Below are 57,671 nucleotides of genomic sequence, written 5' to 3'. Positions count from 1 at the left end.
GCGTGGGGTTTGGTAGAACAATTGAGCGAAAAGGAGGAGCAACTCAAACGCGACTATCGAAAAGCCAAGGGCGGAAAACGCAATCGGTCGGTAGCCAACGCGTCGCTGGGTGCCATAACGGGCGTTTCGCCTGCCATTACGGCCAATGACCCAAGTTCGCAAAAGATAATTTCGGCCGTTGGCGGTACGGCGGTGCTTACGATGGGCACCCTGGAAGCAACCGAGGTAATCGGTAAATCGATGAAAGATCTGCTCGATCGCTATAACTATGTGCTGGGCAAGAAAAGCGAATTGCAGAATAAAGGGGATGTCTTTGCTCGTGAATTTGCCCTGAAATCGTCCCGGCGGACTGGTGACTTCATCAAAAAGCTAGATGATTTCCGTAATTCAATGAGTTTAAGCGGACTGGTAGCACTCGAACTGGACGCCAACTGGCAAAGCAAAAAAGATTCGTCCGATAAAGCCATTAAACGAACCTTCAAGGATTTTACCCCACTCGAAGAAACACAGTAGGCTGCTTAAGCTTCCTGTAATTGAGCCATAATCTGTGCGGTTTATCATAGAGAGCAAGGAGCAATCTTCGGAAATAGGAAGAAAACATCTTTCCCTGAAGACTGCTCCTGCGTCGCCATGACCAAAATGCCTCCGAATACGATAAACTGTTAGGCGATTTCGATCGTAAAGGCGGCTTCAAATACGTCGCCCTCGGCCACCTGCTGAATGGCTTCTTTTTCCTGAATGGGTTTTAGTTCTCCCTCACTATCGGCACAGCCTAACCAGGGCTCAATACAAACAAACGACGCCCCCGGCTTGGCCCACAAGCCTAAATATGGAAAATCAGGAAAACTAACCGTTACGGCATGGTCATGTCGTTCGCTCCGAATGGCTACACAGCGGGAAGAGAGGTTTTTGAAAACCAACGCATCCTGATCGAATAAATGTCTGGTCAACGGCAACCGATTGCCTTCGGTGGGGATGGATTTAGTCTCACCCGTAAAATACCCTGCAGCCGAAAGCATATGAGTTTCTAGTGGTTCCTCGTTCTCAAATTCAATAAAATAGTCTTCGTACTCTTCGTTCACATAAAATGGAACGTTGAAGGCCGGGTGCGCTCCCACCGAGAAAAAAACCGTTTGGTTATCCTGATTCACAACCCGATAGGTTACCGTCAGCCGAGGGCCTTCAATTTCATAGATGATCTGAAACTCAAAGGCATAAGGATAGTGCACCTTTGTAACGCTGCTCGAACGCAACTGCAGCACCGCATGGGTAGCCGATGATTCGACGGTTTCGAGAAGCGACTGCCGGGTAAAGCCATGCCGTTCAATCGGATACGTTTTCCCATCTACCAGCAACTGATTGTTCAGGCAGCCGCCCACCACCGGAAACAGATTAGGCGCATGCCAGTTCCAGACCATTGGGTCGGCTTGCCAAAGGTGTTCAATGCCGCTTGGCTTATGCAAAATAGACGTCAGTTCGGCCCCTTTCGGACGAATTGAAACGCGTAGGAAGTCATTTTCTAAGGTTGTCATAGGGCCAAAAATAACAAAAGCCACCCAATAGTGGGCGGCTTTTGTCAGATTCAACAGCCTTCGGGAACTGAGCCTGTTGAGTTGGATTAGAACCGGAAGTGCGAGAACGCCTTGTTGGCTTCAGCCATACGGTGCGTATCGTCCTTCTTTTTAACAGCAGCACCTTCGCCTTTTGCGGCTGCGATGATTTCGGCTGCTAAACGGTCTACCATGGTTTTCTCACCCCGCGAACGAGCGTACCGGATAAGCCATTTCATGCCTACCGCGACCTTCCGGTCTGCCCGTACTTCGGTTGGCACCTGGAAGGTAGCACCACCGACGCGACGGCTTTTTACTTCGACTGATGGCATTACGTTGTTCAATGCCTTTCTCCACGTATCGAGCCCGTTTTCGTTCGTGCGCTTAGCCACTACATCGAGGGCATCGTAGAAAATTCCGTACGCCAGGCTTTTTTTGCCTTCGTACATCAGATTGTTAACAAATTTGGTTACGAGGACCTCCTTGAATTTTGGATCAGGTAACACGTAACGCTTGGGCGGTTTCGCCTTTCTCATGTGTTCTTCAGATTTTTGGTCTTACTCTGCCGTGTTTTTCAACGGGCAGTCAATTTTTGGATATATGATGCAGGATGTATGATATATGCTCTTATCACTATATCATATATCGTATATCATACATAATTAATTACTTCTTCTTACCTTTTGCTGGAGGAGCACCTTTGCCACCTTTCGCTGGAGCCTGACCTGGTTTCGGCCGTTTGGCACCATATTTCGAGCGGCTTTGCAGACGGCCGTTTACACCAGCCGTATCGAGGGCACCCCGAACGATGTGGTAACGAACACCCGGCAGGTCTTTTACCCGACCACCCCGGATCAGCACGATTGAGTGCTCCTGCAGGTTATGGCCTTCACCTGGAATGTAAGCGTTCACTTCCCGGCCGTTCGTCAAACGAACCCGGGCAACTTTACGAAGAGCCGAGTTTGGCTTCTTCGGCGTCGTTGTGTATACACGCGTACACACACCCCGACGTTGCGGGCAGGCATCCAAAGCTGGCGACTTCGACTTGTCGATCAGCTTCTCACGCCCTTTACGCACTAATTGTTGTATAGTAGGCATTATTGATTTTGGTTACGAAAAAACAGTCTTCCCGAATTTTGAGGTGCAAAGATACGGAAAAATTGTTTCAAGTTTCAAACCCAATGTTTAAAGTTTTCCGGCAGGATTAACTTGAAGCCGAAACCCAGTGAAATCAGGCCTGTCCTACGGGGCCACCAAAACCGCCCGATGGGAACCGAAACGAATCCGTAGGCTGGTTGATGCCGCCATAGGCTTCTTCGTAGCGACTGATGTTCTCCCGAAGAGCGTCCAACAGCCGCTTAGCATGCTCGGGCGTCAGGATAATACGGGCTTTGACTTTCGCTTTAGGAACGCCCGGCATCAGGCGAATAAAATCAAGAATAAACTCACTGTTCGAATGGGCAATCATTGCCAGATTGGCATAGACGCCTTCGGCAATTTCTTCACTCAATTCAACGTCAATTGCTCCCTCAGGATTTGGATTTTGCTGCTGTGTAGCCATAATTGGTATAAGTGGCAATTAGCGAACACTACCTTACTCAGTTCTGTTAATTGCAGTCTCTTTTGCTGTTTGTATACGTTTTGAAAGCTGTTCAGCCAGGAATGATCCGGCTGGCTTTCCCGTCTGATTTATCTGCAGATGGTCTGCGCCTGTCAGCTTTTGCGGGGCAATAATAAGTAAAACGAAGCAGACTATTTGAATAGTCACAACTGAACTCACGGCTTACTCAAATCCTTATTCACGCGCAGAAGATAAATCGATAAAGCCCATGGAACGTTTGCTCTCCCTGATTCAAAGCATGCAGCCGCTGTCCGACGAGTTGAAGGCCGAATTAAGCCAGATACTCCGTTGCGACACCTTTCCTAGAAAACACTGGCTGCTCCAGCCAAATCAGGTTTCGGATCGGTTGTACTTTGTTGAAACGGGTTTAGTGCGGGGATATTATCTGAAAGACGGCCGGGAAGTTACGTCGTGGTTTATGCGGGAAGGTGATTTTCTGATGTCGATTGCCAGTTTTTATACGCGCCAACCCACACAGGAATACGTCGAACTACTGGAAACCAGTACACTATGGTCAATAACCTACCTGCAACTCCAGCAACTCTATCGGCAGTTTCCCGAATTTAATGTCGTCGGACGCCTGCTTACCGAAAAGTACTACGTTCTTAGTGAGTTGAGAACGCAGAATTTACGGATGCAGACTGCTCCCGAACGGTATCAGCAATTGCTAAAGGATTTTCCAGATATTTTTGGTCGGGTTCCGCTCAAGTACATTGCCTCGCATCTGGGCATTTCACCCGAAACCTTAAGCCGACTGCGCGGGCAGCGAAATTGATATTCGTCAATGTTTAGGGGTTTGTAAGGCACTTCCTTTGGAAAAATATTTCCTACAAACCGTATACACATGCTGCCTGTTATTTTTGGCGTTTTCGCCCTCTGTTTTATTCTGGAACGTTTGGTTCCGGGCTGGAAGCTCCCCACAGTCCCTACCTGGACAATCCGCGTGCTGGCTATTAATTTCGTTCAGCTCATTGTTGTCGTGCTGGCTGGCTATACCTGGGAAAAATGGCTATCAGCCTATTCGCTTTTTCATCTCTCCAGATATGTCAGTAATGCCCTGGGCGGGGTTATTGCCTACATCGTTGCTACGTTCGTTTTCTATTGGTGGCATCGCTGGCGGCATACGGTCGATTTTCTGTGGACGCATTTTCACCAGATTCACCATAGCCCTCAGCGACTGGAAGTGATTACATCGTTTTACAAACACCCCCTCGAAATGGTTGTGAATTCCATTATCGGTAGTCTGCTGGTCTATACAACCCTGGGCCTTAATGCCGAAGCAGGGGCTATCTATACGCTTTGTACAGCGTTAGGTGAGTTTTTTTACCATACCAATGTGAAAACACCCCAGTGGGTCGGCTATATTTTTCAACGGCCGGAAATGCACCGCATTCATCATGAATACGAAAAACACAGCCACAACTACGGCGACATCGTTTGGTGGGATATGCTGTTCGGAACCTACCAGAACCCCAAAGAATTTCGGTCGACCTGTGGCTTCGATAACGATAAGGAGCAACGCTTAGGCGATATGCTCCGATTTCGGGACGTACATCGTGAATAAAAAAGGGGAACCATCCGATTCCCCTTTTTCATATTCAGGCCATTTCCAGTATGCAGTCGTCCTGTTCGACAACCGTGCCTTCTTTGAGCTTGATATTGGCAATTGTCCCTTCTTTCGAAGCGGCTACAATACTTTCCATCTTCATGGCTTCGATCACAAACAGGGGCTGGTTTTTCTTCACCACATCACCCGGTTTAACCAAAATTCGTGTCAAACGTCCTTGTAGCGGAGCCCCCACATCACCTGCGTTAGCGACTTTGGCGTGCTGTTGCTTTTCGACCTTCGAAGCTTTGTCCCGTACCTTTACCTGACGGCTCTGTCCGTTCAATTCGAAGGTAATGGTCCGCATCCCAAACTCGTCGGGTTCCGATTTGAAGAGCAGTCGAACCAGAATATTTTTGCCTTCTTCAATATTGATCAGGATTTCTTCATTTTCCTTCAGGCCATAGAAGAAAGCGGGCGTTGGAATAATGCTGACATTACCATACTGCTCATTGGCTTTGTAGTATTCGTCGTAGACCTTTGGGTACATCTGATACGACAGGTAATCTACGAAGCCATCATTGAGCGGGTATTTCTCCTGAAAGGCTTTAAAATCGGCATCGAAGTCGATGGGTTTTAGGTGGCTGTTGGGCCGGTCGGTGATAGGCTCTTCGCCTTTGAGGACCACGCGCTGAATGTCTTCCGGGAAACCGCCCACGGGTTGGCCCAGAATCCCTTTCATCAGTTCTTTTACCGATTCCGGGAACGACAGCGATTCACCCCGATTAATCACATCTTTGGCCGTCAGGTTATTGGCCGTCATAAAAATGGCCATATCGCCCACGACTTTCGAGGATGGGGTCACTTTCACAATGTCGCCGAATAGCTGGTTAGCTACCGAATAGTTCTTCTTGAGCGTTTCGAACTTATCGCCTAATCCGGTAGCAATCGCCTGTGGCTTGAGGTTGGAATACTGACCACCCGGTATTTCATTCTCGTACACTTCGGCACTACTCGCTTTCATACCCGACTCGAATGGGTAATAGTATTCCCGAACATCTTCCCAATAGTTGGAATAATCGTTCAGCGACGACAGGTTCATGGGGCATTCGCGCTCGTGGCCCTGCATCATAGCAACCACTGAGTTGAAGTTCGGTTGCGACGTCAGGCCCGACAACGCTCCCAGAGCGCAGTCAACAATATCGACTCCCGAATCGATGGCTTTCAGATAGGTAGCGGCCTGAATACCTGCTGTATCGTGTGTGTGGAGGTGGATCGGAATACTCACCGCTTTTTTCAGTTCACGAACCAGCACTTCGGCCGACAGGGGCTTGAGCAAACCCGCCATGTCTTTGATAGCCAGCAGATGTGCCCCTTCGTCTTCCAACTGACGGGCCATGTCGAGGTAATACTGGAGCGTGTACTTATGCTGATTGGGCGAAAGTACATCGCCCGTATAGCAAATGGCGGCTTCACAGAGCGCATCGGTCCGTTCGCGAACGGCGCGGATGCTCACTTTCATGGCTTCGACCCAGTTCAGCGAGTCGAAAATGCGGAAGACATCAATCCCTGTTTCCCACGATTTCTCAACGAACTTTTCGATCAGGTTATCGGGGTAAGCAGAGTAGCCAACGGCATTCGAACCACGGAACAGCATTTGAAGGAGCATATTCGGCATGGCTTCACGCAGGGCCGCCAGCCGCTTCCAGGGGCTTTCGTACAGGAAACGCATGGACACATCGAAGGTAGCGCCCCCCCACACTTCCATCGAAAACAGTTCGGGATGATTTTTAGCAAATCCCTCGGCCGCTTTCAGCAGATCCTGCGTCCGAACCCGCGTAGCCAGCAGCGACTGATGGCCATCGCGGAAGGTGGTGTCGGTGTACAGAATCCCTTTCTGATCCCGCACCCATTCGCTGAATTTATCCCGACCCAACTCTTTGAGCCGATCACGGTTCCCTTTGGGGTACGCGCTATACGTATCGAATGTTGGAACCACCGGCGTCCGAAACACCTTGCTGTCGTCTTTCTTTTTAACTTCTGGATTTCCGTTTACAATTACTTCGGCCAGGTAGTTCAAGACCCGCGTCGAACGGTCCTGTGGCTTCCGGAAATTGAACAGTTCGGGGTGCGTTTCAATAAACGATACCCGCGCTTCGCCCCGCTGGAAAATCGGATTACGGATTACATTTTCCAGAAAGCCAATGTTGGTTTTAACCCCCCGGATCCGGAACTCGACCAGTGCCCGCATCAGCCGCTGACAGGCTCCTTTGAGCGTCCGTCCGCGTGCCGAAACTTTCACGATCATCGAGTCGAAGTAGGGCGAGATTTTCATACCCGCGTAGCTACTCCCCTCGTCGAGCCGGATACCGAACCCAGCCGCATTCCGATAGGCCGTAATGGTACCAAAATCGGGTTTAAATCCATTGGCCGGATCTTCGGTCGTAATCCGGCACTGGATGGCGTATCCGTTTAGCGGGATTTCGTCCTGGTGGTTGATGTAGATGCCATTGTCGGAAAGCCGATAGCCCATGGCAATCAGAATCTGGGTTCTGACGATGTCGATACCCGTTACTTCTTCCGTAATCGTATGCTCAACCTGAATACGTGGGTTAACCTCAATGAAGTAGATGTTCTCGTTTTTATCGACCAGAAACTCGACCGTACCGGCATTGGAATAATTAACTGCCCGGCCTAACTGTAGCGCGTATTCATAGAGCTTCGTCTTGGTTTCCTGCCGTAGCCCAAACGACGGTGCCACCTCGACCACTTTCTGGAACCGACGTTGAACCGAACAATCGCGCTCGTAGAGGTGAACGATATTTCCGTGCTGATCCCCCAGCAACTGCACCTCGATGTGCTTGGGATCTTCAATGAATTTTTCAAGGAAAATCGTGTCGTCACCAAAGGCGTTACGGGCTTCGTTTTTTGCTTCGGTGAACGCTTTCGGGAAATCATCAGCATTACGAACGACGCGCATTCCACGCCCACCGCCACCGGCTGCCGCTTTTACCATCACCGGAAATCCGATGCGTTCGGCTTCGGTCAGGGCAAATTCCGGCGACATATTCTCTTCCCGTGAATCAGGAATCAGTGGAACTCCGGCCGTCGTTGCCAGATTCTTGGCCCGAACCTTATCGCCCAGGGCATCCATAGCCTCAGGCGAAGGCCCAACGAATATGATGCCCTCTTCACGACAGCGCCGGGCCAGCTTTACATTTTCTGACAGGAATCCGTAACCGGGGTGAATGGCATCGATTTTGTGCCGTTTGGCCAGCATAATGATTCCTTCAACATCCAGATACGGTTTAAGCGGATCTTCATCGCGGCCGATCTGATAAGCCTCATCGGCTTTATAGCGGTGGAGTGAATAACGGTCTTCATACGTGTAAACGGCAACCGTTGTAATGCCGAGTTCGGTAGCAGCCCGCATGATGCGGATAGCGATTTCGCCCCGGTTGGCGACAAGCAGACGTTTAATCGGTCGGATGTATTCTTTCATGGAATCTTAATGAAAGCGGCTTTTGAGTATGAGCCTGTCAAAAAACATGGCAAGATGGTTGAAAATTTCGAAAAAGCTCTCCTGCACGGTACAATCTTTGGAGAATTAATCTTTTTCAGGGAATATTACATATGCTGCAAAAATCTGCCCTTGTGGCTTCCTTGCACTCGAAGGTGTAGAGGGCAGCCTTCAGCACATACTGGTTACGTTAAATTCCTAATTTAATGCTGATTTTGCCTGATAAGCATCATCGTTCAGAGGAGTAATTCATTTTCCGCAATTCGCCCTATAGTAGTAGCCCATCCATTCAAGAGCCCAGTGCCGCTATTTACCGGATGCGTTTGGCTATGGTGGGGTAATGCGTAAATTGCCGGTCAAGCTCTGCCACCGTCTTTGTTTTATAGACTGAACCAGCCGGAAAACTGAGCCCATTATACGTCATTATGTTTGATCAACTACGCCATTATATAATTCATCTTAAGCCTTATCAGCGACTTCTGGCTGGTTTATTTGTAGCTGTACTGGCCAGTTTTATCGTACCTGATGCGTTTAATCTTCCCGCTCGCACCACCATTGCCTGGGTAGCCTACGCCCTAACCCACCTACTGATTATGTGGGTCATCATCGCCAACGTACACCCGCGCGAACTGCCTAAACTTTCGCGTAGTGAAGACTCGAATCGTACTGTTTTTCTGATATTAGTAATTGTAGCCGCCACAGCCAGCTTAATTGCCATCGTGGCTCTTCTGAACTCGGCCGATGAAAATCTACCAGCCTATCTTAAGCCATATTATATGGCACTGGTTCTTATAGCGGTGGCCAGTTCTTGGAGCCTGGTTCATACCGTGTTTGTCTTTCGATACGCGCACTTGTACTACGGCAACGGCCTTGAGAAAGGCAAACGCCCCAAAGGGCTGGAGTTCCCTAATGAGTCGGAACCTGATTACCTGGATTTTGCGTATTTCTCGTTTGTGATTGGCATGACCAGCCAGGTGTCCGACGTAGCCATTAGTTCTAAACTCATGCGCCGTACGGCATTGGCACATGGGGTACTGTCGTTTGGGTTCAACGCCATTATCATTGCCCTGACCATTAGCGGAATCTCCAAATAACAACGAACAATACGATCAGGATCAGACCTAGCGTACAAAGAATCAGAGTAGGAAGCTTCCTCCTAAACCGATTACGCCATTCTTTGATCAGGAAAACCAGGAAGCCGACAATCAGGAACAGTGGAAAAATCGCCCAGAATGGCGACAGAACAAAATAGGTATCGTACAGTTGGAGGTCGATACTGCCTGTCAACAAACCCTGTCCGAAAAGAAACAGGCTTACCAGCAAACTGATGGCGAGTGATAGCGTTAGCCACATCAGTTCAATTAGTAGCAGTCCAAATAGCGTTTTTCTCATTGAAAGTCGCTCAAAACGACAGTATTCAACACGTTAATATCCCCTAATCTCCATTGGTCCGACGGCTGGCAGCCTGCCGTTTTGCTTTTTCGGCCTGTTCTTTTTCGTAGGCTTCCCGTTGCCGTTTGTCGGAAATCAGGTTGCGGTAGAGGCCATTAAGTACATAAATATCGTCGACCTCGTCGATGAGTCGATGGAGTTGTTCGCGAACCTGATTGATATTCATATAATCTGCTGAGTAGGATGACTAAAATTAGCAACAAAAAGCGGCTCGCAAAAGTAGTCGGTAACGTTGGTTTTTCCAGTCAAATTCGCCCTACAGGCCTTTGGTCCGATCCATAGGCCGTGATAATTCAGCCTTCCAAACCGCGTCTGGAAATCTAAATTTCCGCAAGTCACGTATATCGTTCAAACCAAGTGATGGAATAGCGGTTATACCTGCTGAGATCGTATCAATCAACAATATGGAAAAACAACAGCTTAAACCAGGCTTGTCGATGCTGCCTGGCCAGTTAGAGCCAGTATGGGTGGGGCGTCGTTTATTTTTACGCTACGCTGGCGCCTTAACGGCTGGCGGAATGCTTTTGACAGCCTGTGGCGATGAAGAGAACCCGACTACAGTTACCGCGCCTGTCGACCTGGGTTCGGGCGACACGGGTATCTTAAACTATGCGTACGCACTCGAACAACTAGAAGCGGCTTTTTATACACAGGTTATCGCTTCGCCTTTTAGCGGCATGACTGATGCCGAAAAAACACTGCTGACCGATATTCGCGACCACGAAATTGTACACCGCGAATTTTTCAAAGCAGCGCTGGGAGCTAATGCGATAGGTGCTTTAACACCGAATTTCACATCGGTCAATTTTACCGACCGGGCCAGCGTGTTGGGCGCAGCCAAAGCGTTTGAAGATCTGGGCGTATCGGCCTACAACGGAGCCGGAACGCTGATTACAAATCCTGATTATATTACGATTGCCGGAAAGATTGTATCGGTCGAAGCTCGTCATGCTGCGGCTATACGGGACTTGCTCAATCCCAAATCGGCCGATTTTGCGGGCGATGATGTCGTTGACCCGACAACGGGGCTGGATGCAGCGAATGCACCATCGGTTGTTCTGCCAATCGCGCAGAAGTATGTCAAAACGCAGATCACCGCCAACAATCTTCCTAAGTAAACCGGACACACTCCTATGAATCTATTAAAATTAATCGCCGACATCGAACAGGCAGATCCTGAATTCGGCGACCGATATAGCTTTCACTCCCGCAGAAACTTACTCAAATTCAGCTCCAAATTGATTGCTGCGGGCATTCCGGCTATTGTAGCAGGTTCGCTCAATAAAGCATTGGCCCAGTCCACTACACCCTCGCAGGCGGCTATCGACATAGCTAATTATGCGCTGACGCTGGAATACCTGGAAGATGAATTTTATCGTATGGGTCTGGCGGCCCAAGGACTGATTCCCACGGAAGACCAGCGGGTAATTTCCCAAATCAGCAAGCACGAAACGGCCCACGTCAATCTGTTGAAAGCGGCTTTGGGCACATTGGCCGTGGCCAAACCAACTTTTAAGTACCCAACCGGAACGTTTACGAGCTACCCGACCTTTCTGGCAACCGCACGGGCTTTGGAAGATACGGGTGTGCAAGCCTACAAAGGCCAGGCAGCCGCCCTGATCAACGATAAAGCCATCCTGAAAGTAGCCTTACAAATCCACTCGGTGGAAGCCCGCCATGCCGCCGAAATCCGGCGAATTCTGGGCCTGAAAAGCTGGGTATCTGACACAACCCAAACGACATTTACACAGGGCGGAGTCAACCTGAAAACGCTCCCGAACGTATCCGGCATTTCGGACGATAACCTACGGGGGGCCTTTGACGAGCCGCTAACCAAAGCGCAGGTTCTGGCCATTGCAGCGCCATTTCTTGGCTAAATGACATAGGGAGGCCGGGCAACCGGCATTGGGTGACGGAAGGCATCGGGGAGTTTCTCCGGTGCCTTTTTGATTGCCATTGCTTTACCCTTAGTTATATCTTTCTAACTCAACGCTTTTGAATACACTATACTACAGCTATCGCCTATGTACAAATTAAGAGCCGCTTTACTCTTTTTTGGTTGTACAATTCTGGGTATGTCAGTTGGATCGGCTTTGACGCTATTAATTGCCTACTCAGCAGGCCATCTAAAGGAGATCAGCTCCTTACCCATATTTATACAACAAGTTGCTCAATTGCCTAACGGATGGTATATTTTCATATCCGTTCAAGCCGTTAGTCATTTGTTTACTTACTTGTTTCCGGCCTTGGCCTACTGGTATTTGTTTGAGCACCGTCGATGGGCTGATTTTCAAACTAACTCCTTAAAGGCTGTTTCTGGACTATGGCTAGGGCTTCTAAGTATTATTGTTATTCTACCCTTCAACGAGTTGATTATCAACTGGAATCAGCATCTCGAACTACCTGGACTTATTGAAAATCTTGCCGATTGGATACATCGCAAGGAACAAGAAAGCACCCTGCAAACCAAGCTGTTGGTCGCCTTTAAATCAGCAGATCAATTATTGATTGCCATTCTCGTTGTTGGATTTGTTGCTTCAATCGGTGAAGAGGTATTCTTTCGAGGCATAATTCAGCGCTGGCTCATGAAATGGACAGTTAATGCTCATGCTGGCATTTGGTTAGCGGCTATTATATTCAGTGCAGTTCATTTTCAATTTTCTGGTTTTTTTCCAAGAATCTTACTTGGCGTACTGTTCGGCTATTTATACTTCTGGTCAGGCAATATATGGGTAGCCGTAGTCGCTCATTTTATTAATAACAGTCTAATTGTTATTAATGCCTATATTCAGCAGCCCGCTTGCTTGGACCTTGGCTTAAAGCTTGATACAAACAATTGGTTTTGGGCCATGCTGTCCGCTATTGGCGCAACAATTCTACTCTTTTTCTTTCACCGATTAAATTATAGGCGTACGGTACATCTGTATTAAGAAGTTGTCCAGTTAGGGTGAGGCCGATTCTCAAGTCGGCCTCACCCTAACTGGACAAAATGCCGTAAAATGACTCACGAAAACACTAGAGAACTTATCAATCAAGGTTTCTATTCAGGTCTGCGCAATTCGGCAACATTCCCCCATATATCCTGATTGTTTCGCCCCTTTTTTGATTGCCCTGCTCGGTCTGCCTCTCGCTTGTTTAATCAACCGAACGCATCCAACTAGTTGAATCGGTTTTATGAATCTTACCGAACACTACAGATTGATATACCTTGCCAGGTAAAGCTTTAAGAACTTTTACTACGGATTTTATCTCCATCTAAATCCAACGTTTTTGGCTGAAAACGAATCCCTGTTTCATGGGAAAAGGCATCCGTTCCATACTACGCATGATGAGAAATACAGTCTGGATAATTGTGCTTATTACCCTGGGGTGCCGCTCAAAAGAACCCGTTTTATCCATCAATCCTGCTCAGTTGATTGGCACCTGGACTAGTCAGTCAGTTTCCGGCAGTAAAAAACCGTACTCGCGATGGACGTTTAAATCAGATTCCGTGTACGTTGTCGATGATGCATTGAAAAAGTGTCAGCCAGTTACCAATTTATCTTATTACAGATACTGGCTGGAAGGCGACCATTTAGTGATGCGGTATGAAGGTATAACGAATGGTTTAGTCTCTATACCTGATATTCGTCGCCGAATTATAGCCATCACAGCCAATGAATTCGTGTTGAATACCCCCTATCAGGTACTCGAAAAATGCCCTTGATGCATACTGTTTCGACTGACTGATGCAGTTCAACTAATTACTACACGGTAAAATCCCCCCCCATTTTAGCCCCTATAAACCAAGACGATATGCTCCATTACATCATCTGGAATGTTGATCCTGAAATTTTCCGTATAGGTTCCTGGCCAGTGCGATGGTACGGTTTGTTGTTTGCCACTGGGTTTCTGTTCGGTATGCAGATTATGACATACATATTCAAAACTGAACGAAAACCCCAAACCGACACCGATTCGCTTCTGATGACAATGGTTCTGGGCACCGTCCTGGGTGCCAGGCTAGGTCACTTTCTATTTTACGAGCCAGCTGTGTTTATTGATGACCCGCTACGCATTATTACCCCTCCCTATGGCGGATTAGCTAGTCATGGAGCCATCATTGGTATCCTTCTGGGCTTATGGATTTACTCCCGTCGAGCAGCCAGTCAGGCAACCGGGCAAAGTTTTCTCTGGGTCATCGACCGTATTAGCATTGTAGCGGCCCTGGGTGGGGCCTTTATTCGGTTCGGCAATCTCATGAATTCCGAAATTTTCGGTAAGCCAACTACGGTCCTTTGGGCTTTTGTTTTTGTAAGAGATCATGAGTTTAGCCAGGTGCCTCGTCATCCCACTCAGATCTATGAATCGTTATCCTGTCTGATTTTAGCCATTGGGCTATTCTGGTTTTGGCGAACGTATCGTAACCAGGCGGCACCGGGCACTATGGCTGGTATCTTTTTGATTTGGGTATTTAGCCTGCGCTTCGTCTGGGAATTTTTCAAAGAAAATCAGGTCGCTTTTGAAGACAGCATGAACTTTAATATGGGGCAACTCTTGAGTATACCGGCCATTTTGCTCGGCTTGATTCTACTTTTACGAAACGTTATCCGCCCCGCTTCTCTCATTCCGATTGCGCTGGTTATTCAATCGTCAAGTCTCTGTTATCAATGCGATTATCAGTCGGCCTTGCCAGCCTCCAGCAAACCTAACGCTGAACGATGTAAGAACACCCTTTCTGACAAGGCCCTTCCCGGAAGCCGACCTGTTCAGGAGTACATAGCGAGAGCTCCAAAGCAGCTTTCTAAAGTAAGTTCATTCACCTAACCTTAGTTACTGGCTATCCTTACCACATCTTCATTCCTTTTACCGAAATTCGCTGGTCTAAGCAATTGTACATGAAATTTGTCCGTATTCTTTTAAAAGCCCTGCTCGGTCTGGTTGTTGTCATCCTGCTGTTTCTGGCCGTTAGTTTGGCCCCCGTCGATGAAACGCCTTACCAGCAAATGCCTTACTATAGCCAAACCAAACAGCGGCTGGACGCCCTTCCCACTCCGCTTACGGCTAAAGCTCCGCTTCGTGCCGGTTGGGCGAAAGTCAGCATTACTCCTCCATACTCTACCCCTACAGGTGGCTATGGAGCCCGGCGTGGTAAACATTGGCACATCATCAGCGATTCTATTTTTGCGCGGGCTATAGTCCTCGACAATGGGACCACTAAAGTAGCCGTCGTTGGTCTGGACTTGCTCATTACACCACCCACGGTCACCGAAGCGCTAAAAAAACGTCTGCCCGAAGTCGGACTTCGGTGGGAGAACGTGTATACGGGCGCGATTCACTCGCACAATAGCATGGGTGGCTGGGCACCAGGGCTGGTTGGACAGTTGATAGCCGGTGGCTACGACGAGAAGATCGTTACCCGGATTACGGAGGGGGTGCTACAGGCCATTCGGGCAGCTCAGACAAACCTGGCCCCCGTACAAATTGGCTATGGCGAAACCGACGCTACAGACCATATCTATAACCGCATCGGCTGGTCAGGGCCAACCAAACCCCTTGATGGAAAAATTCACCTGGTGAGGTTTAAGAAAAACTCTGGCGAATCGGCACTGCTGTGTTCCTTTTCGGGTCATGCTACCCTGTTTGAAGATAGTATGTGGAACTACCTTAGCCGCGATTATCCCGGTTCGCTGGTGGATCGGCTGGAGAAAAAATCGGCGGATTTCGCGGTCTTTCTGGCGGGCGCGGTTGGCAGTACAGGCCCCGAAGCCAAAGGCAAGACTGACTTTCAGGAGATCCGAAATTATGCGGGTGATTTAGCCGCGCGGATCGAACGGACTTTGCCCACTATCCAGCTTAAATCCGATAGCGCTCTGGCCGTACTGACCTTACCCTTGAGCCTGCGCGAGCCGCACCCCCGCGTAATTGGCAACTGGCGCGTCCGGCCCTGGCTATTCTACGCCATCTATGGCGATTACCCATCCGATCTGAAAGCGCTGCGCATCGGACATACCGTTCTGCTCGGCACCCCCTGCGACTACTCGGGCGAATTCGTTGCCGATTTCAAACCACTGGCGCAGCAAAAAGGCGTAAACCTGATGATAACCAGCTTCGACGGTGGTTATATCGGCTACGTGACGCCCGATGCCTACTACAACCGACCAACCTACGAAACCCGCGACATGAACTGGTTCGGCCCTTACAACGGTGCCTATTTCGAGGAAATGATGATGGGGCTATTGAAAAAAATATAATCTTCAACCGCCATACTTGATGCCCATTCGCCTACTACTAATCAGTGCGTTAGCTATAAGTTTAATCGCCTTTATTGTCCATACCGACGAATCGGCGGTTATTCGGATCAATCTAATGGGCTATCGACCCAATAGCCCTAAAATCGCCGTCTGGGGCAGTCTAAACGAGCAAACCATCCATAAGTTCCAGCTTATCGACGAACAGACACAGCGGTCCGTCAGCGAATGGCCGTCGGGCAAAGCGTTCGGCAGCTACGGGCCTTTCCGGCAAACGTATCGGCTCGATTTTTCGGAGTTTCGAAAGCCCGGTCGGTACTTCCTGCAGGCTGAAGACGGTACCCGTTCGCCGAGCTTTCGGATCGATGAGGATGTGTATAAAGGGGCGGCTGACTTCTGCCTGCGCTACATGCGGCAGCAACGAAGTGGCTTTAATCCGTTTCTGAACGACTCCTGCCATACCCATGACGGCTACACCCTCTACGGTCCTATGCCCGACAGTACCCATATCGACGTAGTGGGTGGCTGGCACGATGCATCTGACTACCTGCAATACGTAACGACCTCGGCCAACGCCACCTATCACCTGCTGGCTGCCGTTCGCGATTTCCCCACCGCCTTTACCGATGCGTACCAGGCCAATGGGCTAACTGGTTCCAATGGCCTGCCCGATGCGCTCGACGAAGCCCACTGGGGATTGGACTGGCTGCTGAAAATGCACCCCAAAGAAGACTGGCTGTTCAATCAGCTTGGCGACGACCGCGATCATGCCGGGATGCGCATTCCGAAAGAAGATAATTTCTACGGCAAAGGTTTGGAACGACCCGTTTATTTTGCAACGGGCCAGCCGCAGGGGATGTTTAAATACAAAAACCGGGCTACGGGCGTGGCGTCTACAGCTGGAAAAGTGAGCAGTGCTCTATCACTGGGGTATCAGCTACTGCGCAATCGGCAGCCGGAATATGCCCAAACGTTGCGGCAGCGATCGCAGTCGGCTTATCAGCTTGGTTTACAGAAGCCTGGTAATTGTCAGACAGCCCCTGGCCGCGCACCGTATTTTTATGAAGAAGACAATTATGTCGACGATATGGAACTAGCGGCCGTGGAGCAGCTTAACTTACAGAGTCCAACGGGCAAAAAAGCAGCTCAACTCCAGGAAGAAGCGCTGAATTTTGCCCGGCAGGAACCCGTTACTCCCTGGATCCTGAACGACACCGCCCGGCATTATCAGTGGTATCCCTTTGTGAATGTGGGCCATGCTGAACTGGCCAAAAAACTCCCCGCCAATCAGCGGAAAACGGTCACGGATTTTTATAAAAAAGGGATCGAAACGGTCTGGAACCGAGCCAAACAGAACGCCTTTTACCGGGGAGTTCAGTTTACCTGGTGCAGTAATAATTATACGGCTTCATTTGCCACCCAATGCTTCTGGTATCGGCAACTTACCGGAGACAAGCAGTACGCGGCCCTCGAACAGGCCAATTTTGACTGGCTATTTGGTTGCAATCCCTGGGGAACCAGTTTTGTATATGGTCTGCCCGCCAACGCCGATACGCCATCTGACCCTCATTCGGCCTTTACCCATCTTAAACAATACCCTATTGATGGCGGACTGGTCGACGGGCCGGTGAAAGGACGTATTTACAAAAATCTGATCGGCATAACCCTTTATCAGCCCGACGAATATGCCGCTTTTCAAAGCGATGTAGCCGTTTATCACGACGATTATGGCGACTACAGCACGAATGAACCCACCATGGACGGTACGGCTTCACTCATTTATCTGCTGGCAGCCAAACAAGCTGAACGACTACTTCCATCCGGTAAATCGGCCAAACCGAATCGCAAAGTCCAACCAGATTCCAGACCAATTCAGCCCACACAGCCAGACAGAAAATCAACGTATTTTAAAGGAGCCCGGATACGGGGCGACACCACGACCCGACGGCTCGCGCTGGTTTTTACAGGCGATGAGTTTGCCGATGGGGGTTCCGTAATTGCCCGAACGTTGCGAAAGCATGAGGTTCGGGCATCGTTTTTTCTGACGGGGCGCTTTCTCCGAAACCCAGCGTTTGCCGCTACCATCCACCAACTGGCTCAGGAAGGGCATTATCTTGGTCCACACTCCGACCAGCATTTGCTCTATTGCGACTGGAGCAAACGGGATAGCTTACTTGTTAGCCATGAGCAATTTACAGCCGACCTCCGGGCCAATTATGCGGCATTGACCCCTTTTCGGCAGCAGCCTGTCGCCCGGCGAATGTTCCTGCCACCCTATGAATGGTATAACGAACCTATTGCTGCCTGGACCAGAGCCGAAGGTATCCAGTTGATCAATTATACACCCGGTACGCTCAGTCATGCCGATTACACTACGCCCAACGACCGAAACTACCGCAGTAGCGAAACCATTCTGGAGTCCATTCGTACTTACGAAACCCGGCATACCAATGGGCTGAATGGCTTTATCCTGTTGATGCATATTGGCACTGCTCCTAGCCGAACCGATAAACTATATGCGCACCTGGATACGCTCCTGACCGAACTTCAGCAGAAAGGGTATCAGTTTGTACGAGTCGATGCGTTGTGATGCCAGACTGAAACTTTACGCATGAAAGTGAGTTGATATACAAGCCGTCAATCCATTGACAGCGCCTTACTCAACGAAACCGCTTTACGTATGCGCACGGTCCTGATTTGTTCCATTTTATGCCTGTCTGGCACTCTTTGCTTTGCCCAGGCCGACTCGTCAAAAGTCATTCAGCAGCCTGCGGACAGGCAGGTTGCGATTCCTGGCGTCGACACGCCTGTATCGGGTCCGGGTCTTACGGCGCAGGTCCCCCTTACTACGCCCCCTCCACCCCAAAATGGGCGCAAAAAACGAAGAACTCAGCCTCCCAGCGATCCACGAGGGTTTGGTGTAGCGATACCTATCGAGAAAGACAAAGCGAAGAAAGATACCCTTAGAAATTAACGGTCATTGAGTAGGCATTGATTGTCAGTAGTAGGTCATTATTAGCCATTAATCGACTAACAGTGAGCACCTACTGACAATTAATGACTACTTAATAACGATTAATTCGTCGGTTTGTCGGGCAGGGGGGCCGATGCGTGGAACTCCTGATAAATTCGGTGCATGTAATTGTCCAGCAGATTTAAAATCTCCGACCGATCGTCGGAGCGGACAATCACTCCGACATGATATTCCTTTTTCATACGCCACCAGATCTCTGGCTCGGTAAACACCGACAGGTCGGGCCATTGCTGCCGGGCCAGTGAGATAATTAACCCTGCATAGCGGGAGTGGTCTGTTGGTGGAATGTAGTGCTCTTTACGGGCCATCGCGATCTCCAGCTTAGCCCATTCGCGCCAGAGGTTCACGCCCGATGCGGCTTCGACCATCTCGGCAATGTTTGCCCCCCCCACACGCGAGGACGTTTCCAGAAAATAGAGTTCCCCATCATGATCACCCCGGATGTACTCCGAATGTGAGGCACTGTACCGCATCCCGAAAGCCGCCAGCACCTGATCGTTTATCTGGCTTAAGGCTGAGTTTTCGGGCGTCCCAAGCGGTAAAGTAGCCGTTCGGAAAACACCACCCCCATGCGCCACTTCCATAGGCGTTGCCAGATATTGGCTCACCCGGGTAAAAACGGCCTTCCCATCAACCGAGAGTGCATCGACGTGATAGACTTTACCCGGCTTAAATTCTTCGATCAGGTAATGATGCCGTTTATCTTCCAGCAGGTGTATGGCCGACCAGGCTTCTTCGAGGGAGTGTACTTTTCGGATACCCGTTGTCGACGCTTCGGAACGGGGTTTGAGGAGCCAGGGCGATTCCGTCGTTTGCAGAAAAGCCGTAATAGCCTCGTCATTAAAAAGTGGGCTAAACGCTGGAACCCGAATACCGGCCGATGCCGCTCGCATCCGCATCGCCAGTTTATCCCGGAAGTAACGGGCGGTGGTTTGTCCCATCCCATCGATCCGAAAGGTTTCGCGGATGAGCGCCCCCTTTTCCACGTCAAAATCATCCAGCGCCACCACCCGATTGATCCGTCGCGAACGCATGGCATGGGCCAACCCGACGATCATTTGTTCCAGATCATTCGGTTCGTTGCTAGGCGATGGCAGGTAAAAAAACTCATCGATTGCTTCGCGCGGCCAGGCTTCGTTAGCCAGTTTCTGATCGGTCAGTAAATAGACCGTATTGCCCAATTCCTTACAGGCTCGCATGAATTCGTGCCCCTTGAAAAAGGTGGCGATGCACAAAAATGACAACTGGCTCATAGGCATGTAGTTTGTAGTGCTCAGCTTACGGCAGGCAAATTATAAACTGAGCACCATAAAACCTGTTCGTGTTTTCACCGAAAAAGATACGGCCAAAAGATTAAATCGCGAATTTTTCTTAGCGACTTTCTGCAATAAGCGTTTGTAAATAGGACGTTAGCAGTCGAATTCCAAAGCCCGTTGCATTCTTTTGTGAACCGAATTCAGTATCGGCAAACGCCATTCCGGCTATGTCGAGGTGCGCCCAGGCCGGGTGGTTTTCCGTAAATACTTCCAGGAATTTGGCGGCACTGATGGCTCCCGCTACTGGCTTACCACTGAAGTTTTTCACATCGGCCACATCCGACTTAATATCTTCCGTATACGCGTCCCAGATCGGCAACCGCCAGAGGTGTTCGCCCGTTTGATTCGCTGCGTCGATAAGTTTACCCGCCAGCGCATCATTGGCGGTAAATAACCCGGCAGCATGGTATCCCAAAGCCGCAATGACACTACCCGTCAGCGTAGCCAGATCAATCAGAACATCCGGGCTGTAATGACGCACCATATATCCTAGGCCATCGGCCAGAATGACGCGTCCTTCCGCATCCGTATCGATGATTTCGATGGTTTTGCCGATGTAGGAAGTAATCACATCACCCGGTTTGGTGGAGCGGCCGTCAATGGCATTTTCGGTAGCAGGCACTATACCCACTACGTGAATGGGCAGTTTCAGCTTGGCCGCAACTTCTACCGTACCCAACACAGCCGCAGCACCACCCATATCGCTTTTCATGAGGTGCATGTTTGATGAGGCCTTGATCGATACCCCGCCCGTATCGAACGTGACGCCTTTTCCGACCAGCCCAACAGTTAATACAGAGCTGCTATCGGCCGGTTTGTATTCTGTGATGATGAGCACCGGAGGCACATCGCTGCCCTGACTCACACTCAACAAAGCCCCCAGTTTTTGCCGCTCCAGTTCCGCTTTATCCAGCACCGTTACGGTATACCCATACTGCTTACCCGAAGCCTGTGCCCAGTCGGCCAGAGTTTGCGGTTGCTTGTAATTGGCAGGTGCATTCATCAGATCCAGTATTTGTCGCTGCGTTTGGGCAATGGCTTCGGCCCGAGCCAGCGCTTCCTGCGCAACAGGCTCCACTTCGGGCGACACCCTTAGCGTAAGCTGGCCCGACTCGGAGAAGAAAACGGGAACGTCGGGCTTATCGGTCTGGTACAACTTCAAATCATACCCACCCCACCGAACACCCACAACCACATTTTCGGCTACATCCCCTTCAAACTGGGTCAGATCAATCGCAACCTGTGCCGATAGCTTTGCTTTCTGGTCGAAAAAAAACCTTCGGAATACCCGTAACCAATCCATTCCCTTCGGATCAGCCCCCATTCCAAGCAGATACGTTTTGGCCCCCTCCGCGCTATAGAGCGTAAAAATTTCCTTCGCATCCGCTTTAAAATCACGTTGCAGAACCGCCAGCGGAATAGGTAGTTGCTGAGCAAGCTCGGTTAGGCGACTGCTCAGTTCGGTCTGTACAACCGGAATAATCAAATCGCCTGTCGGCGGGTTTGTTGTTTGTAGTGCAATGTTCACGAGCATACTGTTTTGACGTTCGGAATTCTGACGTTTGGCGGTAAAAGTAGTTCAAACCCCAAACTTATTCATAAAACAGCCACTCCACCGCTTTCGGAAACTCACGACTCCAGTGGGCTTCCTGGTGCGTCCCCGTAGGATCGACCGACAAATAAATATCGATTGGATTGCCCCCATACTGTTGACGCGCCAGTGCTTCCCGAAAACGTTCAATATTCGGAATCATAAAACGGGACTCCTGCTCACCGCCATAAGCATAAATTTTCATGGATACGGGCGCTTTGAAGCGAATGGCATCGAAGTAGATTTTAGGCGAAATCCAGAGCGAAGGCGAAAAGACCATTAAACGACCAAACACATTCGGATGCATCAGGCCCGCATAGATACTGATTAGCCCGCCCAGCGAACTACCTCCAATGCCGGTATGCTCGGCATCGGGCAAGGTACGATATCGGCTGTCGACAACGGGTTTGATCACATGACGAATGAAATCGAGGTAGTACTGGCCTCGCCCTTTTCCAGCTCGGGTGGTCTGAAAGGTAAACTCCCGGATGCGGGCTTCTTCGGCATGGTCGATCGAAACCAGAATAACTTCATGGTGATACCGCGCAGCCAGCAAGGCCATTTTCTGGTCGATTTCCCAGCTTCCGTACCCCACTCCCCCGCCGAACAGGTTTTGCCCATCGTGTAGATACAGCACCGGATACCGCTTGTCGGTTTGGGTATAATCGTGCGGCAGCAGCACATAGACCCGCCGAGTCTGGTTAATTTTAGGGGCGTCGAACGTGTTGCCAAGCAATTCAATTTTAGGCAGCCACGCGGGATTGAAAGGCATGCCGTACCAGCGCCAATGAGGCACAAAATCCGATTTAAGCCCTGCATTGGCCAAAACCGTTCGGTTAGGCACTGCCTCGCCGGATGCATCCAGTTCGACATGATCCCAGCCACCACGGGTGTATTTATAATCGAATTGATGGGGAAGCGACCAGGCATCAGGAAACTCGTACACATACTGCCCTGGCCCTAGGGATTGCATCCGAAACTGGTCAACATCCGGATACCAGTCACAAAAACCACCCGACACAAATACCGGACGGTCATCGTGAACAGGCGTATTCAATTCTAAACGTAACGACATACGTACAGAATCGGATCCCTAAAAAGTTGGTTCAAAATCGCTCTGAAAATAGCTGGCAAGGGTCTGCTTCCCGGCAGAAACCGATCAGGCCAGCGCCCAGCGTTCGCTGAGGGAAGTTACCATGGTTACCAGTTCCTGATAACTGGCGGGCTTGGTCAGGCATTGATTGGCTCCAAGAGCCAGGCTCCGCTGCCGATCAGATTTATCCGATGACGTGGTCAGCATCACAACGGGCAGTTCGGCATAGGTAGGGGTGTTCCGCAATTGGGTCAGGGTTTCGAACCCATTCTGCCGCGTCATATTGATATCCAGTAAGATCAACTGAGGAATGGTTTCTGCAACCGTCAGGCGAGGCAACACCTGATCTCCATCCGTAAGCATCAGTACACTAACGGGCGTTTTCAGATCTTCGAAGGCAGAACGGATAAAAAGACGATCATCCTCATCGTCATCAACCACCCAGACGGAGGGCGGATTAACCGGAATATAACTCGCTGACAGGTGAAAAGCCATGACTTTATTCACGTTAAAATACGCTGGTGATGTTGAGTACTTAGCAATTCACCGACTGATTACGGTGCGAAAAAGGCCTTAAAACGACAAAGTGAATCCTGGGATAAAGCGTCGATTTATTACGAATCGTGTTGTAGGGTTATCGCAGGATTGCTTCCAGGTGGCTGATGTGTGGTATCTGAGCGGAGTCAAATATACCAACCTACCGAATAATAAACTACCAATCTGTCAATTATTTAACAATACTTTAATCATTTTCCAACTTCTGAAAACATCATCAGCCACAGGCTTATTTAAAAAAAATCTAAATAAATTTTATACTTAGTCTAAATAGTAAATACCTTTGCGGGCGAAATCAGACAACCGATTGATTCATGCTAAAGCTTTTTCGCCTTTCACAACTTCTTCCTGTTTTTGCCTTGACAGCCATTCTGGCTTCGTGTAAAGATGGAGACGAAAACCCAACCACTGTCCGCCCTCAACTTCGCAAAACGGTTGACTACGCCAAACTGACCGACACCACGACCTATGCTACGTTCTTTGTCGATGACAAGGGTGCCAAAACGGTCGATCTAACAACAGGTAGTACGCTTCTGTCGATGTTCCGGGCGATCAACACCTATAACAGTACGGCTGCCAGTGCCGGAGCCGTGCTCGATGCTACGGTTCTGAAAAATATGTTCGCAAATACCGGGAATCCGTTTTCGGGAACGGCCAATGCCGCCTTAAACACGTCAGGCGTTCAGCTTCGGGCCTTAACAGCTTCTTCGCTGTCGTCGTCGGATGCCGAAAAAGAGCGGCAGACCATCGAAGCAGCCTTCTCGGCCATGGCTACAGCCAGCCAATCGGCCACAGCTACCGCTTCGGAAGGAAAGCCGGGAAAACTGGGCACCTATCTGGTCGATGAAAAAGGCATTGAATGGGCGCAGATCATTCAGAAATCGCTCATTGGCGCGTTTCAGGTCGATTATATCGCCAACGTACTTCTGAGCGACAAAAATCTGGCGCTCGATAACGCAACGGTTGTAAACGGTAAAACCTATACGCAGCTTGAACAGAACTGGGATCAGATTTTCGGCATTATCACGGCAAACCCAGTTTACGGCTCGAAAGCGACCTCTACCTCCTCGGGTGAGAGCTTTATTGGCTCCTATATGTGGGAATACAATAAGGATGATTTCCCGAAAATTCATAAAGCTCTTCTGACGGGCCGGGCTGCTATTGTAAACAACGACATGACCACCCTGAAAACCCAGGCTACCTTTATCCGCTCGGCCATGGAAAAAGCCATTGCGGCTGCGGCACTGGGGTATCTGGGCAAATGGAAAACGGCCGGTACCAACACATCGGCGGCTGCTCACGCGATGGGCGAAGGACTAGGTTTTATATACAGCCTGCGGTATGCGAAACTGAACAATGCCGACGCTACCTTCTCCGACGGTCTTCTGACGAATCTGGTTTACTCATCCCCCAATGGCTTCTGGGGTTTAACGAATGCCAAAATTGATGCGGCTTCAACTGCCATCAAAACCAAGTTTAATATCCAATAACTGCTTAGTCACGTTAACGCAATGCCTACAGGGCGGTGTTTTTAATGCCGCTCTGTCACTTTTTAGAACTCATGAGACAAATCAGGTGGAAACAGATCGGCTTTGCGGGCATCCTGTTCGGGATGCTCTGGGCCTGCTCCGGGGGAGGAACGGATACACCGTCGCCCACGAATCCTACCAATCAGGCCGACAGCGACCGGAAGGCCATGCTCACCAACATCGCTGACAACATTATTGTACCGGCCTACGCCAATTTCAAAACGAAGCTGGATGCCATGACTGCCAAATCGGATGCGTTTTCGGCTAAACCTGACAAGGCTTCGCTGGCCGATTTTCGGCAGGCCTGGGTGGATGCCTACACCGAATGGCAGAAAGTGGAACTCTTCGATGTTGGCCCGGCCGAGCAGTATACCCTTCGCAATTTTTTCAACATTTACCCAGCCAATACAACCGGGATCGAAGAATACATTACGGCGGGTTCAGGTTCGTTCGATGTGCCGCTCTCCTATCCAAAACAAGGATTCCCAGCTTTGGATTACCTGATCAACGGACTGGGCAGTACAGACGACGCCATTGTGGCGCGGTATACGACGGCTGCCGATGCGGCCAAACGAATCGCGTACCTGAAGCGCCTGACCACCCAGATGAACTCGGTGTTCACAACGGTATATACCCAATGGACCACGGGGGGCTATCGGGATACATTCATCAACTGTACAGCCCTTAATGCGGGTTGCTCCACGGGCAAACTCGTCAATGGGTACGTACTCAACTACGAACGGTACATTCGTTCGGGCAAAATCGGTATTCCATCAGGAGCCATGACCAACGGGACCGTATCGCCCGATAAAGTTGAGGCTTACTATAAAAAAGACCTTTCCCTGGCACTAGCCAAAACCGCTCATCAGGCATCGGTAGATTTCTTCAATGGCAAGAGCGTAAAAACCGGACAGGAAGGCCCTGGCCTGAAAAGCTATCTGACGAGTCTGGGGGCAAAAGACAGCCAAACCGGCAAATCGCTGGTCGAGATCATCAATGCGCAGTTTGACCTGGTTAGTCAAAAACTTGGCCTTCTCAAAGCCGATCTGTCCGACGACGTAAAGACCAATAATACGGCTGTGACCCAAGTGTATACCGAGATGCAGAAAGCCGTTCGGATGCTCAAAGTAGACATGACTTCGGCCATGAGCATCACGATCACCTACACGGATAATGATGGAGATTAATTAATGGTTGCAGGCTGCTGTTTCCTGTTTTTTGCGGGTTCGTGTGAGAACGGTGGCTACGCCCACCGACCGAAAGCAGGAAACAGCAGACTGAACCTTCGTTACTAATGCCTGCTTATTTTCATAGAACAACACCAGCCGCTCCACTAGCCCTTTTCAGGCTTCTGTTTGGGCTCATGCTCTTCGGGAGCATTGTTCGTTTCTGGAGCAACGGCTGGATTGCGGAACTGTATGAAAAACCGCATTACTTCTTCCCGTTTTATGGGTTCGAATTTGTAAAGCCACTGGGCGAATACACCTGCCTTCTGTTTATGATTTGTGGTGTATCGGCGCTGCTGGTGGCGATTGGGTTATTTTATCGGGTTGCCATTGTCAGCCTGTTTCTGAGTTTTTCGTACATCGAACTGATCGACAAGAGCACGTATCTGAATCACTACTACTTCGTCAGTATGATTTGTCTGCTGCTCATGTTCCTGCCCGCCCATGCCTATTTTTCGGTCGATGCGTATCGTAGCCGGGCGCTGCTGGCCGATCAGATTCCGGCCTGGTGCATCGACGCGCTCAAACTATTTGTCGCCCTGTTGTATGTATTTGCCGGATTAGCCAAACTCAACAGCGACTGGATTTTACATGCTCAGCCGTTACGAATCTGGTTACCAGCGCATAACGACCTTCCGCTTATCGGATTTCTGTTCAATTACCCCTGGATACCCTATGTGTTCAGCGTCTTTGGCTGTATATACGACCTGAGCATACCCTTTCTGCTCTGGAACCACGCCACCCGGCCGTTTGCCTATGTCGCTGTCGTTGTCTTTCATGGCCTTACGGCGCTGCTGTTTCCCATCGGGATGTTCCCTTACGTCATGATGGTGACGGCGCTGATCTTTTTCTCGCCGAGTGTTCATCAACGGATCATCAACCAGCTAGGCAAATGGCTTTCGGCCTCATCCCAGTTTCTACGCCCCCGCCGAACGTATCGGTATTCACCAGGCGTAAAAACGGCCATATTGACCCTGTTCGGCCTCTTTTTCATCGTCCAGCTTCTGTTTCCTTTCCGCTATCTGCTGTATCCGGGCGAATTGTTCTGGACGGAGCAGGGCTACCGATTTTCGTGGCGGGTGATGCTCATGGAGAAAGCGGGCTATGCCCAATTCATGATAAAAGATCGGTTCGGTCATCAAACCATCGTCAACAACAGCCGGTTTCTTACCCCTTTGCAGGAGAAAATGATGGCGACCCAGCCCGATATGCTTCTGCAATACGCGCACATTCTGCGAGACTACTACGCGAAAAACGGTTTTCATAACCCGGAAGTGTATGTCGATTCGTACGTAGCTCTAAACGGTCGACTCGGCAAACCACTCATCGACCCCACAATAAACCTGGCCAATGAGCAGGACTCATTCAAGCCAAAAGCATGGATTACACCATTTCATGATACGATTTACGGTTTTTAGTTTTCTAGCCAGCACCTTTCTTACCACCACCGTTCTCGCTCAATACCGGATTACGGGTATGGTACGGGCCCGACACGACAGTAGTGCCGTGCAAGGCTGTACGGTCTACCTGAACGACGGCAAACGAAGCACGATCACCGACAGCCTAGGCCGATTCGTATTCGTCAATCTCCCGACGGGCGAACACCTGTTGCAAACGACCAGCCCTGACTTTAAAACCTCCCGACAAGCGGTAACCATTCAGGCTCAGGACCAGTACATAGCCCTCTGGCTTAGCAACCGGCAGGAGAATCTGAAAGAGGTAACGGTTACAGATAAACAGGCAGACTTTGGCTTTACGCGGATGCGCGGGGTCGAAAGCATGGGGATTTACGAAGGGAAAAAGACAGAAGTGATTTTACCGGAACAACTGGTGGCTAATCTGGCAACGAACAATGCCCGTCAGATTTATGCCCGTGTGGCCGGATTAAACATCTGGGAAAATGAAGGAGCGGGACTTCAGCTTAGTATCGGTGGTCGTGGCCTCGACCCCAACCGTAGCTCCAATTTCAACGTCCGGCAAAATGGTTACGACATCAGTGCCGATGCGTTGGGCTATCCCGAAAGCTATTACACGCCACCTATTGAAGCCGTCGGGCGTATTCAGATTGTTCGGGGTGCAGCCTCCCTTCAGTACGGAACGCAGTTTGGTGGGTTGCTGAATTTTGTGATGAAAAAGCCCGTAACCAACCGAAAACTGGAACTGACGGCCCGACAAACGATTGGCTCATTCGGATTTTACAACACCTTTACCAGTGCCAGCGGAACCGTAGGCAAGCTGAGTTACTACACGTTTTTCCAGTACAAAAAAGGGGACGGCTGGCGACCAAATTCCCAATTCACCAACTACACGGCCTACGCCGACATCGATTACCACTTCTCGGAAAACACCACCCTGGGCTTCGACCTTACGCAGATGAGCTACCTGGCCCAGCAACCAGGTGGCCTGACGGATGCCATGTTTGCCGACGATGCGCGCCAGAGCAACCGCGAGCGCAACTGGTTTAAGGTCAACTGGACGATGCCTGCGTTACATTTCGATCATAAGTTCAACCCCAACCATGAAGTCAACGTACGCCTATTTAGCCTGAATGCGTATCGGTATTCGCTGGGGTTCCGGCCCAACCGGGTTGCCAGTGTTGATGACAACAGCGAACGCGATCTGATCAAAGGCGATTTTCAGAACTGGGGAGCCGAAGCCCGGTACCTAAAACGGTATTACCTGGGCAAGCAACAGGCTGTTCTGCTGGTTGGGAGCCGGTATTATCACGGGTTCAACCACAGTACGCAGGGGCTGGGCAGTACGGGCAACGATGCGAATTTCAACTTTATCAGCGATGCGCAGGCCATTACTTACGACTACCGTTTTCCGAACCGAAACGCATCGGTATTTGCCGAAAACATCATTTACCTGGGCAACAAGCTCTCCATCACGCCCGGTCTGCGCTACGAGTACATCTATACCACGGCCGATGGCTTTTACGGCACCACGATTCGGGACCTGGCGGGAAATATCATCAGTTCGGCCCGTACCAGCGAGTACCGTACCAATGGCCGACAGTTTGTGCTGGGAGGGCTGGGTATCAGCTATAAGCCAACGGGCCAGCTAGACCTTTACGGCAACCTGTCGCAGAACTACCGCTCCATCACGTTTAGCGATATGCGCATTGCGAACCCCTCGCAGGTGATCGACCCGAACTTGCAGGACGAAAAAGGCTATTCGCTCGATCTGGGCATCCGCAGTACCCAAACGACGCTATACAATTTTGACATCAGCGCATTTTACCTGAATTACAACAACCGCATTGGCGAAGTACAGTTCTACGATGAAAACCAGCGGGTACTCCGTCGGCGGGGCAACATCGGGCAGGCCGTTATTATGGGGCTGGAATCTTATGCCGAAGCAGATTTACTACGGATAGCGAATCCAGCCAATGTCGATCTGAGCGGGGTTTTGTTTGCCAACGTAGCGCTGATTCATTCGGAATACAAAGCCAGCGAAGTGGCCGGAGTGGTAGGCAATCAGGTTGAATTTGTGCCCAACGTAAACCTCAAAAGCGGGGTTCGGCTGGGGTACAAAAACCTGAAAGCCTCCCTCCAGTACACCCACCTCTCCGACCAATTCTCGGATGCCACCAATGCCCGCGAAGGGGGCGTGTCGGCCGTTATCGGTCTGATTCCGGCCTATACCATTCTGGATGCCAGCCTGTCGTATCAGTTTAGCAAGTTTCGGGTAGAAGGTAGCCTGAATAACCTCGCCAACACCGTTTATTTTACCCGACGGGCCACAGGTTATCCAGGTCCTGGCATTCTACCTTCCGACGGCCGCAGTGTTTATCTGACCGTGCAGGTGAAACTCTGAGTTTTTGCGGTGGCTCTTTCCGGTATCGCTGGAATTGAAAACGGGGGGTAGATCGGCGTTCGGGCTGGGGCGAAAAATGAGCCGAATGTTCCGTTGCTTAGCGCCGATACCGAAATTCTGAATAGCCGTAACCACATCACTGTCGATATATGATGACTGGCTCCCGTCGATTTCGATAATCGCGTTGTCGGGGATACTTTTCAGCAACTTCATCACGCGGGCTTTGCTCAAGAACGACACATAATCGCCCAGGCTCACGTGAATCCGTTTGATGTCGCTATCCCACTCGGTCCGTACCTGGTGCGTATTTCGGTAATGATCGCGCAGGATAAAGAAAACCCCCGTTACCATCCCGATCCCAATCCCCGTCAGCAAGTCGGTCAGTACAACGGCCAATACCGTGACGCAGAAAGGAATGAACTTGGCGGGCCCTTCGGCAAAAGTGGATTTGAAAATGTCGATCCGCGCCAGTTTATACCCCGTTACCAGCAGAATCGACGCCAGACTCGCCCAGGGAATTTTGTTGAGCACCGCTGGGAGGGTTACCACACAAACCAGCAGCAACGATCCGTGCAGTAAAGCCGCCAGTTTGGTACGAGCCCCCGCGTTGATGCTCACCGAACTCCGAACAATCACCGACGTCAGCGGAATACCCCCGATCAGGCCACTAATCACGTTCCCGATACCCTGTGCTTTCAGCTCGTGGTTGGCGGGTGTTTTCCGCTTCAGCGGGTCCAGTTCATCACAGGCTTCAACGGCCAGCAGTGCCTCCAGACTGGCCACCAGCGCAATGGCGATGGCCGACGAATACACCATTGGGTTGTTCCACTGCGAAAAATCAGGAAAGGTAAATAGCTTGAAAAAGCCCTCTACGCTGTCGGAAACGGGGAGCTGCACCAGATGATTACCCGACAAGGCCCATTGCGGAGCCATCAGTTTCATGAATTCGTTCGTCAGAATCCCCAACACGACGACAACCAACGCTGCGGGGACATTTTTGGCAAACGCCTGCCGCTTGAACGACGGGCGTTCCCACACATAGAACACCGTAAGCGAAACAACCGTAATCAGAATAGCCGTCAGGCTAAACTGGCTCATGGCCATACGCAGTTGCTCGTTCAGGTCGAACCCGTTGGGTTGAAACAGCACCAGCCCTTCGGCCGCGTCGGCATCGTACCCAACCAGGTGTGGCAGTTGCTTAATAATCAGCATGATACCAATACCAGCCAGCATGCCTTTAATGACCGACGAAGGAAAGAAATTGCTGACATTACCTGCCTTGGCAAACCCAAATCCGATCTGAAACAGCCCGGCTATGCACAAGGCCAGCAGAAAGGCAGGAAAAGACCCCAGGGTCTGAATGGCACCCAGGGTAACGACGATCAGCCCGGCTTCGGGTCCTGAAATACTAAGCGCCGACCGACTGAAAATGCCGACGATCAGCCCCCCCACAATACCGGCAATGATGCCCGCAAACAGAGGAGCCCCGGAGGCCAGGGCAATGCCCAGGCACAGGGGTACGGCGACCAGAAACGAAATGGCTCCGCCCCGAATATCGCCCAGTCGGTTTTTAGGTTCTATAACTTGATTCACGTTGAGCATGTGTCTATGTCGTATGTAGTTGCATTCGGTAAAAAATAGTGCCTGCCCTAAACCGGAAGCTCTGTACGAGGCATTTCAGAGCAACCGCTTAGGGCAGGACTTCTGCGTACCGACCGCTTACAGTTCGCGGGCGGTCAATGCAGTTGGTGAACCGGCCGGCTGTCGGGTCGACAGTTTTCGCCCGGTTGGTGTTTCGATCTGTTGAAGGCGTTGTTCCAGCCGGATTGTTTCTTTGTAGAGGGAATCGGCCCGCTGGCTTTCGATTTCATACTGTGTCCGGTACGCTTTGGTAATCAATTGCTTCTGTCGATTATCGACATATAGATTGTAGGCGATACACCCCACGATAAACCCCCAGACGGTTAGCCAGTTGATGTATTTCCTGGAAGTTCTCCCACTGCCATTTTTGTTGTTCATAGCCCGAAAACCGTTCATAGTTCGTGCGTGCTTTTCCAGACAACAAAGTTCTTTTAACGAACCTACTCTTTCATTAAGAGGCTGTTAGAAGTCAATGAGAGGACTGTTAGAAGTTGATTAGAAATCGATTAGAGCGATTTAGGCAGACGAACGGTAAAAGTAGTACCCTGCTCGGGTTGCGAGATCACATCGATCTGGCCGTAGTGGAGTTGAATAATCCGATAGGTCAGGGGCAGGCCGACTCCATGCCCGTGAATGCGCTTGACGTTCTGCGCCCGGAAGAAAGGTTCATAAATCTGCTTCAGGTCGGCTTCCGAAATCCCAATTCCTTCGTCTTCAAACCGGATCGTGACCCAGCGATTGTTGGCCCCCAGCGTAACCTTTACCTGCTTGTTCGCGGAAAACTTACAGCCATTTTCCATCAGATTGAAAAAGGCCGAATACAGCAGCGATTTATTACCAGCGATGGTCAGCGAAGGCTGAATCGACTCCACTTCGCCATCGAACGAAAATACGACCGAGTACTCTTCCTGATGATTCATCAGCATCTGTGCGGCCTGATAGATGACTTCATCGACCGCTACCTCACTGAATTTCAACGGAGTAGCCCCCAAACTCACCAGCGTCAGATTGAGCAGGTTATTGGTCAGTTTGTTCATCCGCTGAATCACATCAAGAGCCGCCCGCCATTTGGCCTCGTGTTCTTCAACGGTGCGCCGTTTCATCAGCGTCACTTCGATCTGTCCGGTAATGATCGTTAGGGGTGTACGCAGTTCATGCGACGCATTGGCCACAAAATTTCGCTGTACTTCAAACGCTTCCTGCACCCGGTCGAGCATCAGGTTGAAGGTACGGGCCAGTTGGGCCAGCTCGTCCTGATCGTTACCCGCCGTTAGCCGACGGTTCAGGTTCGATGCCGTGATCTGGTCGACCTCCTGAATGACCCTGGAAATGGGCCGCAGCGATCGTCCGGCATACGCCCAGCCCACCATACCGACCAACGCCAGACTACAAACCAGCCCAACGCCCATAATGGTGCTCAGATGCCCCATTTCTTCGATGCCATACTGGTCATAGGCCGACGCAACCAGCACATACTCCTGCTTATGGTGCAGGTACGTAAACCCGACAATCTCGACTTTATTCTGCCGTAAAAAAATTTCTTTTTTCTGCCGGATACGCTGTAAGACAACAGGTTCGACAATGGATCGGGATTGGGTTGAATACACGAGCCGCCCCTGCTGGTCGTATACGTTGATCTGCTCCTGAGGCAAGGCGGTCAGGTTGTTCCGCTCGATAATTCGCAGTAAACGCGTGTCTACCTCTGCTTCATCCAGCAACAGACGAGCCGTCGTTTTGGCCTTATCGCTCAGCCGAAGGTAAAAATCCCGTTGGCGGAAATACTCAGCTGTAGCATACACTACAAATGAGAACAGGAGCAGTATGGCCGCAACGACCCCCACAAACGTAAACGAAAGGCGCGTGCGTATTCTCATGAGTTTACTCGTCAGAGGCCTGCATAATGTAGCCGATCCCGCTAAGGGTATGAATCAGCTTGAGCGGGAAATCTTTATCGATCTTTTTGCGCAGGTAATTGACGTACACATCGACCACATTGGTGCCTGTATCGAACGAAAGGTCCCACACATGCTCCATAATATCCTGCCGGGTGAGCGCCCGATTCTGATTCTTCAGAAAAAACTCCAGCAGAGCCAGTTCGCGGGCGGTCAGCAGTATCTTTTGATTTCCCCGCTTCACCGCTTTGCTCTGCAAGTTGAGTTCCAGATCAGCAATTTTGAGTACGGTGGGCTCCTGAACCACAACGCCATTTCGCCGGTTCAGCGCCCGCAGCCGGGCCACAAGTTCCCGAAATTCAAAGGGTTTTACCAGATAATCGTCGGCACCGGCATCGAAACCTGTCAGTTTATTTTCGGTACTGCCAAAGGCCGTCAGCATCAGGATTGGCAGGGTTTCGTATTTGTTCCGAATCATGCGGCACAGGTCATATCCGCTGATGACGGGGAGGTTCACGTCCAGAATAACCGTATCGTATTCATGGTCGGCCAGTTGCTGGTTCGCTTCCATGGCATTGCCTGCAATATCGGCGCTAAAGTCGTACTCTTCCAGCCCATTTTTAATCAGCGACGCAACTTCCCATTCATCTTCTACGATCAAAATTCGCATACTGCCCTCCGATAGCGACTCACCCGGTCGCAGCGAAATTACGTGTTTTTTGGTTAGGCCTCACCCCTTTAAACGAGCCCGTTCCCTTATTTACCCATTTGTTCGAAGACAATTCACGGTACAAACGGTTTTGCTTCTGTACGTCTTTGACCTACATAAATGCATGCAACGTATGAAAAACCTACTGATTCTTTCGACTCTATTCTTCTTTGCGGGGCTGATCAATGCCCAGGCTCAATCGTCCAACACCGAAACCAATGCAGGCAAGCAGGGGTCGGCCACGACCAGCCATGCCGGAAATGCCAACAACGGCCAGCTCAAAGGGAAGGGCGTGCCGTACAATAAGGAAGCGCAGCAGAAGGGCGCTACGGTAGGCAAAAAATCAAACCGACTCATTCCCGAATCATCGATCAGTACGGAATCGGATCGGAGCCGCCAGGATGCGGGTAAAATGTCGGTTGGTAGTCACAACCCGCAGCGGGATAATGAAACTCAGTTCAACAAAAAGAAAGGCAACCGAATCCTGCCCCGAACCGGAAGCAAGGCCGACAGTAGCCAACAGCGTAGGTAGCGTAATGGGGCGTTTCAGGTATAGGGTAAGATCCGCTGAGGGCTTACCCTATGCCTGAAATTACCACGCATCCAGCCACCGAACAACGATCACGGCCTTCTGTTTGTCTTTGCTCTGTTCGTAAGCGACCAGCGTTCCTTTATCCGTCGACAGAACCGCCGGGTACGTACCATCGACGGTTTCGGGCGTCAGGTAGGTTGTGGTACTGACGTCTTGTCCGGTCATGGTGCGCATCCCGATCCGCTGCACAAACGAACCCATCTCGCCGGAACCATCTTTCGAAACCGATTCATCCCATACCCAGGTCAACCGCCCGTTGGCGGCCGAAACTTGTGGATGTTTGGCGCGATTCGTCAGTACACTTGATACGAGCTTATCCGAACCTAATCTGGCCAGTCGAAGTCCCGCCGATTCCTCCTTGCCCGAAAACCAGGTCACCAGCATATCGTTGCCCATCTGCGCTACGACAGGGCCTGCGTGCGGGCAAGCAGCTACCTGCCAGTTGTCGGCAAAAACAACCTGCGGTTTGCTGAATGTTTTGCCCCCATCGGCCGATACTGCTGTGCTCATATCGCGGGCAGCGGGGGACCCTTTCTGGGTCGGTATCATATCCCGATAAGTCAGGTGAATGCGTTTCTGGCTATCGACAAATACGTTGGTACGGCAACATTGGCAGGCATTTTCATCGACCAGTACGGCCGGGCCAAAACCCTTGCCTTTCGTTGTCTGAGCAAATACGACCGGACGCCCCTCCTGCCCAGGCAATTTCTCGTCAAGCCAGACCGCACCGATTTCTCCATTCGGTAAGCGGGTAATATCGGCAAATGAATGGCTTTTGCCGGGGGTTGCATCCTGATGTACGGGCTGGGCATCCGACCAGGTTTTTCCACCATCGGCCGATAGCGTATACAGCAGATCACCCGCAAAACGAGACGCGGCAGTAGGGCGCGGCACTTCAAAAACAGCCAGCATCGTACCATCGGTTTTTACAGCTATTTTGGGCATCCCTTCGGCATGAGCCGACAGTCCGTCAGGTGCTTTTACCCGGATTTTCTCTCCAAAGGTTTGTCCACCATCGGTTGAGGTCGCGAAGTAGAAAACAGCTTCTTTCTCATTGAGTTTTTCGACCCAGCTTAGCAAAGGATTACCAGCCGCATCGGTCGTCAGGCGGGGTACAGCGCCCACAAATTGCGGATTCGACAGGGCCGTTTCTTTCCCCGGTTTTTCGGCCATAAGGCCCAGCAAAACAAGTAAAGTCAATACGCTTTTCATACTTTTTTTCTTTGTTACAGAGAGATTCACAGCGTTAGGGCGGAGACACACAGAGGATTGATCAGACCACCAATGTGTATCTCCGTCAGTCATCCTACTTTCCCGAAAAACTATACTGAACCCCGATCACAAACGTGCGTGGAGCCGCTGGCGTATAGGTAGTTCGGTCGGTCGAGTTGTTACCGCGCGTGGCGTTGGTGGCATATAGTACATTCGTCACGTTCAGGACGTTGGTATACACCTCAATGCCTTTCCACTGATACCCCAGGCGGGCATTGGCAAAGTCATACCCATTGTAACGAACGGTGTTGATCTGGTTCTGATACCAGCCCGACACATGTTGCCACTCCAGCGAAGCCCGCAGGTTTTTAGCCCAGGCCGGATAGTACGTCACTTCGGTGTTCCAGAGTGTGCGCGGAGCCGAAGGCATATCCTTACCATTCACATTCTGAATCACATCCGACACCCGCTGGCTCAAGGTAAACTCGTCAAACCGATGCAGGGCATGCGTTCCGCCGAATCGCACAAATAGCTGTTTGGAGGGCCGATAGGTAAGCCCTAACTCAATACCCCGGTGCAGCGTTCGACCCGCGCTCTGGTAGTCCGTCGAGTTGTCGGGCTGGCGGATGCTGAGTAACTCGTTGGTGCCCTTCATCTGATAGAGCGCCACATCGACATACACTTTATTATTCAGCAGCGACGCCCAGCCGCCGATTTCCATATTGTCGAACTTAGCGGGTTGCAGGTTGTAGTAGAATAAGTCCCCACTGGCCGTTGGCGTGGTTCGTTTCAGGAAAATCGACGTAAGGGCCGGGGGCGAAAACCCTTTGGCATAATTGGCATATAAGCCCTTGCCGTTACCCAGATCATAAGTTGCGCCGATTTTGGGGGTTACCTGGCTGTACTCCTTACTACCTGATGTTTTATCCAGCGAATTGGTATAATCGAACGCCATACGGTCGTAGCGCAGGCCGGCCGATAGCCGAAGTTTGGGCAGAGGCTCCAGATCGTATTGCACATAAGCCGCCAGATTATGAATATCGGCCTTATAGTTTGCCAACTGAATATCTGGCCGCTCGGCTACCTGTGTATATTTCAGAACTGATTTTTTATCGGCCCGTAACTCGGTCGTCAGATCGGTCTGGTAGGCGTAATACGTATTGGGCGACAGATCGAGTGTAGTTCCGACAATCAGCTTACTATTCAGAAAATTCAGTCGCTGCGTATGCTGGGCGATGAATCCCGAACTGCTGAAATCGTTGCTGTTCACCTGTCCCGTCGCCGTTGCGGCACCTGTTGTCCAGCGAATTGAGTAGGCCGGGTTCTGCCCTACGCTATTGTTCCGGACAAAGGCCGTCAGAAACGACTGTGAGCCATTTTTCCAATCGTGTTCCAGCGTTAGGCGGCTCCGAAGGGAGAACGTTTTTCGGTACGTAAAATCCGTTGTACTGACGTATTGCCGGGCAAAAAAGGCCGTACTATCCACACTCCCACTGGTTTGCGACGAATAGTCGTTGTACGACACCGTACCCGTCAGACGAGTGCGGGGTGTAAAAGCATATTCGAGCCGGGCAAAATACGACGACTTATCGTAGTCGGAACTGGCGAGCCACGAATTGCGCTGACGAGCCACGAGGCCACCTACATAGATGCCAAACTTACCCTGCCGGGCACCCGCGCCAAACTGGAGCCGTTTGTATCCCCACTGATCGAATTGAATCCCCACTTTGGCCGTTGGCACAGCCGTGGGGCGCTGGGTAATGAAATTGACCGCTCCTCCTACGGCTTCGGGCCCATAGATCGACGAAACAGGCCCTTTTACTACTTCAATGGAGCTAACCGTAAACTGATTCAGTTCCAGCAGGGCATTGTGGTTAAACACACCCATCGGCCGAATCGGAACCCCATCTTCCATGTACAGGAAATACGCATTGGTGGTCATCGGCTGCCGAATGGCCATCATATGCTGCTCGTTGTTGAGGTTCACCATCAATACACCGGGGGTTTTGTTGATAACCTCGTAGATGCTGGTCGGCTTGGTATCGTCAATCAGTTTGGGGGAGAGTTTCGAGATCGCGATAGGTGTTTCGGTACGCAGGGCTGCCTCCCGATTGCCCGTCACCACAACGGTCTGTAAATCTTCTACGACCGGTTCCAGCGCAATCCGAATCGGTTGATCGGGCGTAATGGTCACTTCCTGACGACGATACCCAACCGCCGATACGCTCACTTTTGACGGAAGCTGGCCCAGTGAGAAATGGCCGTTTGCATCGGTAACGCGACCCGACTTACCCTCCTGCCAGTGTATGGTTACACCGGGAATAGGTTCTTTGGTTTGGGCATCGAAAACAAGCCCCTGGTTGGCGTTCTGCGCCCATGCACAAAACGTAGTAATCACCCATAGCCCACAGGCTACGAGAAGTCTATATGTATTCACGAAAGCTTAGTTTAAGTCTGAAAATAAATGAGTTGCCAGACGCAGGGAATGGCAAACGGCACTGAACCCGGTTGTCGGGTCAGTCAGACAGCCTGTCGGGGCGACAAGGCCCTGTAAACTTCGCTAGGCGCAGGGCGGATGAAAAAATGAGGTAACCGGAGCTACATAGGCAGGAACCACGTAGCCTGAACAGGCTGATGAAAGAAGTTCCGTAATGACCGGATGAAACAGGAAAGCCTGATTGCTATCGCAAAACAACTGCACGACAGGCGTATTCTGGACCCGTTCGGTGGTTTCTTTATCCTGTTTGTCCTGCTGGGCTTTCAACCGTTTTGCCAGATAACAGTGTCCATCACAGTGCAATTCGGGCTTATCGCGGTTTTCGCAGAGCACGCGGGCAATGTAGTCCTTGTTGGCATGATAATACGCGACGGTCCCCCACTGACTGACCGTTGGCAGCAGCGTTGCAAAAACGAGGATGTACAGAACCGCATTTTTCATGTCGCAGCAAAGATAAAGCCCATTTGGCGTTTACCGCTATTAGTTGATGAAAATCACGGATTCCTACTGGTTATAACCAACTTTCTGCACCTCTATGCCTTCAAAGTAGCGACTCTTTTATACTTTTCTTTAGGTATGGCTTACCGCCCATCGCTACATTTACTGATGTAACCACAAAGCAAGCTAAGAAGCAACTTATTCGTTTAAAAGCAATTAAGAATCTACTTATAAGTCTAAAAAATAAAAGAAACAAACGCAATTACTTATCTTAGCCACGTATACTTTACCGCGTGATTAATCTAATAACAATTTAACGCGTGATCAGGTAACTCCAGCCCCCACCGTCTCATGAAACTACTGCTGCAAGCCCTCCTCTTGTACGGGATTTCTGTGGCTACTCAAGCCCAGTCCCTTGTCCTGAAAAACCCGAATCAGACGTATTACCTTTTTGATCACGTTACCGCTCTGCAAACCGAGCCGGGAGAAGTTACCATCGATTCGTTGTTGCAACATCCCGCACATTTCCGGTTTGTATCGGTGAAACAAAAACCTATTCAGGTTAATCAGCATAATGTCAGTGAAGGTGGGACGAAAGATGTCTGGTTCCGGGTTGAGCTTACCAACCAAACCAATGCCGCTCTAATGCTGCAATTTCTGATGCTTAACGAAAGACAGATCGTTGTTTATGAAGCAGCCAATCAGCAATTACTGCATCAGGAAGTGTTTCATGGAAGCAGTGCCTCAATAAACCCCAAGGAAAACTTCCAGCACAAAAACCTTATTTATCCCCTACACATCCCTAACGGGCAAAGCCATACGATCTACCTGCATGTAGCCCGTATGGCTTTGCCCACTCTACACATCACGGCCCAGTCTGTATGGGCATTACAGAAAATGCTCTACAGCGAAACGCTGATTACGGGCTTATTTATGGGTTTCATCCTGATCATTTTCATCTATAGCCTCATGCTGTTTGCCCGGCTGGGCGACTGGATCAATCTGATTTATGCGGTATGGTTACTGCTGGTTGCGCTGATTATTCTTGGCACCAACAACCAACTACCCGGTATATCCTCCGCGCTACACAATATTTTCGCTTATAATGCTGCACTATTCCTGTTCTGTGTTGATCTGATCCATGTGCTGTTCGCCCTATCTTTTTTACAGATTCGTCAGCAGGCCCGTCGTTTATACCGGGTCAGTTGGTTCGTGATAGGCTTCTATATACTCGCTATTGTTCTCCTGTTAATCAATCAGGCATTTATCAAGCTGGTATTTTTAGCGATAGTGATTGATTCACTTTATAGCATACTGGCCGGAGGAATCATGTATTACCGTGGGTTTAAACCCGCCCTTTATTTTTTAATTGGCAACATCGTCTATTATATCGGTCAGTACGTTTACATGACTACCTTGTATGGGCTCTATCCCATAACGTTCTGGACATACAACAGTAATTACTTTGGCGCTTTTGGTGAGATTCTGCTGTTTACGCTGGGGCTTACCTATAAAGTGAACCTGCTGAAAAAAAAGCAAGACCAAGCTACTCAGGAGCAACTCCGCCTAACTCTGGAGAACCAACAGCTTGTTGAAACCCAGAACCGGGTACTGGAAGAAAAAGTCGAACAACGCACGGCTGAGTTACGTGCCTCCCAAGCCCAACTCATTCAGAAAGAGAAACTCGCCAGCCTGGGTGAACTCACGGCTGGTATTGCCCACGAGATTCAGAACCCCTTGAACTTCGTCAACAACTTCTCGGAGGTATCGAGTGAGTTAGTTGATGAACTCAAAGAAGAGATTAATAAAGGAGAATTAGAAGAGGCTGGTGCCATTGCCGACGACCTTCGCCAAAACCTGCAAAAGATCACAAACCACGGCTATCGGGCTTCGGCTATAGTCAAAGGCATGCTGGAGCACTCCCGGGCCAGCACCGGCGAAAAAGCGCTCACTAACCTCAACGCCTTAGCCGATGAATACCTGCGATTGGCTTACCAGGGCCAACGGGCGAAAGATAAAGCCTTCAACGGCCAGCTCATCACTGATTTTGACAGCCGTTTATCCTCAGTGAATGTGGTGGCTCAGGACATAGGCCGGGTACTGCTCAACCTTTACAACAACGCTTTCTACGCCATTGGGCAACAAGCCAGACAGGCCGAAGCGGGCTACCAACCCACCGTTTGGGTGAGTAGTCGACAGGAACCGGGGCGAGTACTGATCGGGGTGAAAGACAACGGAACGGGCATTCCCAAAGCCATTCAGGACAAGATTTTCCAACCCTTCTTTACGACCAAGCCTACCGGCGAGGGTACCGGGTTAGGGCTCAGCCTGAGTTATGACATCATCACCAAAGGACACGGCGGAACCATGACCGTAGAGAGCCAGGAGGGACTGGGAGCGCAGTTTGTCATTACGTTGCCGTCTTAGTCTTTATTGATACAACCCTACCATCATTCATGAAACGACTTTTACTTGTACTACTGCTGTTTATCAGCTATTTGACCCACGCCCAGCTGATTGTGTTGAATGAGCCCGAGAAAACATACTACCTCCACGAATCCATGGAGGCATTAGAGTTGAATCCGGAGCAAGCTACCATCGACTCGCTGCTGCTGAATCCAAATAAATATTCGTTTGTACCAGTGACACAAAAGCCGATTACACCAAATCTGGAAAAAGCGTACTGGTTTCGAGTAACACTCACCAATCAAATCAATACGGACCTATTTCTACACTTCCTTTATTTCAGTAATCGTCGAGTAGTGGTCTATCAAGTCGCCGATCAACGGGTAGTTGGCAGTCAAATCTTTACGGGTGTCATAGCCCAGAATTCGGATAATTATTACAACATCCGACGCATATGCCCCATCCAAATTCCCAAGGGCCTAACTCACACGATTTACTTTTATGTAGAAGGGTTAGTCTCTCCCTCCCTTCATGCTACAGTACAGTCTGGTTTGGCTTTAGATAAAACGTTTCAGGGCCAGGATCTGAAAGTGGGGCTTTTCGGCGGATTTATTTTAATGGTTATCATCTATAGCTTGCTTTTGTCCTTACGGCTGGGCGACAGGGATAATCTGCTCTATGTAATTTGGGTGATAATGGTAGGCTGGATTAATTCGTCATTCTACAATCACCTAGCTAGTTATTCACCATGGCTTCATAATTTATTTGTCCATTCCCCTGGTATTGCACTTTATTGCTGTGTCATTGTACATCAGTTGTTTACCATATCTTTTTTGTCGCTACATCAGCGCTCTACGGGCTTGTATCGATTTAGTTTGCTGGTTATAGCGTTTGACCTGTTGGCAATTCTGCTTTTCCTAACTAATAATGCGCCTGGTGTCTTTTTTTTATTAGTTAATCTGATCGATGCACCCTACTGCCTAATTGTCGGTATTATCAGCTACCGTAAGGGTTTCAAACCAGCGTTGTACTTTGTCCTGGGAAATTCGATATTTTTCACTTTTGCCCTTTTCATTGGTACACCAAGTTACTCAGAAACTTATCCAGCAACTTTCTGGACGTATAACACCAACTATTTTGGTCTATTTGGTGAGATACTATTCTTTACACTGGGCCTTACTTACAAAGTCAACCTGCTCAAAAAGCATCAGGATGAAGCCATTCAGGAACAACTTCGCCTGACCAAAGAGAACCAGCATCTCATCGAAACCCAGAATCGAGTGCTGGAAGAGAAAGTTGAGCAACGCACCGCTGAACTCCGTGCCTCCCAAGCCCAACTCATCCAAAAAGAAAAACTCGCCAGCCTGGGCGAACTAACCGCTGGTATTGCCCATGAGATTCAGAATCCTTTGAACTTCGTCAACAACTTCTCTGAAGTGAGCGCTGAATTGGTAAAAGAGATTCAAGAAGAGAGACAAAAGGCACCAGACCAGCGCGACGAAGAGTTGGAAACCGAATTATTGAGTGATTTAGGCCAGAACTTAGAAAAGATCACTCACCACGGCGGTCGGGCTTCGGCTATTGTCAAAGGCATGCTCGAACACTCCCGGGCCAGCACCGGTGAGAAACAGCCTACCAACCTCAATGCCCTGGCCGACGAGTACCTGCGATTGGCTTACCAGGGCCAACGGGCGAAAAACAAGGCCTTCAATTGCCGACTGATTACTGAATTTGCCAGCAATCTGCCTACCGCTTCGGTGGTAGCTCAGGACATCGGCCGGGTCTTGCTCAACCTCTATAACAACGCTTTCTACGCCATTGGGCAACAAGCCAGACAGGCCGAAGCGGGCTACCAACCCACCGTTTGGGTCAGTAGCAGAAAAGAGTCGGACAGGATTGTACTCTGTGTGAAAGACAACGGCACGGGTATTTCTGAGGCCATCCAGGAGAAGATCTTCCAGCCCTTTTTCACCACTAAGCCCACCGGCGAAGGTACCGGGTTAGGGCTCAGCCTGAGTTACGATATCATCACCAAAGGACACGGCGGAACCATGACCATAGAGAGCCAGGAGGGACTGGGAGCGCAGTTTGTCATTACGTTGCCGTCTTAGTCTTTATTGATACAACCCTACCATCATTCATGAAACGATTTTTACTTGTACTACTGCTGTTTATCAGTCATTTGACCCACGCCCAAACGGTAGTACTGAGCGACCCCAACCAGTCTTATTACAACCTCGACAACCACCTGACAACACTGGAGGTTAGACCAGGGCAGAAGCTTACCATCGACTCGCTGCTGCAACATCCCGATGGATATCACTTCGCTCCCGTAGCTAGCCGTATAAACCCTGAGAGGTCCTACTGGTTGCGTATCAATCTGACCAACGATACCCCAAACGATTTCTTCCTGCGTGTGCATTCCCTCGGGAACGATATACTGGTTTGCGAAGCGACTGGTAGAACCCTCCTTCAGCAAAGCCACCAAAAACGGGGAGCTGCACCTGCGGAATTGGCCTTCCGGCATAGCCGAAACATTTTCCCCTTACAGGTCCGTGGAGGGCAAACCCATCAGCTTTACATCTACATCAACCAGGAGTTCTCGATACCTGACTTCCAAATTTGTGGTGCGCTTCCGTTGGCTCAGCAACTGCATAAAGAAGACTGGACCTACGGAATTTATTATGGCTTTGCCTTGCTGATGGCCTTATACAGTCTTCTGCTATTCGTCCAGTTAAGAGATCGTGATAACCTCATCTATGGTATTTGGGTGTTGAGTCATGGCATTAATATAGCCCTGACGGCAGGGCTAACCATTGAATGGCTAGGGACCTGGCAGACTGTAATGCTGCGGTTTGGATGGGTAACGACAAATGTTAGTATACTCCTCATTATTCTCTTTACGATGTCATTTTTGTCAGTTAGGCAATACGCTCCCTGGCTTTACCGCACCGGACAGGTTATGGTCGGAGTAATCTGTGTTAGCTTAGTTGTCCTCACCCTGGTAGCTCTAGGTATAGTTGATCTTCCTCCATATTACTTTTTTACCATCAATTACACTTCTTCATTTATTTATGTCTTAGTTACTGCTACAGTGGTTTTACGACGCGGAAACAAGGCTGGCTGGTTTTTACTTTTGGGCCAACTTGCTCTATTCGTAAGCGTTTATGCCCTTATAATAGAAATTTTCCCTTTGGGCTTTTGGCGGACTTTCAGTGCTATCATAGGGTCTGCCGTTGAAATGCTTTTCTTTACCCTGGGTCTTAGCTACAAAGTCAACCTGCTCAAAAAGCATCAAGACGAAGCCATTCAGGAACAACTCCGCTTAACCCAAGAGAATCAGCAACTCATTGAAACCCAGAACCGGGTACTGGAGGAAAAAGTCGAACAACGCACCGCCGAACTACGGGCTTCCCAGGCCCAACTCATCCAGAAAGAGAAACTCGCTAGCCTGGGGGAGCTAACCGCTGGTATTGCCCACGAGATTCAGAACCCCTTGAACTTCGTCAACAACTTCTCCGAAGTGTCAGCCGAACTGATCGAAGAACAGAAAGAGGCTCTGGCAAAAGGCGACCTGGAAGAAGCCGGGTTTATTGCCAATGATCTGGCCCAAAATCTGCAAAAGATCACCCACCACGGCGGTCGGGCCAGCGCCATCGTCAAAGGTATGCTCGAACACTCAAAAGGTGGGGAAGGCAAAAAAGAGCCGACCGACCTGGTCCGACTCATCCAAGAGTGCTTCAAAATCGCCTATCAGGGCTACCGTTCAAAACATCGGGATTTCCATTGTGACTTGCAGACCCAGTTCCAAGCCGACACCGTATCGGTTGAGGTGGTTACTCAGGACATTGGCCGGGTGGTGATTAATGTGTTGACTAATGCCTTCTACTCGCTTCGGGAACGAAGTAGCCAGCAGCCAGAAAACTACCTACCCCAAGTCTGGATACGTATAACCCAACAGACGGCCCATGCGGAGTTGCGCATCAAGGATAATGGTACAGGCATTCCCCAAGCCATCCGGGCGAAGATCTTCCAGCCCTTTTTCACCACCAAGCCCACGGGCGAGGGTACGGGACTGGGGCTCAGTCTGAGTTACGACATCATCACCAAAGGACACGGGGGAACGATGACCGTAGAGAGTCAGGAAGGACTAGGTACGGAGTTTATTGTTCGGCTACCCGTTTGACCGTCTCGTAATCGGACCGAAGAACGAAAAGGCAGGCAGCGCATAAACAGCCCTGATACAGCGAGTCAACGTAGTGCCGCTGTTCTTCGGTCAGTGGAATCGCCTGGCACTGGCATAGATTGATGCTCCCGACACGGCATTCGAATAGCTGCCCACAGCGCGGACAGGCTGTATGCTCATGCTTTGCGTTTGCGTTCACGGTTGGGCAGTTCCTGTTCAAAAGCAATAAAATTGACGACCTGTTTCTGGCGGTTCATAATGGGGCGAATTTTTACGTGACACAGATAAGGGGTCTGATCTTTCCGGTAATTGACCAACCGCCCATTGATCGGCTTCTGGCGTTTAATCGCTTCACGCATACGCTGGCGAGTCGTTAGGGAAGTGGCCTGGCCTTGTAAAAAGCTGGGCCTACGCCCAACAGCCTCTTCAGCAGTATAGCCCGTCATCTGCTCAAACGAATCGTTCACATACTGAATCAATTGGTCTACATCGGTAATAACAACAGCCTGACTACCTGCGCTTAACTCCTCCCGGAGAAATTTGGTCAGCACCCAGTCATTCACTTTAGCTATGGTCTGCCAGCCTGTATGCCCTTGCCATGCCGAAGACCTGTCCCAGAATTCCCATCCGGCGAGTAAGGGGGTTTGCAACACAGGCCGATGCTGGTCGGCAAGTTGCTTATCGTATGGTCCACAGAAATCCATTATCACAAAAGTACAACCTCCCGCAGAAGGTTCAATCTACATCGTGTTGCATTAATAACTAATCCATCGACTATTTGGCTGGCTTATTGGGCATTTTTTAAAATACAATGAACATATTGTGGGCAAATGGGTTCTATTTTACCGAAACAACAAAATTTAACCCACTGTCATTCAGTTAATTACAAACTCACCCAATAAAATCAATTTTATACTGGATCGCTGGCATTGGGGGTTAAACGCAATGAGGTAAAATTGTAACGTGAAACTCTGGACCGCAAGGTATGAAGCCCATTGGATAGCCTAAACTTGCCGACCCCGAGGCTCACGGTACCGAATCTATGGCACACAACCACGATCACCACGACCATGCCGGGCACCATCACGGGCCTACGACACTAACCTCCATCAGCCGGGCATTGCTTATTGGAGCCGTCCTGAATACGCTGTATGTAGTGGTAGAATTTGGGCTTGGCTTTTATTATAACTCCTTAGCGCTCACTGCCGATGCTGGCCATAACCTGAGCGACGTGGCCAGTCTGCTGCTGTCGCTACTGGCCTTTCGACTGGCTCGCGTTCGGCAAACACCCGGATTCACATATGGTTACCGAAAAAGTACCGTACTGGCTTCGCTGACCAACGCTGTGGTGTTGTTGATCACCATAGGCGCTATTTTATGGGAAAGTATTCACCGATTTCGGCACCCAGAGCCCGTAGCGGGTGGAGCCGTGGCCTGGGTAGCCGCGTTTGGTATTCTGGTCAATGCGGGCTCGGCATTGCTTTTCTTTCGGAATAAAGAGCATGATTTGAATGCCAAAGGTGCTTACTTACATCTGGCTACCGATGCGCTGGTATCGATGGGGGTAGTTGTTGCAGGGATTCTGATCACGTATACGGGCTGGTTATGGCTCGATCCGGCAATTGGCATTCTGGTAGCCGCTGTGATTATGGGGTCCACCTGGCGATTGCTTACCGATAGCCTGCGCCTGTCGATGGATGGTGTTCCGGTCGATGTTGACCTTGCGAATGTGCTGGCTGAATTACGGGCTGTAGCAGGTGTACAGGATGTGCATCATGTACATGTGTGGGCCATGAGCACGACTGAAAACGCCCTGACCGCTCACTTGGTCCTGAAACCCGGATTGACCAACGACCAGATTGCTGACCTTAAACACGAGGCCCGCCATCGGCTCGAACACCAGCACATTCGGCATGCCACCCTCGAAACCGAAACAATAGCCTCCGACGATTGTAAAACCGAAGTTTGCTGAGTACTGCCCAGCCCCGGCCTTTTTAACCGACGGCCTGATAAGTAGGATTTTAGGCATCGCTTCTCTCCTATAGAGTATCTTCATGTACCTGTTTCTGCTTTACCATGAAGCTGCTAACTTTACAAAAAACGAAGTAAAATCAGGACGTTATTAAGTGGATAAATTATGAAACGCAGAGAAGCAATCCTTCAGGTAGCCCTTACGATGGGAAGCGCCCTCTCGGCCCCAACGATGGCGTCGATTCTTGAAGGCTATCAGCCCCATCGGTCAATCAGGCGTTCGTCCTCAGCCTTTTCGTTACAGGAAGCTCAGGCAGCCTTGCTTGATGAAATTACGGAGGTTATTATGCCCACGACCGCTACTCCAGGGGCCAAAGCCGCCAGGGTGGGCGGAACCATCCAGCTCATCCTGAAAGACTGTTACAAGCCAGCCCAGCAGGAACATTTTCTGAACGGGTTACATGCGGTTGACTCGGAAAGCCAGAAAGCCTACAGCAAAGCGTTCGTCAACCTGACTATCGAGCAGAAAACAGCCATCCTGAAAGAATTTGAACAGCGGGCCAAACTCGAAGCCAAGCAAAACCCGAAAAAACAGGAAAAACTGTCGAAAGACCCCGAAACTACGCTAAGTGCCGTTGCGGCAGCGGGCAGCGAACAAACCCAGGCCAAACTGGTCGATGCCGAAACGGGTGTGGTGGTGAAGGATGCGGCAAAAAATGCTCCCCTAACGCCGTTTTTCACTCTGGTCAAAGAACTGACCATTCTCGGCTATTTCAGTTCCGAAATCGGCTGTACGCAAGCTTTATCCTATGTAAAAATCCCAGGCCGTTACGAAGGTGTTGTCAAACTCCAGGAAGGTCAGAAAGCGTGGGCAACGTAAACTAGAACATTCAGGCGTTAGGAGCGGGGAGTGGGTATGCTGACGGATCATTTTGTGTTGCGTCAGCATACCCACTCCCCGCTCCTAATGCCTAACTCCTTAAAACTATGAACCTTAATCTTGACGCTAAAAAAGGAATGACTTACGACGCCATCGTCGTGGGTTCGGGCATATCGGGTGGTTGGGCTGCTAAAGAACTGACCCAAAAAGGGCTGAAGGTACTCATGCTGGAGCGCGGCCCCGATCTGAAACACGTTACAGATTATCCGACCGCCATGAAAGATCCCTGGGAGTTTCCGCACCGGGGAAAAATCGAATTGTGGGCAGCCGAAGAATACTGGGCCAACGCTCGTTCGGGGGGTAAACCCGGCGAAGATCAGCGGCATATGTTTACCAAAGATGTGGATGTACCCTACATTGAAAAACGACCTTACGACTGGATTCGGGGTTACCACCTCGGCGGTCGTTCGCTGATGTGGGGGCGCCAAAGCTATCGGCTCAACGAACGGGACTTCACGGCTAATCTGGAGGATGGTCATGGTGTCGACTGGCCCATCCGGTACAAAGATCTGGCTCCCTGGTATTCGTATGTAGAGCGGTTTGCCGGTATTTCGGGTAATAAAGATGGCCTAGCGGTTTTGCCCGACGGTGACTTTGTGCCCCCGATGCAGATGAACAGCATTGAACTGAAAGCGAAAGAAGGCATCGAAAAGAATTTTAAAGGCCGGCATCTGGTAATCGGCCGTCCGGCTATTATTTCGGTTGCGCAGAAAGTACATACCGACCTGGGCCGGGCATCGTGCCAGTTCCGTAATCTGTGTGTGCGAGGTTGTCCGTTTGGGGCTTATTTTAGTACGCAATCTTCCACATTACCAGCTGCCATGAAAACGGGCAACCTGACGATTATTACGGATAAGATTGCGTATCAGGTCATTTTCGACGATCAGAAAGGCAAGGCTACAGGTGTGCGTGTCATCGATCAGAACACCAAACAACAACAGGAATATTACGCCAAAATCATCTTCCTGAATGCGTCTACGATCAATACGGCCTGGATCATGATGCAATCGACATCGAAACGTTTTCCGAATGGTTTGGGCAATGATTCCGACCAGTTGGGCCGTAACCTGATGGACCACCACCTGGGCGCGGGTGCATCGGGTGAGTTCGAAGGGTTGCAGGAGTGGTACTATTACGGGCGTCGGGGCAATGGCATTTACATCCCCCGTTTTGCCAACTGGGGCGACGATAAACGGAAAGATTTTGTACGTGGCTTTGGCTATCAGGGCCGGGGTGCTCGTCAGGATTGGGTGGCAGGCGCTTCGAAAGAAGGCTTTGGCCCCGCATTTAAAGACAACCTGACCCGGCCCGGCCGCTGGGAATTCAATATTGGCGGTTTCGGCGAAACCCTGCCCGACCCCAACAACCGGATGCGCCTGTCCGGTAAGCAGGACAAATGGGGCTTACCAATTGTTGAGTTCGATGCGGGCTGGGGCGAAAACACCGTCGGTATGCGCAAAGCGATGATGAACGATGCCGCCGAAATGCTCGAAGCGGCCGGGCTGAAGAACATCAAAACCCGCAACGATCAGGACAAAAATCAGGGCATTGGCATTCACGAGATGGGGTCAGCACGCATGGGCCGCGACCCTAAAACCTCGGTTCTGAACGGCTGGAATCAGGTCTGGGGCGCAAAAAACGTATTCGTTACGGATGGAGCCGCTATGGTATCGTCTTCCTGCGTGAACCCATCCCTTACCTACATGGCCCTGACCGCCCGCGCTGCCGATTATGCCGTCCGGGAATTGAAGCGGATGAACCTTTAACCTGGAACGCAGCTTGTTATGATGCTTATGATCTGTGTAAATCATAAGCATCATAACAAGCTGCGTTCTATCTTTTTGTACATATCTTGCTAAAAAAAGCGCTTATGCAACCGTTGATGGAAAAGGCAACCAGCAAGCGACGTCGTACCCCGGCAGTTCCTAAAAAACAGCCCGTCGCGCTCGAATCGCTGGTTTATGAGGTGATGGACGGTCGACCCCTGTATTACCGGGGGTATGAAGATGTACTAGCCGGACGTAAATCACCTGAAGAAATTATGGGTTCGAGTTCATTACAGTGGGTACTAGTCTCCTACTTTATGCGTATTATGCTTCGTCAGTTGGACGAGAAAAAATACTGGTTTGCATCCAACGAAGCGGGAGTCCATCTTGATCACCGCAATAACCTTTCGCACGACGTAGCCATTTACGAACGAGCCGTTTTAACCCCTGATAAAATTAACACCCAATACGTAAGTGTGCCCGCCAAAGTAGCCATTGAGATCGATGTAAAAGCCGACATTTCGAAAGTAGCCGACTTTAACTACATCAACCGCAAAACAAAGAAACTACTGGATTTTGGCTCCGAAAAAGTTATCTGGGTCTTTTCCGGCTCGCAGCAGGTTATGATTGCCGAACGGGCAGCCGATGCCTGGCTGACGATGGACTGGCATCGCGATCTGGAACTACTGGATGGGCAACGGTTCAATATCGGGCAGTATTTATCCGACGAAGGCATAACCGTAACCGAGCAGTAACTAGTAACGCGAGAGGAACCCCGCGTTACTAGTTACTGGCTAGAATCGTAGTTTACGCAGGGCTTGATAAGCCCCAGCCGTAACTAGCCCCCCCACCAGATACCACCCAATGGTCATGGCTGCCGTAACCGGAGTGCGCTGGGTCGGTGTAGTGCCTAACCCCATCGGGCCGGGTAGGCCAACAGCGCCCACTCCCGCTGCCAGCCCTAAGGCGGCTCCGGTCAGCAAAGCATCTTTCGGCTTCGCTAACCCGATCAGGCTGTAATAAAGTGTATTCGACAGAAGATCACCCCCTAACGCCCAGTCGTGCAGCTCCTCATCGCCAGGAGGTTCCTCTCCAACCGCATCCATACCTTTTTTGATCGCCCGCATTCCCAGAATATCGGCACGGGGAGCGTCTGGAATCAATCGCCGGGCCGATTCATGAAGAACGGTGAGGGCAACGGCACCCAGCAGGCCACTACCCAATGGCGACAGAATGGTTTTGTTTAGCTTTTTCATAGCTGCTTAACTGACGAATATGCGCAAATGTTAAACACCTTTAGGTACTGAATCGTATATTCCCGCTTATCAATCAGACGCCGTTCACAACCAATGACTTTCCTGTTTCGAAACGACCAGCCTGAACTTGCCATCGACATCCTGCGTGAAGTGGGGCAATGGCTGGTAGATCGTGATCAAACCCTTTGGGAAATTGATACCCTTACCCCCGAAAATCTGCTGGATTCGTATACAACAGGGAATCTGTATGTGATGTACGCCCAGCTTGGCGGTACGCGCTCAGAACCTGCCGCCGTGTTTATTCTCCAATGGGAAGACCCGCTCTACTGGCCCGACGTGCCTGCCAATACCTCCGGCTTTATCCACAAGCTAGCCATTCGCCGGGCCTTTGCCGGGCAAAATCTGTTTGCCGCCATCCTTGATTTTTGCCGAACTGAATGTTTGCGACGAGGTATAAAAACCCTGCAACTCGAAACGGACGCAGCCCGCCCCAGACTGATGGCGTTTTACGAACGACATGGGTTTACGCCAACCTATCAGCGTCCGATGCATGAGTTTGGGCAGTCATTCCTTTGCCAGTTCTATATCATGACTTTTTGATTCCTACACTGCTCTTTCGGTCATGTCTTTACGTCAGCATCCGGTTCGAATACGTCCCGTCATTCACAGTGTTCTGCTCGCCATCCTATTCGGGTGCCATTCGTCCAGCCAGCCCGAACCCAGCCAGTATAGCGTTCCGGCCGAAGTAGAGCCTTTTATGCAATCCTTTCGGGCAGAAGCCCTTAAACGCAATAGTCCGGTTTCGACCGAGAACCTGATTATCACTTTTCAGAGTGGCCAGCAGGAAGACATCTGTGGCCAGTGTTATTTAGACCCTGGCAAACCCCCTCGCATTACGCTGAACAACAACTCATTTTGCTGGCAGCAGGCGAATCAGCAGGAGCGGGAAGGATTGATTTTTCATGAACTGGGACACTGTCTGCTTAAGCGGCTCCATAAAACCGATCACTTTCCAAATGGAGCGTATGTTACCCTGATGAATCCAGATAATGTGGGCGTATATGCTCCCTGCCGTTACCCAGTAGGTGGCGAGGAATGTGATAAACGAGATCGAAGAGCGTATTACATCGATGAACTCTTTACCCCTACAACCCCAATGCCCGACTGGGCCAAATAGCCGGATTGACAGGGTTATCACTGAACCCGTAACAAGCCAACGGCCGTTACAGGTCGGCCTGTAGCCGTTACGCCCTGTACGGTTATACGCAGGGTTTGAACCACATCCGATAGGGGAAATACGATCTGGCTGTGCCCCTGGCTATCGGTTTGCATCAGCGGCTTCCAGTACAATACATCCCGACGGTCGACCTTACCGGTGGGTGTTTCGGTTGCTTCATAACGAGGTACATAAAATTCACGCTGAACGGTCGGAAAGCCGATGATCTGGAGGGGTTTCATCCCTTTTTTATCCGCATTAGTCTGCTGTCCGGGCCGGAATCGTTTTGTGTAAAACGCAATAACTCCATTGCCTCCCCGCACCCCATAGATACCAGCCGTGCCCGCGTTTTTCAGCACTTCGATTCGTTCTATATCGCCCGGATTGAACGGCAGAAGCCCCGTTCCGTCTATATCCTGAACGTTCATCCCATCGATCAGGTACAACGGCGTGGTGCCACTCACAAAACTGCCCGTTCCCCGAATGCTCACCTTATAACTGCCATTAATAGGGTTTTGCGTAACCGTGACACCAGCAACACGGCCCCGCATCATTTCATACAGATTGGCGAATGGCGGTGATTTTTCGTCAAACACTAGCGTGGCATCGGCACTGTTGTGTAAGCTACGACGCTGTATATCGTCTGGTCGTTCATCAAACCGACGGGCTTTCACCGTAACCGCTTTTAACAACTTAGCTGCTTTGTCGCGGTACAGATCGGTATCCGATTCCTGCCGGATTCGGGCGGCATCCAATTGTCCCCGCAAGGCCATCCAGTCTGGCAACAGGCGGTTGGTATCGGCATCCCACGACACGTCTGGGCCTTCCAGCACCAAATGCGCTTCTTTCTCGGGTAAATCTTTCAGTTGGTGGTCGGTAAGCTGGGTCATAAGCTGAACGGTATCCGCAATAGCCAAACCACCCAGCCGAAAACGCCCTTTTTCGTCAGTTCCAGCCGACTTCACAAACGACTGCCCCGACACCGTCGATGCCAAAAAGATCTGTGCCCCCGCAATCGGCTGATTTTTCGAGTTAAGGATACGGCCCATTACCGATACCCCACCGAGCAATTCGGTTGCCGGAGTTCCACTAACCCGTCGCCAGCCCTGGGTTAACAACAAATCGTCGAGTGCCCGACGAGTTTCGGGGGTATTATCTTTGAGGTAATTATTCGGCTGCTCCACGTGCCCCCGCAGTTCGCCCGTCAACAACATATGGGTCTGAATCGACGCTTCGGCCGTATCGTCGGGCACCTGACTGGCATCCGTGACGGATGCCGACAGGAAGGCCATCGATGGCAACCCATCTTCGCTCAGATTCAGGTTTAGAATGGCCCGCTCACGCGGTTGGTAACGCGACTTGTTCAGGCCAATAAGGGTTCGAATGGGTGGCAAGTGATCGGGCAGAAATACCAGCCGTTCGGCTTGCGGGCGAGCCGTGGCATCGTATAGGGTAATCTGATGCAGCCCCGGCAGGTAGGCTTCCGTAGGCAGGCTCACACGGGCTATTCCATTCTGCAACAGAATTTTACGCTGATCGACCAGATACCCCTGCCGCTGAATCAGGATATACACCGAATCCAGCGGAGTCGTATTGGGCGATGTAATAGCCAGGGCTAGCTGGGTCGAGTCACTAATGGCATCAGCCGCCAACAGTAGCCCGCCCGACTCGGCCGGTGGCAACAAAACCATCTGATGCTGATTGTTATAGAACACATCGGCATAGTATTTCTTATCGGCTTGTGGGGTCATCGTAAAGCTTCCCATGCCGAGTGCATTGACTGTAAGTCGGCCAACTTCGGTGCCTTCGCCCGTAACAATCCGGCCCGTAACCAGTACTCCCTTACCATGAGCATCGACAATCTTGATGCCTAACCTGGCCGGAAACCCAACCACCCATCGCCCGCCTTCCGGCAATATCTGTACATCCAATGGCTGTTGTTCGGCCGCAGTCCCTTTCGACAAATCGCTCTGAAACAGATTATTGACGGCTATCGTACGTTCGAAGGCGGGGCGATGTTGCCCATTATCTTCGTCGGTATAGGCCCGAAGTCGGTAGGCTCCCGATGCCAGTGTATCGGAGAGCCTGAAATCGCCAGCAGCCCGTCCGTCGGTAACCTTTAGCCACTGGTGGTGAATCGATTTCCCGGCCGAGGTCAGTAGGTCGACGTGCATGGCCGTTTCGCCAAGCGGGCGCAGATTCGTGGCGGGGTCGAGCAGATAGGCACTCAACCACACCCGGTCGCCGGTGGCATAGAACGGCTTATCGGTATGCAGATACAGAATCGGAGCCAGATTCTGAAACTTATCGGTAAAGGCTTTGGCAATCCGGCCTAAGCGGGCATCGGGCGGCATCAACCGTCCCTGGGCCACCACCGGAGCTACGCTGGGTTCAGCATCGGTTTTGGCAGGTTGCCAGTCGCCGGGTAATAACCGCGACAAACGATCTTCAGAAAGCGACCCATATTCCTCCATCCCATTGGGCGAGGTAATCGTTCCATCGACCGTCATCAGCAAATCTCCGGCTGGCAACTTGATTTCCGAGTAGGCATAGCGCGCATCCAGATAGGGTGAGTAATTGGATGTGGCATAGGTATAAAAGACGATCAACGATGAAGACGATACCAGTCGGCGTTCAAACGGTAATTTCCCCGCCTGAATCAACTGTTTAATTCTTATCGGCTGAAGATGGCCTTTGGTGGTGCCTGTTGAAACAGAACTAGCCAGCATAGCCCGGTTGCTAATTGAACGGGCTATCGGAACGCCCATATTTTCCTGATAGACCAGAAACCCTTCGCGCTCGTAGGTACTGTCGACCAGGCTGGCCATCAGATGCCGGGTGGAGCCTTTATAGGCAATCATCCGGTTGCGCCGATACCGTCTTGCCTGTCGGTCGTCGGCTGGTTTCAGTTCTTCAAACCGGGCCGTTCCGGCAAAATAGACCTTCTGGCTGGTGGCATCGAAATACATCAGGTCGTAGTACAGTTTGTACCCCAATGCCTGGTTTTCGATTTGAAGCGGTTCAGTTGCCGTTGCTTTAAGATGCCCCCCTGCTTCTTCCTTAAAACTGAGCGCATCGCTGTTGGCAATCAGGCACTGCCCGGCAAAGGGTTCACCCAGCAACTGGCGTTTGAACTGTTTCAGATGCCGCTCCCATTTTTTCTGATTTCCCCGAACTGTAACAGCCAGCAAGGTATGATCGCTGGGTTTTAATCGAAAATGAGCCCGGTTGTCCTGCCCTTCTTCCAGACGAAACGTTTTTCGCAGCGGCTGATAACCGACAAATGAGGCCACAATTTCGACCGTACCGAGCGGTACTCCCGTGAGTGTGTAAGCGCCCTGATCATTGGTGATTGTGCCACGCGTGCTTCCATTGACGTACACGTTTGCGTAGGGCATTGGCTTACCCGTCGAGGCATCGACAACGAATCCCGTCAGGGTAGTCGTTGTCGTTTGGGCATAGATACGCACCGTCGGCCCGAGCAGCAGACAGACCATCAGCCAAACGGTAGCAAGTTGACGAAGCATAGGCAAGCAAACCCAGATATTAAGTAGCCATAGAAGGCATGAGCTAAGGAGTTTTACTCACGTAGTCAATGGGTTACTGTTTCCAGATGTTCACCCGAAAACGCAATGGCCCGCTCGGCAAACAAGGCTTTGGTGGCCGCCCAGGTTGTACGAAAAAGCGCACTTTGCCGATACGCTTCCAGTGCCTGTGCCGACTCCCATAGGCTATAGGTCATCCGAACCGTTGGGTGGTTGGGGTCGCTCAGCAGTTCCAGATGGGTATTGCCCGGGAAAGCTCTGATCTGGTGTTTCGATGCATCGAAAATAGCGTGAAATTCGGGGAGCTTATCTTCCTGAAATGTCATCCGTACAATTCGTACCAGCATATTTTTTTGAGTTTAAGCCCGGAGACGCAGAGAGTTTTTATGTTCAATCAAAAGTGTATAGGAAGCGTGTCTCACTTACGAACTTCGAAGTACGGGTTTGTATGTGGAACGACAAGTCGAAATTCCAGTTCTGTACAAAGGACACGAAACGGCCAAAACATTTTTTATGGATTTGCTCGTCGAAGATACAATTGTCCTGGAATTAAAATCTGTTGAAAATCTATTGCCTATTTACGATTAGCCGATAAACGGTTTGGTCTGCTTATCCATTTCAACGTCCCTCTTCTGAAAGAGAGAATTTGACGAAAAATTAATGGAAGCCATAACGGATGAGTGCTTAATCGCAAGGATAGCTAAGTTTTTTCAGTAAGCGAGTTCACAATTAATCTTATATACCTGCGACGGCTATTGCCGATCATAAAAACTCCGCGTCTCCGTGTTTAATTAAAACTTTTATGCAATACCGAACATTTGGCCGAACAGGCTGGCAGGTTTCTGAAATTGGCTACGGCATGTGGGGCCTGGCCGGATGGACCGGCTCCGATAAACAGCAAGTACTGCAAGCGCTGGAACGTTCTGTCGAGCTGGGCTGCAATTTCTTCGACACGGCCTGGGCCTACGCCGATGGGGTCAGCGAGGAGATTCTGGCACAGCTTCTTAAAGCGCATCCCGAACAGAAACTGTATGCCGCCACCAAGATTCCACCCAAAAATCGGAAATGGCCCTCAAAGCCCGACTTTGCCCTGAACGATGTTTTCCCGGCCGATTACATTGTTGAATACACCGAAAAAAGTCTGAAAAACCTGGGCGTCGAAACCATCGATCTACAGCAATTCCACGTCTGGGAAGATAGCTGGGCCAATCAGGACGAGTGGCAGGAAGCCATCACCAAACTTACCCAACAGGGGAAAGTACAGGCCTGGGGCATTTCGGTCAATAGATGGGAACCCGACAATTGCCTGAATACCCTCCGTA

The 57,671-nt window shown here is 50.5% G+C and carries 50 protein-coding genes and 1 pseudogene (2 of these 51 cut by a window edge); 28 read left to right on the top strand and 23 right to left on the bottom strand.

Annotated features, from left to right (window positions below):
- Nucleotides 1-513, top strand: the final stretch of a protein-coding gene (locus B153_RS0101380; RefSeq protein ID WP_020594861.1) for a hypothetical protein. It extends 1,059 nt beyond the left edge of the window; 513 of the gene's 1,572 nt are visible here — the last part of the coding sequence; its start codon lies beyond the left edge, outside the window; its stop codon occupies nucleotides 511-513.
- A 149-nt stretch (nucleotides 514-662) separates the two neighbouring features.
- On the opposite strand, the gene B153_RS0101375 is transcribed toward B153_RS0101380, so the two are convergent.
- The 4 genes from B153_RS0101375 to B153_RS0101360 form a co-directional block, all read right to left on the bottom strand.
- On the bottom strand, nucleotides 663-1,532 hold the full coding sequence (locus tag B153_RS0101375) for an aldose 1-epimerase family protein (RefSeq protein ID WP_026261833.1): 870 nt from the start codon (nucleotides 1,530-1,532) through the stop codon (nucleotides 663-665).
- 86 nt (nucleotides 1,533-1,618) lie between these two features.
- Nucleotides 1,619-2,086, bottom strand: coding sequence for a 30S ribosomal protein S7 (gene rpsG / locus B153_RS0101370; RefSeq protein ID WP_020594859.1), 468 nt, complete (start codon nucleotides 2,084-2,086; stop codon nucleotides 1,619-1,621).
- Nucleotides 2,087-2,216: 130 nt separating this feature from the next.
- Entirely contained in the window at nucleotides 2,217-2,648 is a 432-nt protein-coding gene (gene rpsL, locus B153_RS0101365) for a 30S ribosomal protein S12 (protein WP_020594858.1), read from the bottom strand.
- Between the two features lie 133 nt (nucleotides 2,649-2,781).
- Complete coding sequence (locus B153_RS0101360) at nucleotides 2,782-3,111, bottom strand: DUF3467 domain-containing protein (protein WP_020594857.1); 330 nt, start codon at nucleotides 3,109-3,111, stop codon at nucleotides 2,782-2,784.
- Between the two features lie 268 nt (nucleotides 3,112-3,379).
- On the opposite strand from B153_RS0101360, the gene B153_RS0101355 reads away from it, so the two are divergent.
- Both B153_RS0101355 and B153_RS0101350 read left to right on the top strand, forming a co-directional pair.
- Nucleotides 3,380-3,946 (top strand): Crp/Fnr family transcriptional regulator, encoded by a 567-nt coding sequence (locus B153_RS0101355; protein ID WP_020594856.1) that lies wholly within the window; start codon nucleotides 3,380-3,382, stop codon nucleotides 3,944-3,946.
- A gap of 69 nt (nucleotides 3,947-4,015) precedes the next feature.
- Nucleotides 4,016-4,735: a sterol desaturase family protein gene (locus tag B153_RS0101350; protein WP_020594855.1), complete on the top strand. Its 720-nt coding sequence runs from the start codon at nucleotides 4,016-4,018 to the stop codon at nucleotides 4,733-4,735.
- Nucleotides 4,736-4,769: 34 nt separating this feature from the next.
- Here B153_RS0101350 and B153_RS0101345 read toward each other — a convergent pair whose 3' ends face one another.
- Nucleotides 4,770-8,219 (bottom strand): pyruvate carboxylase, encoded by a 3,450-nt coding sequence (locus B153_RS0101345; protein WP_020594854.1) that lies wholly within the window; start codon nucleotides 8,217-8,219, stop codon nucleotides 4,770-4,772.
- Between the two features lie 443 nt (nucleotides 8,220-8,662).
- Here B153_RS0101345 and B153_RS0101330 point away from each other — a divergent pair, with 443 nt between their 5' ends.
- Nucleotides 8,663-9,331, top strand: a complete 669-nt coding sequence (locus B153_RS0101330; protein WP_020594851.1) for a DUF1345 domain-containing protein — start codon at nucleotides 8,663-8,665, stop codon at nucleotides 9,329-9,331.
- On the opposite strand, the gene B153_RS0101325 is transcribed toward B153_RS0101330, so the two are convergent.
- Both B153_RS0101325 and B153_RS0101320 read right to left on the bottom strand, forming a co-directional pair.
- Nucleotides 9,312-9,629, bottom strand: coding sequence for a hypothetical protein (locus tag B153_RS0101325; RefSeq protein WP_040760606.1), 318 nt, complete (start codon nucleotides 9,627-9,629; stop codon nucleotides 9,312-9,314). The two genes, B153_RS0101330 and B153_RS0101325, sit on opposite strands and share 20 nt — an antisense overlap.
- A gap of 43 nt (nucleotides 9,630-9,672) precedes the next feature.
- Complete coding sequence (locus tag B153_RS0101320; RefSeq protein WP_020594849.1) at nucleotides 9,673-9,855, bottom strand: hypothetical protein; 183 nt, start codon at nucleotides 9,853-9,855, stop codon at nucleotides 9,673-9,675.
- A 238-nt stretch (nucleotides 9,856-10,093) separates the two neighbouring features.
- On the opposite strand from B153_RS0101320, the gene B153_RS0101315 reads away from it, so the two are divergent.
- From B153_RS0101315 to B153_RS0101280, 8 genes are all read left to right on the top strand, one after another.
- On the top strand, nucleotides 10,094-10,807 hold the full coding sequence (locus tag B153_RS0101315; protein WP_020594848.1) for a ferritin-like domain-containing protein: 714 nt from the start codon (nucleotides 10,094-10,096) through the stop codon (nucleotides 10,805-10,807).
- A 15-nt stretch (nucleotides 10,808-10,822) separates the two neighbouring features.
- The gene (locus B153_RS0101310) at nucleotides 10,823-11,566 is read left to right on the top strand and encodes a ferritin-like domain-containing protein (RefSeq protein WP_020594847.1); all 744 of its coding nucleotides are present in this window, start codon (nucleotides 10,823-10,825) and stop codon (nucleotides 11,564-11,566) included.
- A 147-nt stretch (nucleotides 11,567-11,713) separates the two neighbouring features.
- On the top strand, nucleotides 11,714-12,619 hold the full coding sequence (locus tag B153_RS0101305; RefSeq protein WP_020594846.1) for a CPBP family intramembrane glutamic endopeptidase: 906 nt from the start codon (nucleotides 11,714-11,716) through the stop codon (nucleotides 12,617-12,619).
- Nucleotides 12,620-13,014: 395 nt separating this feature from the next.
- Nucleotides 13,015-13,395, top strand: coding sequence for a hypothetical protein (locus B153_RS0101300; protein WP_211221645.1), 381 nt, complete (start codon nucleotides 13,015-13,017; stop codon nucleotides 13,393-13,395).
- Between the two features lie 89 nt (nucleotides 13,396-13,484).
- Nucleotides 13,485-14,495, top strand: coding sequence for a prolipoprotein diacylglyceryl transferase (gene lgt, locus B153_RS0101295; protein ID WP_020594844.1), 1,011 nt, complete (start codon nucleotides 13,485-13,487; stop codon nucleotides 14,493-14,495).
- A 71-nt stretch (nucleotides 14,496-14,566) separates the two neighbouring features.
- Complete coding sequence (locus B153_RS0101290) at nucleotides 14,567-15,922, top strand: neutral/alkaline non-lysosomal ceramidase N-terminal domain-containing protein (RefSeq protein ID WP_020594843.1); 1,356 nt, start codon at nucleotides 14,567-14,569, stop codon at nucleotides 15,920-15,922.
- Between the two features lie 19 nt (nucleotides 15,923-15,941).
- Nucleotides 15,942-18,509, top strand: coding sequence for a bifunctional glycoside hydrolase family 9 protein/polysaccharide deacetylase (locus B153_RS0101285; RefSeq protein ID WP_020594842.1), 2,568 nt, complete (start codon nucleotides 15,942-15,944; stop codon nucleotides 18,507-18,509).
- 90 nt (nucleotides 18,510-18,599) lie between these two features.
- Nucleotides 18,600-18,893, top strand: coding sequence for a hypothetical protein (locus B153_RS0101280; RefSeq protein WP_020594841.1), 294 nt, complete (start codon nucleotides 18,600-18,602; stop codon nucleotides 18,891-18,893).
- A gap of 101 nt (nucleotides 18,894-18,994) precedes the next feature.
- Here the strand turns inward: B153_RS0101280 and B153_RS0101275 are convergent, their stop codons facing one another.
- From B153_RS0101275 to B153_RS0101260, 4 genes are all read right to left on the bottom strand, one after another.
- A complete protein-coding gene (locus tag B153_RS0101275; RefSeq protein ID WP_020594840.1) occupies nucleotides 18,995-20,206 on the bottom strand; it encodes an ATP-grasp domain-containing protein in 1,212 nt (403 codons plus the stop codon).
- A gap of 118 nt (nucleotides 20,207-20,324) precedes the next feature.
- On the bottom strand, nucleotides 20,325-21,803 hold the full coding sequence (locus tag B153_RS0101270) for a leucyl aminopeptidase family protein (RefSeq protein ID WP_020594839.1): 1,479 nt from the start codon (nucleotides 21,801-21,803) through the stop codon (nucleotides 20,325-20,327).
- Between the two features lie 58 nt (nucleotides 21,804-21,861).
- On the bottom strand, nucleotides 21,862-22,935 hold the full coding sequence (locus B153_RS0101265) for an alpha/beta hydrolase (protein ID WP_020594838.1): 1,074 nt from the start codon (nucleotides 22,933-22,935) through the stop codon (nucleotides 21,862-21,864).
- An 84-nt stretch (nucleotides 22,936-23,019) separates the two neighbouring features.
- Nucleotides 23,020-23,448 carry a response regulator gene (locus B153_RS0101260; protein WP_020594837.1) on the bottom strand — a complete coding sequence of 143 codons (429 nt, stop codon included), beginning with the start codon at nucleotides 23,446-23,448 and terminating at the stop codon, nucleotides 23,020-23,022.
- 374 nt (nucleotides 23,449-23,822) lie between these two features.
- Here B153_RS0101260 and B153_RS0101255 point away from each other — a divergent pair, with 374 nt between their 5' ends.
- The 4 genes from B153_RS0101255 to B153_RS0101240 all read left to right on the top strand — a co-directional run bounded on the left by B153_RS0101255 (nucleotide 23,823) and on the right by B153_RS0101240 (nucleotide 30,082).
- Nucleotides 23,823-24,998: a DUF4856 domain-containing protein gene (locus B153_RS0101255; protein ID WP_020594836.1), complete on the top strand. Its 1,176-nt coding sequence runs from the start codon at nucleotides 23,823-23,825 to the stop codon at nucleotides 24,996-24,998.
- A gap of 71 nt (nucleotides 24,999-25,069) precedes the next feature.
- The gene (locus B153_RS0101250; protein ID WP_040760603.1) at nucleotides 25,070-26,224 is read left to right on the top strand and encodes an imelysin family protein; all 1,155 of its coding nucleotides are present in this window, start codon (nucleotides 25,070-25,072) and stop codon (nucleotides 26,222-26,224) included.
- A gap of 107 nt (nucleotides 26,225-26,331) precedes the next feature.
- A complete protein-coding gene (locus tag B153_RS0101245) occupies nucleotides 26,332-27,681 on the top strand; it encodes an HTTM domain-containing protein (protein WP_026261830.1) in 1,350 nt (449 codons plus the stop codon).
- A complete protein-coding gene (locus B153_RS0101240; RefSeq protein ID WP_020594832.1) occupies nucleotides 27,659-30,082 on the top strand; it encodes a TonB-dependent receptor domain-containing protein in 2,424 nt (807 codons plus the stop codon). The genes B153_RS0101245 and B153_RS0101240 overlap by 23 nt, the downstream gene beginning before the upstream one ends.
- Here the strand turns inward: B153_RS0101240 and B153_RS34470 are convergent.
- The 4 genes from B153_RS34470 to B153_RS0101220 form a co-directional block, all read right to left on the bottom strand.
- Nucleotides 30,032-31,684, bottom strand: a complete 1,653-nt coding sequence (locus B153_RS34470; RefSeq protein WP_020594831.1) for a SulP family inorganic anion transporter — start codon at nucleotides 31,682-31,684, stop codon at nucleotides 30,032-30,034. The genes B153_RS0101240 and B153_RS34470 overlap by 51 nt on opposite strands.
- Nucleotides 31,685-31,801: 117 nt before the next feature.
- Nucleotides 31,802-32,119 carry a DUF2059 domain-containing protein gene (locus B153_RS0101230; RefSeq protein WP_020594830.1) on the bottom strand — a complete coding sequence of 106 codons (318 nt, stop codon included), beginning with the start codon at nucleotides 32,117-32,119 and terminating at the stop codon, nucleotides 31,802-31,804.
- Between the two features lie 110 nt (nucleotides 32,120-32,229).
- Complete coding sequence (locus B153_RS0101225) at nucleotides 32,230-33,597, bottom strand: HAMP domain-containing sensor histidine kinase (RefSeq protein WP_020594829.1); 1,368 nt, start codon at nucleotides 33,595-33,597, stop codon at nucleotides 32,230-32,232.
- A 4-nt stretch (nucleotides 33,598-33,601) separates the two neighbouring features.
- The gene (locus B153_RS0101220) at nucleotides 33,602-34,285 is read right to left on the bottom strand and encodes a response regulator transcription factor (protein WP_020594828.1); all 684 of its coding nucleotides are present in this window, start codon (nucleotides 34,283-34,285) and stop codon (nucleotides 33,602-33,604) included.
- A gap of 172 nt (nucleotides 34,286-34,457) precedes the next feature.
- Between B153_RS0101220 and B153_RS0101215 the strand changes: the two genes are divergently transcribed.
- Complete coding sequence (locus B153_RS0101215; protein WP_020594827.1) at nucleotides 34,458-34,856, top strand: hypothetical protein; 399 nt, start codon at nucleotides 34,458-34,460, stop codon at nucleotides 34,854-34,856.
- A gap of 60 nt (nucleotides 34,857-34,916) precedes the next feature.
- Here B153_RS0101215 and B153_RS0101210 read toward each other — a convergent pair whose 3' ends face one another.
- From B153_RS0101210 to B153_RS0101200, 3 genes are all read right to left on the bottom strand, one after another.
- Nucleotides 34,917-36,128, bottom strand: coding sequence for a sialidase family protein (locus B153_RS0101210; RefSeq protein ID WP_020594826.1), 1,212 nt, complete (start codon nucleotides 36,126-36,128; stop codon nucleotides 34,917-34,919).
- Nucleotides 36,129-36,222: 94 nt separating this feature from the next.
- Complete coding sequence (locus B153_RS0101205; protein ID WP_026261829.1) at nucleotides 36,223-38,565, bottom strand: TonB-dependent receptor; 2,343 nt, start codon at nucleotides 38,563-38,565, stop codon at nucleotides 36,223-36,225.
- A 123-nt stretch (nucleotides 38,566-38,688) separates the two neighbouring features.
- Nucleotides 38,689-39,066, bottom strand: a complete 378-nt coding sequence (locus B153_RS0101200) for a hypothetical protein (protein ID WP_020594824.1) — start codon at nucleotides 39,064-39,066, stop codon at nucleotides 38,689-38,691.
- Between the two features lie 348 nt (nucleotides 39,067-39,414).
- On the opposite strand from B153_RS0101200, the gene B153_RS36440 reads away from it, so the two are divergent.
- Genes B153_RS36440 through B153_RS37145 form a run of 3 tightly spaced genes read left to right on the top strand, consistent with a single transcriptional unit; the run spans nucleotide 39,415 to nucleotide 45,655 of the window.
- Nucleotides 39,415-41,490, top strand: a complete 2,076-nt coding sequence (locus tag B153_RS36440; protein WP_020594823.1) for a sensor histidine kinase — start codon at nucleotides 39,415-39,417, stop codon at nucleotides 41,488-41,490.
- A gap of 29 nt (nucleotides 41,491-41,519) precedes the next feature.
- The gene (locus B153_RS36435; RefSeq protein WP_020594822.1) at nucleotides 41,520-43,580 is read left to right on the top strand and encodes a 7TM diverse intracellular signaling domain-containing protein; all 2,061 of its coding nucleotides are present in this window, start codon (nucleotides 41,520-41,522) and stop codon (nucleotides 43,578-43,580) included.
- Nucleotides 43,581-43,609: 29 nt separating this feature from the next.
- The gene (locus B153_RS37145) at nucleotides 43,610-45,655 is read left to right on the top strand and encodes a sensor histidine kinase (protein WP_020594821.1); all 2,046 of its coding nucleotides are present in this window, start codon (nucleotides 43,610-43,612) and stop codon (nucleotides 45,653-45,655) included.
- Here B153_RS37145 and B153_RS37140 read toward each other — a convergent pair.
- Together B153_RS37140 and B153_RS0101180 are read right to left on the bottom strand one after the other, a co-directional pair.
- Nucleotides 45,633-45,854, bottom strand: a complete 222-nt coding sequence (locus B153_RS37140; protein WP_083928154.1) for a cysteine-rich CWC family protein — start codon at nucleotides 45,852-45,854, stop codon at nucleotides 45,633-45,635. The two genes, B153_RS37145 and B153_RS37140, sit on opposite strands and share 23 nt — an antisense overlap.
- Nucleotides 45,832-46,359, bottom strand: a complete 528-nt coding sequence (locus B153_RS0101180) for a PAS domain-containing protein (RefSeq protein WP_020594820.1) — start codon at nucleotides 46,357-46,359, stop codon at nucleotides 45,832-45,834. Before B153_RS0101180 ends, B153_RS37140 begins: the two co-directional genes overlap by 23 nt.
- A gap of 338 nt (nucleotides 46,360-46,697) precedes the next feature.
- Here B153_RS0101180 and B153_RS0101175 point away from each other — a divergent pair, with 338 nt between their 5' ends.
- The 4 genes from B153_RS0101175 (at nucleotide 46,698) to B153_RS0101160 (ending at nucleotide 51,087) form a co-directional block, all read left to right on the top strand.
- Entirely contained in the window at nucleotides 46,698-47,627 is a 930-nt protein-coding gene (locus B153_RS0101175) for a cation diffusion facilitator family transporter (protein WP_020594819.1), read from the top strand.
- 165 nt (nucleotides 47,628-47,792) lie between these two features.
- On the top strand, nucleotides 47,793-48,506 hold the full coding sequence (locus B153_RS0101170; RefSeq protein ID WP_020594818.1) for a gluconate 2-dehydrogenase subunit 3 family protein: 714 nt from the start codon (nucleotides 47,793-47,795) through the stop codon (nucleotides 48,504-48,506).
- 107 nt (nucleotides 48,507-48,613) lie between these two features.
- The gene (locus B153_RS0101165) at nucleotides 48,614-50,332 is read left to right on the top strand and encodes a GMC oxidoreductase (protein ID WP_020594817.1); all 1,719 of its coding nucleotides are present in this window, start codon (nucleotides 48,614-48,616) and stop codon (nucleotides 50,330-50,332) included.
- A gap of 104 nt (nucleotides 50,333-50,436) precedes the next feature.
- Entirely contained in the window at nucleotides 50,437-51,087 is a 651-nt protein-coding gene (locus B153_RS0101160; protein WP_020594816.1) for a hypothetical protein, read from the top strand.
- 39 nt (nucleotides 51,088-51,126) lie between these two features.
- Here the strand turns inward: B153_RS0101160 and B153_RS0101155 are convergent, their stop codons facing one another.
- Nucleotides 51,127-51,588 carry a hypothetical protein gene (locus B153_RS0101155; RefSeq protein ID WP_020594815.1) on the bottom strand — a complete coding sequence of 154 codons (462 nt, stop codon included), beginning with the start codon at nucleotides 51,586-51,588 and terminating at the stop codon, nucleotides 51,127-51,129.
- Between the two features lie 93 nt (nucleotides 51,589-51,681).
- Between B153_RS0101155 and B153_RS0101150 the strand changes: the two genes are divergently transcribed.
- Together B153_RS0101150 and B153_RS0101145 are read left to right on the top strand one after the other, a co-directional pair.
- On the top strand, nucleotides 51,682-52,188 hold the full coding sequence (locus B153_RS0101150) for a GNAT family N-acetyltransferase (RefSeq protein ID WP_020594814.1): 507 nt from the start codon (nucleotides 51,682-51,684) through the stop codon (nucleotides 52,186-52,188).
- 22 nt (nucleotides 52,189-52,210) lie between these two features.
- Entirely contained in the window at nucleotides 52,211-52,765 is a 555-nt protein-coding gene (locus tag B153_RS0101145; RefSeq protein ID WP_020594813.1) for a hypothetical protein, read from the top strand.
- A gap of 17 nt (nucleotides 52,766-52,782) precedes the next feature.
- Here the strand turns inward: B153_RS0101145 and B153_RS0101140 are convergent, their stop codons facing one another.
- Nucleotides 52,783-56,331 carry a carboxypeptidase regulatory-like domain-containing protein gene (locus tag B153_RS0101140; protein ID WP_020594812.1) on the bottom strand — a complete coding sequence of 1,183 codons (3,549 nt, stop codon included), beginning with the start codon at nucleotides 56,329-56,331 and terminating at the stop codon, nucleotides 52,783-52,785.
- Nucleotides 56,332-56,396: 65 nt separating this feature from the next.
- Complete coding sequence (locus tag B153_RS0101135) at nucleotides 56,397-56,696, bottom strand: putative quinol monooxygenase (RefSeq protein ID WP_020594811.1); 300 nt, start codon at nucleotides 56,694-56,696, stop codon at nucleotides 56,397-56,399.
- A gap of 73 nt (nucleotides 56,697-56,769) precedes the next feature.
- On the opposite strand from B153_RS0101135, the pseudogene B153_RS38825 reads away from it, so the two are divergent.
- Nucleotides 56,770-56,937: pseudogene (locus tag B153_RS38825) on the top strand (GxxExxY protein); the annotation flags it as partial.
- 214 nt (nucleotides 56,938-57,151) lie between these two features.
- Nucleotides 57,152-57,671 carry the 5' portion of an aldo/keto reductase gene (locus tag B153_RS0101125; RefSeq protein ID WP_020594809.1) on the top strand. It continues 452 nt past the right edge of the window, so only the first 520 of its 972 coding nucleotides appear in the window; it begins with the start codon at nucleotides 57,152-57,154; its stop codon lies beyond the right edge, outside the window.

It is taken from the genome of Spirosoma panaciterrae DSM 21099, from assembly GCF_000374025.1.
Classification (GTDB): Bacteria; Bacteroidota; Bacteroidia; order Cytophagales; family Spirosomataceae; genus Spirosoma; species Spirosoma panaciterrae.
The sequence above is the reverse complement of the archived record's forward strand: the minus strand, read 5'-3'. Positions and strand labels throughout refer to the sequence as shown.

What these genes read in the sequence shown, in the direction of transcription:
- B153_RS0101375 (WP_026261833.1), bottom strand. Translation starts at nt 1,532, where the DNA reads ATGACAACCTTAGAAAATGACTTCCTACGCGTTTCAATTCGTCCGAAA.
- rpsG (WP_020594859.1), bottom strand. Translation starts at nt 2,086, where the DNA reads ATGAGAAAGGCGAAACCGCCCAAGCGTTACGTGTTACCTGATCCAAAA.
- rpsL (WP_020594858.1), bottom strand. Translation starts at nt 2,648, where the DNA reads ATGCCTACTATACAACAATTAGTGCGTAAAGGGCGTGAGAAGCTGATC.
- B153_RS0101360 (WP_020594857.1), bottom strand. Translation starts at nt 3,111, where the DNA reads ATGGCTACACAGCAGCAAAATCCAAATCCTGAGGGAGCAATTGACGTT.
- B153_RS0101355 (WP_020594856.1), top strand. Translation starts at nt 3,380, where the DNA reads ATGGAACGTTTGCTCTCCCTGATTCAAAGCATGCAGCCGCTGTCCGAC.
- B153_RS0101350 (WP_020594855.1), top strand. Translation starts at nt 4,016, where the DNA reads ATGCTGCCTGTTATTTTTGGCGTTTTCGCCCTCTGTTTTATTCTGGAA.
- B153_RS0101345 (WP_020594854.1), bottom strand. Translation starts at nt 8,219, where the DNA reads ATGAAAGAATACATCCGACCGATTAAACGTCTGCTTGTCGCCAACCGG.
- B153_RS0101330 (WP_020594851.1), top strand. Translation starts at nt 8,663, where the DNA reads ATGTTTGATCAACTACGCCATTATATAATTCATCTTAAGCCTTATCAG.
- B153_RS0101325 (WP_040760606.1), bottom strand. Translation starts at nt 9,629, where the DNA reads ATGAGAAAAACGCTATTTGGACTGCTACTAATTGAACTGATGTGGCTA.
- B153_RS0101320 (WP_020594849.1), bottom strand. Translation starts at nt 9,855, where the DNA reads ATGAATATCAATCAGGTTCGCGAACAACTCCATCGACTCATCGACGAG.
- B153_RS0101315 (WP_020594848.1), top strand. Translation starts at nt 10,094, where the DNA reads ATGGAAAAACAACAGCTTAAACCAGGCTTGTCGATGCTGCCTGGCCAG.
- B153_RS0101310 (WP_020594847.1), top strand. Translation starts at nt 10,823, where the DNA reads ATGAATCTATTAAAATTAATCGCCGACATCGAACAGGCAGATCCTGAA.
- B153_RS0101305 (WP_020594846.1), top strand. Translation starts at nt 11,714, where the DNA reads ATGTACAAATTAAGAGCCGCTTTACTCTTTTTTGGTTGTACAATTCTG.
- B153_RS0101300 (WP_211221645.1), top strand. Translation starts at nt 13,015, where the DNA reads ATGATGAGAAATACAGTCTGGATAATTGTGCTTATTACCCTGGGGTGC.
- lgt (WP_020594844.1), top strand. Translation starts at nt 13,485, where the DNA reads ATGCTCCATTACATCATCTGGAATGTTGATCCTGAAATTTTCCGTATA.
- B153_RS0101290 (WP_020594843.1), top strand. Translation starts at nt 14,567, where the DNA reads ATGAAATTTGTCCGTATTCTTTTAAAAGCCCTGCTCGGTCTGGTTGTT.
- B153_RS0101285 (WP_020594842.1), top strand. Translation starts at nt 15,942, where the DNA reads ATGCCCATTCGCCTACTACTAATCAGTGCGTTAGCTATAAGTTTAATC.
- B153_RS0101280 (WP_020594841.1), top strand. Translation starts at nt 18,600, where the DNA reads ATGCGCACGGTCCTGATTTGTTCCATTTTATGCCTGTCTGGCACTCTT.
- B153_RS0101275 (WP_020594840.1), bottom strand. Translation starts at nt 20,206, where the DNA reads ATGAGCCAGTTGTCATTTTTGTGCATCGCCACCTTTTTCAAGGGGCAC.
- B153_RS0101270 (WP_020594839.1), bottom strand. Translation starts at nt 21,803, where the DNA reads ATGCTCGTGAACATTGCACTACAAACAACAAACCCGCCGACAGGCGAT.
- B153_RS0101265 (WP_020594838.1), bottom strand. Translation starts at nt 22,935, where the DNA reads ATGTCGTTACGTTTAGAATTGAATACGCCTGTTCACGATGACCGTCCG.
- B153_RS0101260 (WP_020594837.1), bottom strand. Translation starts at nt 23,448, where the DNA reads ATGGCTTTTCACCTGTCAGCGAGTTATATTCCGGTTAATCCGCCCTCC.
- B153_RS0101255 (WP_020594836.1), top strand. Translation starts at nt 23,823, where the DNA reads ATGCTAAAGCTTTTTCGCCTTTCACAACTTCTTCCTGTTTTTGCCTTG.
- B153_RS0101250 (WP_040760603.1), top strand. Translation starts at nt 25,070, where the DNA reads ATGAGACAAATCAGGTGGAAACAGATCGGCTTTGCGGGCATCCTGTTC.
- B153_RS0101245 (WP_026261830.1), top strand. Translation starts at nt 26,332, where the DNA reads ATGCCTGCTTATTTTCATAGAACAACACCAGCCGCTCCACTAGCCCTT.
- B153_RS0101240 (WP_020594832.1), top strand. Translation starts at nt 27,659, where the DNA reads ATGATACGATTTACGGTTTTTAGTTTTCTAGCCAGCACCTTTCTTACC.
- B153_RS34470 (WP_020594831.1), bottom strand. Translation starts at nt 31,684, where the DNA reads ATGCTCAACGTGAATCAAGTTATAGAACCTAAAAACCGACTGGGCGAT.
- B153_RS0101230 (WP_020594830.1), bottom strand. Translation starts at nt 32,119, where the DNA reads ATGAACGGTTTTCGGGCTATGAACAACAAAAATGGCAGTGGGAGAACT.
- B153_RS0101225 (WP_020594829.1), bottom strand. Translation starts at nt 33,597, where the DNA reads ATGAGAATACGCACGCGCCTTTCGTTTACGTTTGTGGGGGTCGTTGCG.
- B153_RS0101220 (WP_020594828.1), bottom strand. Translation starts at nt 34,285, where the DNA reads ATGCGAATTTTGATCGTAGAAGATGAATGGGAAGTTGCGTCGCTGATT.
- B153_RS0101215 (WP_020594827.1), top strand. Translation starts at nt 34,458, where the DNA reads ATGAAAAACCTACTGATTCTTTCGACTCTATTCTTCTTTGCGGGGCTG.
- B153_RS0101210 (WP_020594826.1), bottom strand. Translation starts at nt 36,128, where the DNA reads ATGAAAAGCGTATTGACTTTACTTGTTTTGCTGGGCCTTATGGCCGAA.
- B153_RS0101200 (WP_020594824.1), bottom strand. Translation starts at nt 39,066, where the DNA reads ATGAAAAATGCGGTTCTGTACATCCTCGTTTTTGCAACGCTGCTGCCA.
- B153_RS36440 (WP_020594823.1), top strand. Translation starts at nt 39,415, where the DNA reads ATGAAACTACTGCTGCAAGCCCTCCTCTTGTACGGGATTTCTGTGGCT.
- B153_RS36435 (WP_020594822.1), top strand. Translation starts at nt 41,520, where the DNA reads ATGAAACGACTTTTACTTGTACTACTGCTGTTTATCAGCTATTTGACC.
- B153_RS37145 (WP_020594821.1), top strand. Translation starts at nt 43,610, where the DNA reads ATGAAACGATTTTTACTTGTACTACTGCTGTTTATCAGTCATTTGACC.
- B153_RS0101180 (WP_020594820.1), bottom strand. Translation starts at nt 46,359, where the DNA reads ATGGATTTCTGTGGACCATACGATAAGCAACTTGCCGACCAGCATCGG.
- B153_RS0101175 (WP_020594819.1), top strand. Translation starts at nt 46,698, where the DNA reads ATGGCACACAACCACGATCACCACGACCATGCCGGGCACCATCACGGG.
- B153_RS0101170 (WP_020594818.1), top strand. Translation starts at nt 47,793, where the DNA reads ATGAAACGCAGAGAAGCAATCCTTCAGGTAGCCCTTACGATGGGAAGC.
- B153_RS0101165 (WP_020594817.1), top strand. Translation starts at nt 48,614, where the DNA reads ATGAACCTTAATCTTGACGCTAAAAAAGGAATGACTTACGACGCCATC.
- B153_RS0101160 (WP_020594816.1), top strand. Translation starts at nt 50,437, where the DNA reads ATGCAACCGTTGATGGAAAAGGCAACCAGCAAGCGACGTCGTACCCCG.
- B153_RS0101155 (WP_020594815.1), bottom strand. Translation starts at nt 51,588, where the DNA reads ATGAAAAAGCTAAACAAAACCATTCTGTCGCCATTGGGTAGTGGCCTG.
- B153_RS0101150 (WP_020594814.1), top strand. Translation starts at nt 51,682, where the DNA reads ATGACTTTCCTGTTTCGAAACGACCAGCCTGAACTTGCCATCGACATC.
- B153_RS0101145 (WP_020594813.1), top strand. Translation starts at nt 52,211, where the DNA reads ATGTCTTTACGTCAGCATCCGGTTCGAATACGTCCCGTCATTCACAGT.
- B153_RS0101140 (WP_020594812.1), bottom strand. Translation starts at nt 56,331, where the DNA reads ATGCTTCGTCAACTTGCTACCGTTTGGCTGATGGTCTGTCTGCTGCTC.
- B153_RS0101135 (WP_020594811.1), bottom strand. Translation starts at nt 56,696, where the DNA reads ATGCTGGTACGAATTGTACGGATGACATTTCAGGAAGATAAGCTCCCC.